This is a genomic window from Hymenobacter arizonensis (assembly GCF_900115775.1).
Classification (GTDB): Bacteria; Bacteroidota; Bacteroidia; order Cytophagales; family Hymenobacteraceae; genus Hymenobacter; species Hymenobacter arizonensis.
On sequence record NZ_FOXS01000007.1, the window covers coordinates 57672 to 115342 of the forward strand.

A 57671-nucleotide genomic window follows, 5' to 3' on the forward strand; every position below is an offset into this window, starting at 1 on the left:
AGGTCGAGGGGGTGGGCAATACCTGCTGCCAGCGTTTGGTTAAGCACAGTACGGCCCACGGCATCTATTAGGCTCACTTGGTAAGCACCCGTGGGCAATTGGCCCAGGTCGAGTTGAACCGTGCCCGTAGCTGGGTTGGGGAACAGCGAAATAGTCAATGTTTTGGCAAACTCCACGGTGCGCACGGGCGAGAAGGTGGCCGTGCCGTCGGTGTCGACCTGCTTGAGGCGGTAGTACACCAGGCCGCTGGCCTTGCGGCCGATGCCCGCGTCGGTCAGGGCGTAGTCCGTCGCGCTGGACTTGGTGCCCTGGCCCCGCACTTGGCCAATCGCGGCGAAGTCAACGCCGTTGAGGCTGCGCTCCACTTCGAACCGCTCGTTGTTCTTCTCCGTGGCTGTGCGCCACACCAGCGCCGCGTCCAGGTTTTTCACTGCGGTAACAGTGAACTCAGTCAATTCCACTGGTAGGGGCTGGTTGTTGAGCACAGTAATTAGTGCAGAGAACTCAGACGTGTTGCCGACGGCCAACCCGTTCACCGTAGTGGGAACGGTTACCGTGGCCGTGAGTTTACTGCTTACTAAACTAGTAGCTTGAGCAGCCGTGACGGGAAATGAGAAGCGAAAGCGACTCACGCCCGTTTCAGAGCCTTGCATGGGGGTAGTTGGGCTGCCAGCTGGCAGGCCCGAGGTGGCGCTGTAGTTGGCAGTTCCCACATCTCCATCGCTGGCCGAACCTTCAGTGGCATTAAAGAGGTAGGTTGCGCCCTCGCCGTATTGGGTGGGGTCAGCACTGGCAACGAACAGCTCAAGCAGGGCACCGGCTCTGGCATAGCCCGTAACAAAAAGCATTCCGTTGAAAATAGTAGCCTGGGTGAAAACAGGGAAATTAAGCAGTCCGTTTGCGCCGCTGGCGGCGGTTTTGCCGTTGGCATTGGGCGTTACGCCATCACCTGTTACGGTAGTGTTGGCCGATAAATCGATTCCTAAGGCGCCAATAGTAGTACCACCGTTGGCAAAAATGTTGTTCTGACTGAAACGGTTACCTAAAGTGCCATTTAGCGCTACAATGCCATCGCTGGAATTGGCGTTAATGGTGTTGGCACTAATCAGGTTGTTGTTACCTACTTGAATACCAATTCCGGCGCCTTCCGTAGTACTACCCGTGCCATTGTTGTTAATGGTGTTGTTCCGAATAGTATTGCCATCATTAGAGGCGGTAGCCAGTAGTATACCCCAGCCTGAATTGTTGCTGATTGTGTTGTTATTGATAACGTTCCCGTTAGCGCCAATCAGGTTAATTCCAGCGCCATTCACCGGGCTTGTGCCTGTGATGGTGGTACCTGTCCTGAGTATGTTGTTGGCAATGGTCACCCCAGTTGCATTGGTAGCTGCAGTAGTACCGCTTCGCTGCAACCGAACGCCAGCGACAGCATTATTGGTAGCCGTTACGTCGCTCACTGTTGAGCCGCTTACGCTGGCACCGCTAAATGTAACGGCTGCACCATCCGATAAGGTGATGGTAGTATTGGTTCCGTTTACACTTCCTCGGGCGTTGTTAAGGCCAAGAGAAGCAATGCGGGTGTTGCCACCAGTTACGAAAAGACCTTTTAAGCTATTAAAGTTAATAGTCACCTCAGGGCCGGTAGTGGTATTCGCAATGGCAGCTACTCTATTACCGGTGAGCGTCGCCTGGAATTCCCCATCGATGGCGGTGCGCGAATCAGTAATATCAGGTAGCGGTGTGGCTAGGGTAATGGTAAAGCCGGTCGTTGCATTGTAGCCCGCCGGGGCAGTCATGCCTAACCGCAGTCCCGCTGGGGCAGTACCGTTGGCCCGACCATCATTCATCATGAAAATGGCTGTTTCGATGCCAGCAGCTGGGGTGGTAGCCGTAGTACCAGCAGCAGCCGTTCCGTTGAAGGCGACTTGGTCGAGGGTGGCATTGCCCAACGCGTTAGCGTTGATGATGAACTGGCGCAACGAGCCTTGGTCCGCGTCATTGGTATTGACTACCAAATCAAAGTTAAAACCGAAATCGGCTCCTAAAACAGGGCCCGAGGCAGGGGTTCTGACATTGGTAATGGACTGAATAGTTCTTGCAGCCGTAGACGCGGGCAAATTACCCGAGTTGGTAGCACCAAAGTCAATGAGAGTAGGGATGGCGCCCCCTACTTGGTTGGTGATGGGCGTCGTGCCATTACTTATGAACGTCTGAACAGCGATTGGATTCAGGCCAGTCGTAGCCACAGCACGTGAGCTAACGACGGAGCTGTTCACCACCCGCACTCGATAGTCTGTGCTGGGGGCTAGTGGTGTGGTTCCGGCTTCATTGGTGAATAAATAGTTGCCCTCAGCATCTGTTCCCGTTGAACGAAGAAAAGCTCCGGCTCCTGAATATAATTCAACACGAGCCTCTACTCCCTGCCCACTGCTGCTAAACTGGTTGCGGCCGGCGCCTCCACCGTAGTTTACGTCCTCGAAAACACTGCCACTTATCACCGTATTAAGGTAAACTGGGGTTGGAGAGGCGCCGTCGCCGTTAGGCGTAAGGGGGAAGCCCGCACTGTTGTTCGACTTATCTTCAGCGAGCAAGTTACCGGGAGGCAATACGCTGCCGTTGCTAAGCTGAACATGTCCTTGATTTGCGGTGGCTCCTGAGATAGTAGAAGCATACGCTGAATTAAAAAACGGAGCAGTAGGCGGAGCCGCTCCTACCGCATATGCTAAACGCACCGTGAACCTTATAAGCGCGCTTTGGCCAGCAGTTAACGAACGATTACCCGTCAGCAAGTCTGCGTTGTTGTCTCGTCCGGTAAAGGCGGTGTTGAATGCCAGAGTAGGAGGAGCAGTCGCATTAACTCCAAAGTTGGTAACTGTAGACCCGGTAAGGATACTGAAGGAAGTACTGGGAAAGGTGGTTGCTAGAAAGTCCGCTACCTGCACATTAGGGGCAGTAGTGGTGCCTGTATTTTTTACTCCTACTTCAAATGTCACGTCGTAACGTGTTTCGAGATTAGGACCTCCACCACTGGTGCTTACGCTCACATTCGTGACTTGCTTTATTACATCAATTTTCTGGTCAGGGTTGATGCAACTGGCGCCATCGCTGTTACTTACCGGGTCGATGCTGCTGATTTTCGTCATGGCGCCGTCGGCGGTGCTCACCGAATAGAAGCCGCCGGAGCCAGCTGTTCCGATTGTACCATTGGAGTAAGCATACAGATTACCGGCTACATCGAAGAAGTTTGAGCCCATGACGTCGCCACTGTTCCCCGTACCCAGAATCGTGACTGTAGCCTGCGTGCGTGCAGCGTTGAGCTGCAACCGAAAGGCTTGATTAATGAAGCCTACGCCGTACAAATTGTCATCGGAAGGGCTAAAGGCAATGTCGCGTAGATAGGTCGAGGCATCTAGAATAGATTGGTTGGACGAATTCCGAATAGGTATTTCGTCGTGACTTGTCAATACAGTAGAAAAATTGGCCAGATTTAGGCGAAATAAGATATTATCAGAAGCAACTCCGCTGGCACGGGTCGTCACATAGAAATTACCTTCTTTGTCGATAGTGCCCGAATTATAAGCCAATAGTGGCAAGTCCGTCCGCCCTAAGTCTTGGATGCCGCCTTGTCCGATACGGTAGAGGTGAACGCCATTAGCGGCATTCAAAGTACCGTTATCGGCAGGATAGGTAAGGGCATATAAGTAGCTATCCAGCGAATTATAGGATAGTCCATTTAGAACCACACCTAAGTTTCCCGTGTTATTGGTTCCACCAAAAGTGTAGGGTGCAGTAGTGTAAGCAGCAGTGCTGCGGTTTACTACGTACAGCACCGAACTAGCTCCTGTGCCTGTTCCGGTTTGCCTAACTTGGTAAAAAGTCCCATCGCAAGAGAATGAGCCCCCTGGGTTTTGGGCCTGCACCCTTCCGGGAGCTATTGTTGCACATATCAACAAAAAAGCGAATAATCGTAAGAGTAATTTCATTGAAAAACACAAAAAAAAAGAGGTGACAACCAATCAACGATATGTTCTATGAGGCGGGCATAGTCAACAATGTGCAAATCTAACGTTTCAATCTTAGACGCCTATTAAGTCCTGAATAATTTTCAGTTAATAGGAGCTAATAAAAAATTGCTCAGGCCAGAAAAATGCAAATCCCCTCGCTGTTTTTAATAAAACAACGAGGGGATTTGCCGCTCACTCAGAGAATACACTATCAATCAATGAAACAACCGCTTTGATGGGTAGCCACTTCTACTTTGTAAAGGCATGATTCGCAACCTGATAAGGAAATTAATTTAGCATGTCAAGTATTGGATACCATAACGAAGCTGTTTAGGAAGTCATCTGCCGGTCATTCCGAGCGTAGCCAAGGAATCTCGCTCGCACCGTTCGGGCCTCGTGCAACGTCTCGGGCGAGATTCCTCGGCTGCGCTCGGAATGACGAATAATCACTCATTACTTCCTAAACAGGTTCAACATTATATGTCAGTTACTGCCTACGTCCGCTGGTCTCCACCAGCCCGCGCAGGGGCTCGTTGAAGCCGACGGCCTCCACCAGTTCCTCCAGCGGCAGGTGCAGGCGGTACCGCCAGAAGTGCGTGGGGTTGCTGGGCACGTTGATTTGCTCGTCGTGCGGGTTGGCGCGGCGCAGGCCGTTGTCCATGGCCAGCAGGTCCTGCAGCGGGAAGATGGCCCACATGGCCGGCGAGTGCAGGTGCTGCACCAGGATTTCACGCGCCACCCAAGGCTCGCAGTAGAAGGGCGCTACCTCGCGCCAGTGCCCGAGGATGGTTTCGAAAAAGCGTTGGGTGCGCACCCGGTCCTCTTCCCACCAGCCGCGGACGGTGCTCATGTCGTGGCTGCTGGTCGTGACTACGCTCAGGTAGGGGGCGGTGTCGGGGTGGCCGAACTCAGTTTCGGGGTTGGAGGGCATGCGCTGGATGTTCAGGCCCAGGATGCCGAGTTCCTTCATCACACCTGGCACCGAGGCCGGCACCATGCCCAGGTCTTCCCCGCAAATGAGCATGTCGGTGGCGTAGCGCACGGGTGGGAGCTTTACCAGGCCTTGCTGGCGCCAGAACTCTTCGTGGCGACGGAAGAAGAAGTCCACGTAGATGTCGTCGTAGAGGCGGCGGCGGTCTTCGTCGGAGTCCAGCTCGCGGAACGAGTAGCTCTTGTTCAGGGTGATGCGGGGGTGATAGAAATCGTTGCCGGCAGGCACGAACAGTACCTCGTTCACGAGTTGGAATAGGCCTTTTTGCAGCCAGGCAAAGTAGTCGGCACTCTCGGGCTCGGCGGCAGTTTTTCGGGCCAGGTAGGCTTCAATTTTTCGCTGATTGTCAACGGGCTCCTTCAGGTGAATGCGGCCGTAGCTGGCATCATACATGTACTCATCGAATACAGCCTGCGCTTCGCCCTGGAAGATATCCTGCAGCATGTGCCAGCGGATGTAAGGCTCGCAGAGGCGGCTGTAGTCGAACCAGCCGAGGCGGCGCTCAATGTCATGGCGGTGCAGCGGAAGGGCCGGCGAGAAATGGCCCAGCAAGCCTTCTACCGACTCGATGGGCATTTCCCAGATGCGGAAGAAGCCCAGAATGTGGTCGATACGCAGGGTGTCGAAGTAGCGGCTGAGGTGGCCCATGCGCTGTTTCCACCACTTGTAGTCGTCCTGGGCCATACGCTCCCAGTTGTAGGTGGGGAAGCGCCAGTTCTGGCCAGTGGTGGAGAAGTCGTCTGGTGGGGCGCCGGCCTGGCGGTCCATGTGGTAGAGCTCGGGCTGGGTCCAAGCGTCCACGGAGTGGCGGTAGATGCCGATGGGCAGGTCGCCCTTCAGCACCACGCCGCGGCTGCGGGCGTAGCTTACGGCGGCACGCAGCTGCTTGTCGAGGTGATACTGCACGAAGAAAAACAGGCCAAATTCGTCGTAGTTGGCGGCGGTTTCGGCAGTCAGCTCATCTAAATCTTGTGGAGTCCGGAACTCAGCGGGCCACTGCTGGAAATCTGCGGTGCCAAACCGGTCGCGCAAGGCCGAGAAGGCGGCATATGGCACCAGCCACTCGGCCTGGCTGGTATAGAACTCGCGGTATTCGGGGTCGGCCAGGAAAGCTTGCTTCTGCTGCTGATAGAGCAGCTTGAGAAACTTCCACTTGGCGTTCATCACCGGCTCGTAGTCCACGAAGTCTTTGGCGTTGAGCTCCTGCTTCAGGCGGGCTAGCTCCTGAGCGGCTTTCTTGTCTTTTAGCGTGGCAATGCCTTCGAGGTGAATGAACTGCGGGTGCAGCGCAAACACCGAAATTGCGGCATACGGATACGAATCAACCCAGGTGTGCGTGGCGGTGGTGTCGTTGATGGGCAGAATCTGCACCAGCTTGAGGCCGGTTTGCACGGCCCAGTCGGTGAGCAGCTTCAGGTCGGTGAACTCCCCTACTCCGAGGCCTTTTTCGCTGCGCATGGCAAAAACGGGCAGCGCCACGCCCGCCCCGCGCCAGGTGTCGGGGTAGCGGTAGCTTTCGTCGTTGAAGACGCGGGCTGCGGTGCGGTCGGTGGTAGCAGGCACCACGCGGTTTTCGCCGCCTTCCATGTCTAGGGCGTGCCCGGCTTGGGGGTCCCACATGGCGTATTTATATAGGCAGTCAGCTTCGGGGTTTGCGAGTGCGACGGTAGCGGCCCAGGTGGGGTACTCGCGGTCAGTCAGCACGAGGCCCTTGGTGTTGTCCCAGGCGCCGAGGGCAGGGTCGGAGCCGAGAATGCAGAGCTGCAAATGGGGCTCGACGCGGGGAGCCAGCAGGCGGAAAGTGGTTTCGCCGGCGGCCGGGGTCAGAGTTGCCGCGGAGGCGGTGGCAATTGCAGGAGCTTTGGCTTTCTTGCCTTTGGCTACCGGAGTTGCTGCCGCTACAGGCCGGCGAAACAGCGCCTTGGTGAAGGCGGCAGTCAGCAGCTCGTTTTCGGGTTGGGCGGGGGCGCGCCAGTAGTCGGCCAGGTGCAGGCGCTGTGCACGGGCGGGGTCGTAGGCAACGGTGCGGTTGGGGCCAAACTCCCAGTGGGCGCTTTGGGTGTTGGCATCGAGCAGGACATACTTATAGGCAAGGGTCTGCTCGCCGGCGGCGTCGGCTACGGTCAGCTCGTGCTGCCAGCAGCCGGAGGCTTCGTCGTAGCGCATTTCGGCTGCGGCGCCTAATTGGAAGTTGCCTAGCTCAGAATGTGCGCCACAAACGGCCAGGCGTTGGCCGAAAACGGTGCGATAGGGAAGGGAAAAACGTAATATCATGCAATCGGTGGGTTTGGGGGGCGCAAGATAAGGAGGGCGTTTGGCAGCCCGCATCAAGCACAACTATACGGGCTTGGATACGGAGGATTGCCAACCCGGGCCGGCCGTTTTGCGTTTGGCGAATAAGTCTTGTTCTGTTTGCCGCTTACTCACCTTCTGCTTTGTCAACTTTTCTACGTCGCGCCCTTTACGGTTTGCTAGGGTTATTGGCCCTGGTACTGTTCCTTGTTGTCGCTGTGGTGGTGGCGCTGCAATTTCCCGCTGGCCAGGACTTTGTGGCCCGACAGGGCGAAAGCTACCTGCGCGATAAGCTGAAGACGGACGTCCGAATAGGGAAGTTTCGCACCGACTTTCGCCACGCCATCAACCTCGACGGCGTGTACCTGGCCGACCAGCAGCGCGACACGCTCGTATCTGTTGGCCACCTGGGCGTCGACCTGGACATTTGGTCGCTGGTGAAGGGCCAAATCAACGTATCGAACGTGGAATTAAATGACGGCCGCGTGCGCCTGACGCGCACCGAGCCCGATTCGGTCAACAACTACGACTTCATCATTGCGGCCTTCACCGACCCCACCGCGCCGGTCGACACCACGGCCTCGGGCCTGAAATACGACATTGGCAAAGCCCGCCTCACCAATATCTATTTCTCACAGGAAGACCAGGTAACCGGCTCCGACATTCGGGCAAAGATTGGCGAGTTCACGGCCAACATGGACGAGGTGGATGTGGATAACTCCATCTACAAGGTGGATAACGCGGCCCTGCGGCGCGCATCCATCAGCATAACTCAAACCAAAACGGCCCCGGAAGTGGACAACCCCGCCCCCACCGAGCCGCTCACCTTGCAGTTTGGGCTGAACCGGGCTACGCTCGACAGCGTGCGTTTCACTTATAGGAACAGTCCAGCAGCGCAGTTCATTAATACTACCATTGGCTTGGCTGATATCACGGCCCGTAACATTGACCTGCGCAACGAGCGGGTCGACCTCACCAAGCTCACGCTCAAGAACACCACGTTTGCCTACTCCCAAAACGAGGACGTGCCCGTGGAGCAGCGTGTGGTGAACCCCGCCGAAGCCGTTCGCAAGCTCGACGAAGCTACTTCGCAGAACACCGCCGCTGATGGCCAGCCCCTGAACTGGCGTGTGACCCTGGCCGAATCCGACATCAGCGGCCTCGACGTGGCCTTCAACAACTTCAACGAGCCCAAGCAGCGCACCCGCGTGCCGGCCATGGACTACAACCACCTTAATTTCACGGGCTTGGTGCTGAACACCCGGGACCTCTCCTTCTCTGAAAACCGCACCACCGTCAAAGTAGACAACCTGGCCGGCCGCGAGCAGAGCGGCTTCCAAATCAATAGCTGGCGGGCCAATGTGGTGTACGACTCGGTGCAAATCCGCCTCGACAGCCTCGACCTGGTAACCCCGCACACCCGCATCCGGCGCACGCTGGCTATTGGCTACGAAAGCCTTGATGCGCTGGCCGACACCAAAAACCTTCCGAACTTGAAGCTGGAAGGCGACCTGCGCAATGTGCGCCTGGGCTTCCGCGACATCTTGTACCTGGCGCCCGACCTGGCCGGTACGCCCCCGTTCAACACCGGCCCCAACCAGTCGGTGCTGGTGAACGGGCAGATTGCTGGCCGCGTGGGCGACTTCACGGTGCGCAACCTGGAGTTTGTAGGGCTGCGCAACACCGTGCTGCGCGCCCGACGCGGGCGCATTCAGGGCCTGCCCGAAGTGGACTCGCGGCTGTACGCCGACCTCGACATTCAGCAGTTCAGCACCACCGAAGCCGACATCCGTAGCCTAGCGCCTAAGGGCAGCATTCCGACCAACATCAGCATTCCGCCGACGCTGGCCGTGAGCGGCACGTTCCGTGGCCGGCCCACGGTGCTGCAGTTTGATACCAACCTCAAGCTGCGCTCCACCTACGGCGACATTGCTTTCAACGGCAACCTGGGCGCCAAGCAGGCCAACGGCCGGCAGCCGGTGGTGGGCACCTTCAACGTGGGTGGGTTCGATTTTGGCAAGCTGCTGAAGGACCCCACCATTGGGCGCGTCACGGCCTCGGGGCGCATCAACGCCAGCGGCGACGTGCAGGACCCCGCCACCCTCATCGGCCAGGTGAACGCCACCGTGCAAAGTGCCGTGTATAACGGCTACACCTACCGCGGCGTGACGGCACAAGTCGACATTGACCGCAACCGCTACGTTATCGACGCCAAGAGCAAGAGCGACCCCAACCTCGACCTCGACCTGCAGGCCGTGGTGAACTTGCGCGACGCCAACAATCCCAGTTACGAGCTAACTTCCCTCAACCTGCGCGGCGCCAACCTCACGGCTCTGGGTTTCTACACCGGCGGCGACCTGCGTGTGCAGGGCAACCTGGCCGCCAACATCACGGGTAGCAGCCTGAACACCATCAACGGTACCCTCAACGGTACCAACATCATTGTGGTGAAGGACAACCAGCCCTTCGCTTTCGACACCGTGCGGGCCACCATCGTCCAGACCGCTACCCGGGCAGCAGTGGATTTCAACTCTAGCATTGTGGCCGCGAAGCTCGACGGCAACGTGCTGCTCGGCGACCTGGCCCCGGAGCTGCAGCAGCACATCGACCGGTATTTTGACTTGCCCGGCGTGCGCTACGTAGCCAGCAACGCCGACCGCCGCTTCACCTACTCCGTGCAGCTCAAAGACGTCAAGCTGGTTACGCGCCTGGTGCCGGAACTCAAGCAGATTTCGCCCTTCACGCTCGCTGGCGAGTATTCGCGGCAAGCTGCTCGCCTCACGGCCAACACCATCATTCCCATCATTCGCTACGGCAACTATCGGATTGACTCCCTGAACCTAGCCGTGGATTCGGACGCCCAAAAGCTGGACTACGGCCTGCGCATGGCCCAGGCCGCCCAGGACACCACGCTGCGCCTGCGCCGGCCGAGCGTTGTTGGCAACGTGGCCGACAATAAAGTATTCAGCCGCGTAGCCATCCTCGGCGACTCGGCCAACCGAGAGCGGCTGGCGTTGGCGGGCACGCTGTCCGTAATCAACAATCCTGCTACCCGGACCCAGCCAGACGGCACCAGCACTTATGAGTTTGTAGCCTCGCCCGAGCAGGTGATTAACTACGAAAACTGGACGGCCGGCGCCAACAACTACGTGCGCTACTTCCCCACCGGCGCCGTAGTAGCCAATGGCCTGAACCTAACCAACGGCCGCAGCAGCCTGGCCCTGCAAAGCCAGAACCCCAACGTGCCCACCTCGCCGCTAGGCGTCACCTTCACCAGCTTCGAGCTGTCCGAGCTGGCCCGCATTGTACAGCAGCAGGATTCGCTGGTGGCCGGGCAGCTCAACGGCACGGCCCGCATCGACAACCTGGGTACTCCCCGCCAGGCCTTCACGGCCGATGCCACCATAAGCAGCCTGGTATTCCAGAAAGCGCTTATCGGTGACATTGCCCTGAAAGCCACCAACCCCGCCCCCGACCGCTACGACATCAATGCCCGCCTGACCGGCGGCGAGGCCGGCTCCGTGGGCGGTGGCGGCAACGACGTGGCCATCGATGGAACGTACATCACCAGCAGCGCCACACCGCTTAAGTTCAGAGTCAATGCCAACCGGCTCAATCTGAAAGTGGTGGAGCCGTTCTCGGCCGGCCAGGTGCGTAGCGCCACGGGCTTCCTGCGCGGGCAGCTCACCGTGACCGGTGCCACTGACGCGCCCCAGGTGCGAGGCGCGCTCACCACGTCCAACGATGCCGGCTTTATTGTGCCGCAGTTGGGCTCGCCCTTCCGCCTGCCCGAGCAAAGCCTGACGTTTGACGACCGCGGCATTGCATTCAACAATTTTACGGTGCTGGATTCGGCTTCCAACAAAGCCGTGGCCAATGGCTACCTGCTCACGACAAACTTCGTTGATTACAACTTCGACCTGCGGGCCTCGACCAAAAACTTCATGGCCGTGCGCAACACCCGCGAAAACAACGAGCTGTTCTACGGCCGCCTAATTCTGGACTCGGAAACCCGCCTGACGGGCCCGCTCACGCTCATAAAAATAGACACCCAGGTGACCGTGGCCGAAGGCTCGAACCTAACCGTGGAGTCGCCGAGCAACACGCCCACTACCGTGGAGCGCGAAGGCATTGTGGAGTTCGTGAACATGCGCATTCCCGTCGATACCATGCTGGCCCGCAACCTGGGCGCCGACACGGTGAAGGTGGCGGCCCAGGGCTACGACATCACGGCCGTGGTAACCATCACGCGTGCCACGCCCTTCACCATCGTCATCGACCCCGCCAGCGGCGACAACCTGCGCGTGCGGGCCGACGGCACCCTGAACACCAGCATTGCTCCGGACGGCACCATTAGCCTCAGCGGGCGTCTGGAAGTGGCTCGTGGTCGCTACAACATGTCGCTCTACAACCTGGCTTCGCGGGAATTCCTCATTCAGCCGGGCTCGTCCATCTTGTGGGACGGCGACCCCTACAACGCCACGCTCGACATCACGGCTATTTATAAGGTGCAGGCTGCTCCCGCCGAGCTGCTGGCCAGCCAGGGCGAAGACGACCCCACCAGCACCACTGTTTCGCGCAACCGCCTCCCCTTCAACGTGCTGCTGAACGTGCGCGAGCAGCTCAGCAAGCCCACCATTGGCTTCGACATTACCCTGCCCGAAAACCAGCGCGGTGCCCTCGGCGGGCAGGTCGATGCCAAGCTGGCCCAGCTGCGCCAGCCCAACCAAACCTCGGAACTCAGCAAGCAGGTGTTTTCGCTGCTGATTCTGGGCCGGTTTGTGGCCCAAAACCCCTTCCAGACCAGCAGCGGTGAGGGCCTGGTAGCCAGCCAGCTGCGCGGCAGCGCCAGCGCCGTGCTCACCGACCAGCTCAGCAGCCTTACTGATAAGTACCTCTCTGGCCTGGGCCTGGACCTGGGCGTGACCAACCAGGCCGACTACACCTCGGGCGAGGCTCGCAGCCGTACCGACCTGAATGTGGCCATGCGCCGCCAGCTGTTCAACGACCGCCTCACCGTGCGCGTGGGCACCGACATCGCCCTGAGCGGCGGCGGCAGCGGCACCCAAGCCACCCAGGGCCAGAACAACGCCAGCAACCTGGTAGGCGACGTGAGCCTGGAATACACCCTGCTGGCCGATGGCCGCCTGCGGGTGCGGGTGTTCCGGCAGAACGCCTACGAAGACATCGACGGGCAAATCATTCGCAATGGGGCTGCCCTGGTGTTTCAGCGCGACTACCGCGACCTCAAGGAGCTATTCTCCAAAGTGCCCGCCGACGTGAAGGAAGAGCGCAAAGCCAACCGCAAAGTAGAAAAGGCCGAGAAGAAGGCCGAGAAAGATTCCGTCCAGAGCCAGCCCACGGCCCGGGTTGACACGTCGCGCACCCAGGCCGTTTCCGGACGATAATTACCGATGTTTAGCATGTTTGATTTCTTACCTGACGTATTGACTTCACCCCCCGCCCCCCGCCGGATAAGACAGGTGCTTTCCCTGCTCCTATTCACCGTTTTGTTCTCCGCGTGCTCGGGCCTGCGTTACATTCCGGAAGGCCAAAAGCTCTACACCGGCTCCAAAGTCATTCTTAAAAGCCCGGAGAAAATCCCCAATAAGTCGGCGCTGCAAACCGAGCTTGAATCGGTCATTCAGCCCAAGCCCAACACGTCCATTTTGGGCTTGCGGCCGAAGCTGTACTTCTGGGGCCTGGGCCAGAAAAAAAACAAAGGCATCGGGAAATTTCTGGCCGACAAGTTTGGGGAGCCGCCGGTGCTGCTGAAAGACGTTAAGTTCAGCACCACGTCGGGACTCATCACCAACCGCCTCTACAACAACGGCTTCTTCAACGGCACCGTGACCTACGAGGTGAAGGCCAAGGAAAAAACGGCGCAAATTGGCTACACGGCCAATGCCGGCCGGGTGTACACGATTCAGGAAATTCACTTTCCCGACCGCGACACGCTCGTGGACGTAGCCATTCGGGCCACCCAGCCCGGCACGCTGCTCAAAGTGGGCGACCCCTACAACCTGAACACCCTCACCACGGAGCGCATCCGCATCGACGACATTCTCAAAAACCAGGGCTACTTCTACTTCCAGCCCGATTACATTCTGTTTCAGGTCGACAGCACCTACGACCATAAGATAAACGTGTACCTGCGCGTGAAGGCTACGGCGCCCGCGCGTGCTACTCGCCCCCACTGGCTCGACGTTATCAAGCTCAACACCAACTACGTGCTGACGGACACCACCACCCGCGAGCCCATCCGGTTCCGTGGCTATCAGTACTTCCCCGACGAGGAGCTGTTCAGGGCCAGGGCCATCACCAACGCCACCTTCCTCTACCCCGACAGCCTGTACCGGCGCAAGCGGCGCGACCAGACCATCAGCCGTCTCATGAGCTTGAACAACTTCAAGTTTGTGGAGATTCGCATGAAGCCGGCCGTAGCCGGAGACTCGGCGGGCCGCGCTCGGCTCGATGCCGACATACTGATGACCCAGCTCAAGCGCAAAAGCCTGCGGGCCGAGCTGCAGCTCATCAACAAAAACACTGATTTCAACGGCCCCGGTCTCAACGTCAGCTTCCGGAACCGCTCGGCCCTGCGCGGCGCCGAGCAGCTGATTGTTACCGGTCGGGCCGCCTACGAAATACAAACCCGCCCCCCGGAAAACGCCGAAAGCCGAGGTAACAGCGGCGCCATCTCCACCGAGTTTGGGGTGAGCGCCCAATTGCTGGTGCCGCGCCTCATTGCGCCCAACCTGCCGCTGCTCGACGTGAAGCTGCCGAACTCCGAGTTTCAGCCCCGCACCAACTTTGGCGCGGGCGTGCGCTACATTACCCGCACCGGTTACTTCAGCACCGCTAGCATTAACCTCAACTACGGCTACAGCTGGAAAACCAAAATCACGAACGAGCAGGAGCTGCGGCCCATCGATGTCACCTACAACACGTTCCAAAGCCAGGAAGCATTCAGGGAGGTACTCCGGGTGCGCCCGTTTCTGCAAAACGCTTTTAATAATCAATTCATCCTCGGCAGCTCATACCGCTACACCTACAACCAGCAGGTACTAGAGCAGCGGCGGCAGCAAATATATTTCCAGGGCATGGTGGAGGTAAGCGGCAACGCCGCTAATGCGCTCAGCAGCTTGTCAGGCAAGAAAGAGCCCGGCGAGTTCTACACCATTGCCGGTCAGCGCTTTGCGCAATACACCAAGATAGATTTGGAAATCCGCGAGTACTTCCGCGTTTCGTCCAACCCTACCTCCGGCAACCGCATTGTGGGCCGCCTGCAGGTGGGCGTGGGCATGCCCTACGGCAATTCGAAAGGTGGCTCGTTGCCTTACCTGCGCCAGTACGGCATCGGCGGCCCCAACTCGGTGCGGGCCTTTGCTGTCCGTGAAATTGGGCCGGGCACGTACCGCCCCACCGGCTCCGATGTCATCAACAACTACTACGACCAAGTGGGCGACATTCGCCTCGAAGGCAACTTGGAATACCGCCAGGACCTAGTGCCCTACCTCAAAGGCGCGGTGTTCATCGATGCCGGCAACATCTGGCTAGCCAACCCCGACCCCGACCGCCTCGGTGGCCAATTCAAGGCCAGCAACATACTTAGCCAACTGGCAGTGGGCTACGGCGCCGGCCTGCGCATCGACGTGCAGTTCTTCGTCATCCGCTTTGACTACGCATTCCCCCTGAACGTGCCAGATGACCGTACTTCCCTCGGGCCCGGCCGGCTCAACCTAGCCATCGGCTATCCCTTCTAAGGTAGAGCCGCCTGTCATTGCGAGCGGAGCGAAGCAATCCGTCCTGTCAATATCAGGCACCTCCAAGATATTAAAAGCCCTAACACTGCGCAGTGTTGGGGCTTTATGCTTTAACAAGGATTTATCACATTAGGAGGTTGGTCGCTGAGAACAGGACGGATTGCTTCGCTCCGCTCGCAATGACAGGCGGCTCTACTCACCGAATAATCGGGCACCGCTCAAACGGCCGCTCGCGGTCGAACTGGTAGCGGTAGGTAGCGTGCGTTTTCACGATGGTGGCCCCGATGGAACGGGTGGTAACCAGCATGCGCGGGTTGAAATCGCCAATCCAGTTCATTTCCAGGTCGGCGTAGCCGGCATCGATGAACGCTTGGCGGGCGTGCACCAGCATGGCGGCGTCCACGCCTTTGCCCTGGTACTCGGGCACCACCCCGTAGATAATGCCGAACATGCGCTTGTCGGGCCGCCGCTTAAAGCGCCACTGTGCCCACAAAAAGCGCAGCTTGCCCCACAGGTTCAGGCGCCGGCCTACGTGCCGGAAAATCTGGTTTAGCTCGGGCAGGCTGATGAAAAAGGCCACGGGCTCGGCGCCGCGGTAGGCAAACCAGAGCAGGCGCTCATCGACCACGGGCTTCATCTCGCGCACAATGGTGCGGGCCTGGTCCAGGGTCATAGGTTTTACGCCGGTGTGCTTGGCCCAGGCCAGGTTATACACGTGGTGAAAGTCTTGAGCAAGCTTTTCGGCGTCTTGCTTGCGGCCGTGCGCAAAGCGGAATTCAGCGGCATTGTCTTCGGCGCGCTTCGCAAAGCTGGCGTGCAGCGGTGCGGCCGTGGTGCGGTAGCAGGTGTACTGCTTGAAGTACAGCTGAAACCCGTATTGCTCAAACAAGGCCTGGTAGTATGGCGGGTGCCAGAACATGCCGTAGTTGGGCGGGCGGTCGAAGCCATCAATCAGCAAGCCCCAGAACCGGTCGCGCTCGCCGAAATTTATGGGGCCGTCCATGGCCTGCATGCCGCGCACAGCCAGCCATTGCCGCCCGGCATCGAACAGCTGGTTGGCGGCAGCTTGGTCGTCGATGCACTCAAAAAAGCCCAGCCCCCCGGTGGGCAGGTCAGGGTTTTGCACGTCCACCGCATCGCGGTTTAAAAAGGCGGCAATGCGACCGACTACGGTGCCGGCGGCATCAGTCAGCACCCAGCGGCAGGCTTCTCCGTTGCTAAACTTGGGGTTTTTGGCGGGGTCGAAAACCACTTCCACCTCGTTTTCCAACGGATTGATGTACTGCGGCACGGCGCCGTGCAGGCGGGCTGGCAAGGCAATAAACTGCCGCGCCAAGCGGGCATCCGTAACTTCAAATAAGGGCATAGAAAGAACACGAAAACAACGCTCGCCCTGCGGTTGCAGGTTGGCAGAGCTTATCTCAGAAAGGCTGCAAAGAAACACCCGCCGCCGAACACCAACGCTTGGCAGCGCCTAATCACCGGCGGGCAAGTGCGTTTAACGAGACCAACTCAATTTCGACCAATTGTCGGCGTAAGCCCCCAATCTTGAGTTCCCAAAACAGAAGGGTGCACAACCATACAATTCAGCAATTGCAGCGAAAGCATTGCTAATCGACTTGCAGCCGCACGGCCTTGGTGCCAGCCCGCACGAGGTACATTCCGCGGGCCATGCCAGTCGGCAGTGTCAAGTTGGCTGCGCCGGTTGCATCAGCAACACCAGTGGCTACGGCTCGCCCCAAGGCATCCATAACCAGGACTTTCTCCCCACTTGGAGCGCCCACCAGCACGGCACCAGCGCCAACTTTAGCCGGATTCGGGAAAACCCGCATCACCAACGTTTCATACACTGGCACAACGGCTTGCACGGGCGAATAGGAGAAGCTGCCATCGCGGTCTACCTGATGCAGACGATAGTATAGCATCGTTGCGCCACCCGGCAGGGCCTTATCAACCAGCGAATAGTCGTGCCGGGCAAAACTGTTGCCAGCGGCTGGCACCTGCGGCCCTATAGCGTTGAAAACAATGCCGTCGAGGCTGCGCTCGACCCTGTAATAGGCGCTGTTGTGCTCGGTGGCCGTGGCCCAATCCAAGGTCACCTTGCCCGGGGCAGCCACCGCCCTGAAGTGCAGCAGCTCCACCGGCAGCGGCACCACCGTGGGCAGGGCTACGGCCACGTCGCGTATTTCAAAGTTGTAGAACGAACGGCCGGGCACTGTGTTTCCGAGTAGCGTAGCCACGCCCGTGGTCAGGTTCAGGCGATATAAATTGCTGGCACGGGCACCTTCACGTAGTGCTGTCACCTCGGTCAGGTAGCCAATATTCTCCCGGGAAGTGGGGTTGACGTAGATATCCAGGCCCATGGCATCGGGCTGACCAATGCCGTAGGTACCGGTTGAGGGCCCGCTGAGGATAACCACCGACATCGTCTTGGGGTTCGTCAGCGCGCCTCCGTCGGCGGGGCTCAGCACCGACAGCAGGCCGTTGCGGTAGTCGAGGGCGTAGGCAGCGGTGGCCCTGCTGCCCGCGTACGAGTTGGAGTAAGCCACCGCCGACACCTGGGGAGCGCCCAGGTCGGTGCCCCCGTAGGCTAAGGTGCCATCGGTGGCCAGCAGGGCGCCGGTAGCCGGCGCGAGGCGGTAGTTGGCGCCGTTGGTGCTGGTTACGCGGAGGTAGTCGGCTAGCGGGTTGAAGTCGACCCCAATGCGGTGGGTGCTGGCGCCCAGTTCCAGGCGAATAGAGTTGCCCACCCTTGTTACCGCATTCGTGGTTGTGCTCAGGGTATAAAGTTGGGCGTTGTTGCCGGTGGCACTCCCGTTGTAGCCCAGGGCGTAGAGCACGTTGTTGGCGGGCCGGAAATCCATGCCCACTAAAACCTGGCCCGCCGTGATGCCCGAGATGGCCGTTGGTGCCAGGTTATTCGAAGCCCCCGTGGTTGGATTAATTGTAATAAGCCCCTGGCTGTTCAGCGCTGCTCCCCGAAAATTGCTGCCCGTGATGATTCCCAGACCGTAAATGGTCTGGGCAAAACCGGGTGCAGCCAGCAGCAAAAGAGCAAACAGCAGAATTATTTTCATAGCAAACAGGGCAAAGGATAGGGAAGTCAAGCAAGGATGACCCAAGTAAAAGCAGGGCATTGCCCAACTGCTTTTACCTGGTAGCCGCGGGGCATGCGCCCCGGCCACCCTACGTGAGTCTGCCTGGCAATACGGTTGAATTTCGCACACAGGTGCTGGATTTGCAAAGTTGGGGCTTTACCAGGCAACTAGCCAAAGCCCCCGAATGCCGCAAACTACAGCCCTCGCAACAACGCTGACAACGCCAGCAAGCCCCAAAGCCAGCCCGCAGCCGCCTCGGCCTGGCGCCGCTACCTGGCTTTCAAAAACAGCCAGAGCCCCAGCAGCGACACCACCAGCACGCCCAGCGCCGACAGCATGGTAACGACGTCCCGGATGTTCTTGCCTAGCCCGCCCACAAGGTGAAATTTGTGCAGAAAACCAAACGAAAGGCCCTCGTAGCGGTCAGCGTTGTCTATGCGGGCGGCCAGGCGCCCGGTGGCCGGCTCCACATACAGCGTCGTGCGCGTGGGAGTGGCGTAGTCTACCTGCACCACCGGCAGGCGCTTGTTGATGAAATTGTACTCCTCGCCGAAATGGTCGAGCACCTGCGTCTTCACAACAGCCGCTGGCCCGCTGCCGGCCTGCGCCAGAAAGCCATTTGCCAGCTGGTGCGCGTATTGGGTGCTGCCCTCGGCTAGCACTTGCCCCGTGGCCGCGCTGTAGTATGTCACCCGCGCGGCACGCACGCTCTCCACTGGCTGCCCGGTGCTCACGCCCGTAGTGGCGGCTGCCTCATCGGCTGGCAGCTGGTACACCTGGTAGTACACCTGCCCGTTTAGCTCGGCCAGGGCCACATTCTGCACGGTGGCCCAATTGAGTGGGAGTTGCGTCAGGTCGGTTTTCAGTTGGGCTGCGGCCACAGCCGGTGCGTGCACATAGGCCAGCCGGTTGTCGGCGTGCAGCTTCAAATACACGTGAAATGCACCGCTGCCGGCAAACGTGAGCGTGACCAGCGCCACGGCCAGCCCCACCGCCCGGTGGTATTTACGCAGCCAGCCCACCTGGTCCTTGACCGAGCGCGGCCGGCGAAATTTCTTCCACATAAAGCCGTAGATAAGCAGCCCGCTCAGCGCCGACGCAATGACGATACCCAGCAGCACGAGCATCACCACCACGCGCACCGTGTTGTTGGCAATGAGTTCCAGCCAGCCCCAGGTGTGCAGCCAGTTGAACATCCGCAGGAAGGCTTGCCGCGCCGGGTTGTTGAAGCCAGCCAGCCGGGCCGGCAGGGTTTCTACGTACACCGTCGTCACGCCCGGCCGGTCCAGCTCAATTTTCCAGACTGGCAGCAAGCGGTTCACAAACGGGTAGTCCTGGGTAAAGCCCGTCAGCCGCTCCGCCAATACGAGGCGGGCCACCGAGTCTTGCGTGAAGTAGCGGGCCAGCTGCTCGGCATACTGCCGGTCGGCCGCTGGGGGCAGGGCCGCGCCGGTGGTTGCGTCGAAGTAGCGCGGCGCGGCCGTGGCGCTGGCCACCTGCACCTGGTAGGTGGGCTGGCCGGCCCAGCGCACCAGCCGCACGTTGGTTAGCTGGCGCACACCGCTTTGCGCCAGCACCTGGCCCAGCGGCAGGGTTGGCCGGGGCGCCGGCACCGCCGGCAGTTTTTCGTTGGCAATCTTGGGCCGCAACCAGTTGCTCATCAGCGGGTGCAGCAGGCCGCTCAGTGTCCAGCAAATCACGGGCACCACTGTCAGCAGGCCAATGAGGCGGTGCCAGCGGTACATATTCCGCTGCACAAACCGGCGGGCCGGGCTCGTGCGCAGTACCTCTGCCGGAGCGGCATTGGGCGTTATCAATTCCATACTAGAGAGGGTAATGCAGCCGCGGCCCTATAGCCGCGGCTGCGCTATTGCGTTATTTTTTGCCAATGAAGTTGTACTGCACGCCCAGCGCCACCGTGCGCGGCGCGCCGGGCGTGTAGGTGCTGCGGTCCGTCAGGGCATTGCCCTGGGTCGCGGCCGTTGCAAACCGCTCATTAGTTAGGTTAAGCACGTTCGCGAACACTTCCAGCGTCTCGCGCCAGCTGTAGCCCGCACGCACGTTGAGCATGCTCACGCCCCGCGCCCCAAACAGGCCCTTGTCTTCGTAGCGCACGCGGTTCACCTGGTCCTGGTACCAGGCACCGATACGCTGGTACTCCGCCGCCGCCCGCAGGCCTGGGGCCCACTTGGGCTTGTAGGTCAGTTCGGTATTGGCCACCCAGCGCGGGGCCTGTGGCATTTCCTTGCCGTTCACGTTCTGCACGGCATCCGTCGAGCGGGCGCTCAGCACAAACTCCTCGAAGCGGTGCACGGCGTTGGTGCCGCCAAAGCGAAAAAACAACTCCGCGGTGGGCTTATACGTCAGGCCATACTCCACGCCCCGGTGCAGGGTCTTGCCCGCACTCTGGTAGTCGGTGGAGTTGTCGGGCTGCCGAATGTTGAGCAGCTCGTTGCGCCCGTCCAGCTGGTACAGGGCCACGTCCACGTACACTTTGTTATCCAGCAATGAGGTCCAGCCGCCCACCTCGCGGTTGAAAAAGCGCGCTGGCTTCAGGTTGTAGTAAAACTCGGCTGGCATCCCGGCGGGGGTGCCAGCCGGCACGGGCCGGGCCCGGAAAATGGACGTGAGGCCGGGCGGCGAAAAGCCCTGTGAGTAGTTGGCGTAGAGCCCGCGGCCGCGGCCCAGGTCGTAGGTCAGGCCCACTTTGGGGGTGGCTTGCTGGTACACCTTCGAGCCGGTGCTGTTGTCGAGGTAATTGTTGTACGCAAACGAAAGCCGGTCGAAGCGCCCGCCCAAAGTGAGCTGCAGGGCGGGCAGCGTCGGCAGCGGGTGCAGGTCGAGCTGCGCGTACACGGCCGAGTTGAGCAGGTCCGTGTCGTAGCTGGCAATGGGCTTATCTGGCCGGTCGGCCACAACCGTGTACTTCGTCACCGACTTCCCATCGGCTCGCAGCTGTGCGGCCAAGTCAATCTGTTGGGCATTGTAGTGCGTCGGCGAGTAGTCAACCATCAGCCCGCCCAGCAGCTTGGCCCCCAGCCAGTCAAACTTCACGTTATGCTGGGCCAGCAGGCCGTAGCTCTTGAAGGCATTCACGTTCACCTCGCCACGCGCTGTGGGCGCCCCACTCGTCCAGCGAATGCCGTAAGTCGGGTTCTGGCCCACGCTGTTATCGCGGAAATAGGCCGTCAGCGAGGAAGCATGCTGCGGGTTCCACTGGTGCTCGGCCTTGAGATACGACCGCAGGGCGTAGGTTTTGCGGTAGGTGAAGTCCGAAGTCGACGAATACTCGCGCCGGTAGTACGATAGGCTATCCACGCTGCTGCTGGTCTGCGAGTCGTAGTTGTTGTACGAAGCCGAAGCCGTCAGCCGCGTTTTAGCCGACAAGGCATACTCCAGCTTGCCGTTCACCGACTGTTTGTCGTAGTCGGAGCTGGCCACCCAGCCGTTGCGCTGCCGGGCCAGGTAGCCGCTCACGTATACGCCCAACTTGGGCGTAAGCATGCCGCCCCCGCCCAACTGCACGCGCCGGTAGCCGTACTGGTCGCCTTGCGCCCCCACGCTCAGCGTAGGCACGCTCGTCGGCCGCTTGGTGAGCACATTGATGGCGCCACCCACTGCTTCCGGGCCGTAGAGCGACGAGGCCGGCCCCTTCACCACCTCAATCGAGCTAATGGCCAACGGATTGGTTTCGAGCAGCGCATTGTGGTTGAACACGCCCATGGGCCGCAGCGGCAGCCCGTCTTCCAGGTACAGGAAATAGGCGTTGGTCCCAAACGGCTGCCGGATGCCCATGGCGTGCTGCTCGTTGCCGTAGTTGAGCATCACCACCCCTGGCACTTTATTAATCAGCTCCACCAGCAGCGTAGGCTTGGTGTCTTGAATGACCGTGGGCGAAATTTTGGAGATGGCCACCGGCGCGTCGGTGCGCAGCTGCGCTTCGCGGCTGGCCGTCACCACCACGGTTTGCAGGTCCTCCACGGCCGGCTCCAGGGCCACGCGCAGGTTCTGCCCGCCAGCGGTTGGCGTCAGAGTAAAAGCCTTGTAGCCCACCGCCGACACCACTAGTTGCGGCGCTTCAGTAGCCAGCGTAAAAAAGCCCGAGTTGTTAGTTGCGGTGCCGGTCTGGCTATCCGGAGTGCGCACCGTGGCTCCCACCAACGGCTCCTTGGTGGCCGCGTCAAACACCCGGCCCGAAAGCACGTGCTGTGCCGCCGCCGACCACGACACAAAAAATAGGGCCACAGACAGCCCCAACCCGGCCTGCAGGCCGGGCACATGAAATAATTTCATCCCCTCAGTTGACTAAAAAACAAGCAAACGGGGCCACGCCGGACCGCCCCCGGCGCCCATAGGCACCGGCCGTCCGCCGCAGCAGCTCCCGAATCGGTCGTTGTTTAGCCCAGGGGCGGATGAAACACGCGCCCCAACGGGGCCGCGTAGGCCCCCGGCACCAGCCAGGCAAACCTGTGGTTTTTCGCGGCGAACACCTGTGGCGGGCTTAGCCGCACCGCTACAAATTGTGCGGGCAGCAACTCTAGCTTCACCTTTAGGGGGCTTGGTGCCTGGTTTTCCCGCTCCCGCTGCCTCATCTTTTGCACTAAGTAGCACTTGCCGTTGCAGTGCATCATGGGCCGAGCCTTGTTCACGCAAAAGCGCGCCGTAATAGTGGCTTGGTTCAGCGCATAGTCCACCACCAGCAGCTCGCGGCTGAAGGTTTGAAGCAGCACCAGGGCCACCAGAACATAGGCTAACAAGGACTTCACAGCAACCAGAGGTTGATAATGCTGTACGAAGGTAAGGCCCTCAATTTTTCTTCGTGAGCAAAAGTGGACATTCCTTTTATGAAGCCTAGCCTTGTTCAGTTGTCATCTTCCGGCTAAGCTAGTGAGCTGGGCTATCGGGCCAGCGGTACCACTACGCTTCCAAAATTCAGAATTGAACCAACAGCAAAAAGCCCCTCAGCCTTGCGACTGAGGGACTTTTTGAAGTGTGGGGGATGACGGGTTCGAACCGCCGACCCTCTGCTTGTAAGGCAGATGCTCTGAACCAGCTGAGCTAATCCCCCTTGGGTGTTTCCGTTTGGGATTGCAAAGATGGGAGGTGTTTTTGGAAGCACCAAATAAATCCCGGTTTTAATCGAGCAGTTTCTGGGGCTGCAGGGGCCAAATCAGCAGCAACAATTTCATTTTCAGCGACAGAAAAAATCTTTGCCACCTGCAAAAAAAATTGGATTTGAGGGCAGCGACTCGCCAAGCAACGTATTCCGGCGGCCTGCGTTAATCACGGCAAGTCCTTTTCCTCTCATTTCAACGTTCATTCTTTCCCATGGAAACCACCCTCCTTCAAAATTATTCCGAAGCCGAAAAAACCGCTTACCTGAGCGCCATTGCCAGCTTGGCCAGCGCCGACCGCCAGGCCACGGGCCCAGAAATTGAATTCCTACAAGCCCTGTCCCAACAAGCCGGATTATCTGCCGGCGCGGCCCAGCAGGTGCTGTCCGCAGCCCAAGACCCCTCCAATCAAGGCATTCAGCAGAATCTCGACACCCTTAAGAGCAGCGACCTGCGCTACTCGCTGATTACGGACCTCATCAGCTTTGCCCGCGCCGACGGCGCCTACTCCAACGACGAAGAAGCCATGATTACCAAAATGTCGCAGTACCTCGGCATCAATCAGCAGCAGCAAAAGACCCTGGAAACGGTGGTTGACCAGGCCGAAACCGTGGCCCACGACCCCCAAGACCCCTCCAAGACCGGTTTCTTCGACCGCGTGGGCGACAAGCTGTCCAGCGCCGGCATTCCCAAGCAGGCCCTGATGGCCGGCTTGCTGGGCGTGGTAGCGCCCATGGTTATTTCTCGCGTCATGGGCGGCGGCAACCGTTCCCAGGGCTACGGCAACCAGGGCGGCGGCATGATGAGCAGCGGCATGGGCGGCCTGCTCGGCGGCGCGGCCCAAAGCGGCATGGGCGGCTTGCTCGGCGGCCTCCTCGGCGGTGGCATGTTGGGTGGCCTGATGGGCGGCGGCTCGTCGGCGGGCATGAACCAGCGGGGCTCGGCTATCGGCAACGGTGGCTTGGGCTCGATGATGTCCATTCTGGGCGGCCTGGGCGGGCGTCCCAACACCCAGCCCCGCAGCGCCGGCGGTGGCGGCCTCGGCTCGCTGCTGGGCGGTGGCGGTGGCATGGGCAGCCTGCTTGGCGGTCTGCTCGGCGGCCGGTAATATTCTGAACCACGGATTCATTCGGATTTTTCGGATTCCGCGAATTTTGTAGTCGGCGTGGTGGGATTTACGCCCAACTCTATGCGCCACTAGGATGCAATGAAAAGGCCACTCATGCGAGTGGCCTTTTCTTTTTTTACCGCCTTGATGAACCGTTTATAGAATCGGTAGAATCCGAAAAAACGCCGGAAACGTAGTTCGGCGCAGCCAATCCGTGGTTCAGGGTTTTTCGCGCACCACGGCGAAAGTGCCGCCGTGCTGCTCCACCACTTCCACCAAGCGGTAATTGAGCTCTTCTTTCACGTCGATGTACTGGTCGTAGCTGGTGGTATCCACGAAGTACTGCACATTAACTTCCTTGCCCATAAGCGTGAGCGCGCTAAACTTGATTTGCACATCCTGGCTCACGAGCGGATGCGCTTGCATGGCGGCCAGGGAGTCGGTGATGATGTCGTGCAGCTGAGTGCTGGTGGTTTTCTGGTCAAAAGTGAGCGTGAAGCCCACGCGGCGGGAAGTCCGGAGCGAGAGGTTATCGAGCGGCTTGTCAATCATGCTTTTGTTGGGCACGGTGAGGTAGCTTTTCTCGGCGGTGCGGAGACGGGTGCTCCGGAAACCAATTTTTTCGACGGTGCCGCTCACGGGGCCCGCCGTCACCAGGTCGCCGACCCCAAAGGGCTGGTCGAGGAAGATGGTGAAGGAGGCAATGAGGTTTTCGAGGCTCTCCTTAGCGGCAAAGGCCACGGCCAGGCCGCCAATGCCCAGGCCGCCCACTAGGGCCGTCACGTTCACCCCGAAGGCCTCACCCAATATCACCAGCGCGCCGATGATGATGACCATGACTTTGAGCAAATCCTTGGCAAAGGGCAGGAACTGATTGTCGAGCCGGCGCACGCCGGGCACGGCGCGCAGCTCGTTGCGGCGCTTCACCACCAGCAGCGCAAAATCGACAAGCCGCAGCACCACCCACGTTACGGTGCCAATAAAGCCGAGCAGAAAGATGCGCAGCAGCGCCACCTTGGGCCAGGGCTGGAAGTCGGCCGCCGCATTGACGGGCAGCGGATAAGTGAGCACGTTTAACGCCACATAAACTGTCAGCAGCAGAAAGAGTACCGATAGCGGCTGAATGAGCAGGTCGTGTAGCTCTTTCTCAGTCACGCCCGCCGTGTAGCGTTTGGTAAGGCGGAACAGTACCGTGCTCAGCAGCCGCGAGAGCAGCCGCCGCAAGGTGCCGCCCACCAGCAGAATGAGGGCCGCAATGAGGTATTGGGCCAGGGTGTTGCCGAATAGTTCGTAATTCAGAAAGGGGGGAAACGTCATAACAGAATGTATCGCCAGCCGCGGGCCCGCAAAGCCCTCGGCTGGCGAATGATGGAGATTGAAATTAGCTCAGGAAGGCTTTCGCCTATCTGGACCAGCGCCACAGTCCGTGCCGGACCCCTACTTAGCTCGAATGGCGATAACCGGGTCCAGATTAGCGGCCAGCACGGCCGGCACGATGCCCGCAATTATCCCAATGCCCACCGAAATCAGCAGGCCGAGCAGGATGCGGGCGGCCGACATGCTAAGCGGCAGCGCGTCCTGCGGCACCAGCGTCACAAACCACACCAGCAGGATACCCGCCAGGCCGCCAATGAGGCACAGGAAAATGGCTTCGAAGAGAAACTGAAAAAGGATGAAGAAATTCTTCGCCCCCAGCGACTTCTGAATGCCAATGATGTTGGTGCGCTCACGCACCGACACGAACATGATGTTGGCAATGCCGAAGCCGCCCACCAAGATGGCAAACGAGCCAATTACGCCGCCCACAATGCCAATTACGCCGAAAAGCTTGCCCACGGCGGCGGCTATCATTTCGGGGCGGTTCAGGGCAAAGTTGTCTTCCTGCCGGGGCTTGAGGCCGCGGATGTTGCGCATCACGCCGCGCATTTCGTATTCGAGGTCGAGCAGGCCGGGGTCTTCGTCGCGGCCCTTCACGGCCAGCGTGGCGCTGGGGCCGCCGCCGAAGCCGTTGTTCAGGGTGAACATCTTCGTGAACATGCCAAAGGGAATGATGCAGTTGGCGTCGTTGCTGGAGATGGTGAGCAGTTTCTTGCCCTCCTTCTCCATCACCCCGATGACGGTGAGGGTCTGGCCGCGGGCCTTGAACTGTTTGCCCAGGGCGTTGCCGTCGGGAAAGAGGTTTTCGGCGATGGTGGCCCCGATGATGGCCACGGGCCGGGCCGCGTCCATTTCCTGCGAGGTAAAGTAGCGGCCTTCTTTCACGGGCACGTTGCTCACGGCCCGGAAATCGTAGCTCACCCCCTGCAGCACGCAGTCGGACACGGAGTTGGAACCCATCTTTAGGGTATTGCCGTTGCTGGCGGCGAATATGGCGATGCCTTTATTGTTGGGGCCCAGCTGCTTGCGGAGCTGCTGAAACTCGCGCGGCGTAGGCACGGGCCGCTGGAAATACTTCCACCACGGAAATTCAGCATCGAAGGCAAAGGGCCACTTCGAAACGTAAATCACCTTATCGCCGGCGAAATCGAGGCTGCTCCGGATGTTGGCTTCCAGCGAATCGACGATGGTGAAGACCGAAATGATGGAGAAGATACCCACCGTGACGCCCAACAACGAGAGGATGGTGCGCAACAAGTTGGACTTAAGGGCATCCCAGGCAAAGCGAAAACTTTCTAACGTGAGGCGAAGGGCGAGCATATACGAGAACGGGTGAGGATGCAGAAAGAAGGACGGAATAAGAAAAGCCACGGAAGGCCCCTAAAGGCAGGTTTTGGCGCACCTGCTCTCCGCTGCTACGAGGGCGAAGCACGGTGCCAGCAGGCAAAAGACGGAAACCTGCGGGGAAGTTGCTGAGGCATACAGCTCGCGCGCGTTACTGCGTCCAGCACAAAAATGATTACTACGAGAAAAAGCCGTACTTTTGCCTCCCCAAATTTCCGTAAATTCCCCCAAATACTGCCCATGGCGATGAAATTGCATGAGTTCAAATTTGAACTCCCCGAGGAACTGGTTGCTCTGCATCCGGCCCGCAACCGCGACGAAAGCCGCCTGATGGTGGTGCACCGCGCCACCGGCCAGATTGAACACCGCACCTTCAAAGATATCCTCGATTATTTCAACGAAGGCGACGTAATGGTGCTCAACGACACCAAGGTTTTTCCGGCCCGCCTCTACGGCAACAAAGAAAAAACCGGTGCCAAGATTGAAGTTTTCCTGCTGCGCGAACTGAACAAGGAGCTCCGGCTCTGGGACGTGCTGGTGGACCCCGCTCGCAAAATCCGCGTGGGCAACAAGCTGTACTTCGGCGAGTCCGACATGGTAGCCGAGGTAATTGACAACACTACTTCGCGCGGCCGCACCATCAAGTTCTTGTTTGACGGCACCGATGAGGAGTTCCGCAAGGCGCTGTACGAGCTGGGCGAAACCCCGATTCCGAAAGAAGTCCTCAACCGCGAAACCGAGCCCGCCGACAAAGAGCGGTACCAGACCATCTACGCCGAGAACATTGGCGCAGTGGCGGCTCCTTCGGCCGGCCTGCACTTCACCCGCGAGGTGATGAAGCGCATGGAGATTAAGGGCGTCGACCCGGCTTTCGTGACCCTGCACGTGGGCTTGGGCACCTTCCGCACGGTAGACGTGGAAGACCTGACCAAGCACAAGATGGACTCCGAGAACTTCATCGTAACGGCTCCGGCCTGCGAGATAGTGAACAAGGCGCTGGATGCGAAGAAGAAAGTGTGCGCCGTGGGCACCACCACCATTCGCGCCATGGAGGCGTCGGTGTCGGCCAATGCCCGCATGAAGCCCACCCAGGGCTGGATTGACCGGTTCATCTTCCCGCCCCACGATTTCAAAATCGCCAACTGCCTGCTCACCAACTTCCACATGCCGGAGAGCACACTCATCATGCTGGCCGCGGCCTTCGCCGGCTATCCTCTGCTGATGGAGGCCTACAAGGAAGCCATTAAGGAGAAGTATAAGTTCTTCAGCTACGGCGATGCCATGCTGATTTTGTAGAACGAATCGACGATTACCGGAATGAGTGAAGGCTCGGCTGTATTTGCGGCCGGGCCTTTTGCTTTGTATTTCACCGCTAAAAATGCCTGTTGCTTATGGCCCCCTCTCCTACTTCTTCGTTCCGGCCCTCTCCTCCTGCGCGCTTTGCCATTTTGGTGGCCGGGGGCACTGGCACGCGCATGGCCGCCGACCGGCCCAAGCAGTTTCTGCTGCTGCGCGGCGAGCCAGTGTTACTGCACACTCTGCGCCGCTTTGCCGACCCGACGCTGGGCGTGGCCGAGATAATTGTGGTACTGCCCGCCGACCAACTCGAAACCTGGCAGGAGTTGTGCCGGACCCACCAGGTGCCCATTGCGCACACGTTGGTGCCGGGCGGGGCCAGCCGCTGGGCCTCGGTGAAAGCCGGCCTGGCGGCGCTAGGGGAATACAGGGAAGGCTTGGTGGCCGTGCACGACGGCGTGCGGCCACTGGTGTCGCGCATGGTGGTGGAGCGCACGTATGCCGCGGCAGCTACCCACGCAGCTGCCGCAGCTGCCGTGATGCCCAAAGACTCGGTACGGCTGGTGTCGCAGCACGGCTCGGCGGCCCAGAACCGCAGCCGCCTACGCCTCATGCAGACGCCCCAGACGTTTGAGATTGACTTGCTGCGCCGGGCGTATGCCATGCCCGAGCTTGCGTCCTTCACCGACGACGCCACGGTAGTAGACGACCTCTGCCGGGTGCAGCTGGTGGATGGCGACTACCGCAACCTAAAAATCACGACCCCGGAGGACCTCATCGTAGCAGAAGCCTTGTTGGGTAATGCGTGACTGAGCATGGGCAGTGAATAGGCGAAGGAGTAGATGAAAAGTTCGTGTTGACGTTCTTTGTAATCACTCATTCACCCACTGACTCATTCACGCATTGGAATACACCAGCCTGCTCTACGACGTGCGCCCCGACGGCGTGGCCACCATCACCCTCAACCGCCCGGAGGTATTTAACGCCTTCAACGACCCGCTGAGCTACGAACTGCAGGACGCCCTGAAGCAAGTGGCGCGCGATGCTACCGTGCGGGCAGTAGTGCTTACCGGTGCCGGCCGGGCCTTCTGCTCGGGCCAAGACCTGAAAGCGGCTCAAGGTGCCGAGAAACGCTCGTTCTACGATTCGCTGCACAAGCGCTACAATCCCATTATCCGGGCCATGCGCGCTCTGCCCAAGCCTATTATTGGGCGCATCAACGGCGTGGCGGCGGGTGCCGGCTGCTCGCTGGCGCTGGCTTGCGACGCGCTGGTGGCCAGCACCGACGCCTCGCTGATTGAGGTATTCATCAACATCGGCCTGGTGCCGGACTCGGGCTCTTCGTGGTTTTTGCCGCGGCTGGTGGGTACCCTCAAGGCCTTTGAAATGTGCAGCTTGGGCACGAAAGTGCCAGCTGAAGAAGCCTTGCGCCTCGGGCTGGTAAACCAGGTAGTAGCCCCAGAGCAGCTAGACGAAGCTACTTACGCCCTAGCCGCCCGCTACGCCGCCGCGCCCACCAAGTCCATTGGCTTGCTGAAACAAATGCTGAACAAAGCCGGCGCTGCTACCCTAGACGAGATGCTGGACTACGAAGCCCACTGCCAGCAAATTGCCGGCGAGTCAGAGGACTATTTCGAGGGCGTGAAAGCGTTTAGCGAGAAGCGCAAGCCCGTGTTCAAGGGGGCTTAAGCTTAATTTCTTTTGCAAGGCCACAGTGGCCCCAGCGGAGCTACCATAGGTAGTAGTTCGGCTGGGGCTTTTTGGTGTGTCGTGTGCCCCGCTTCTCAAGTTGCACTACGATACTGCAAACCCCTTGCTTAATAGCACTAATTAATCACCCTTAAAACCAATGTCAGGCAGGTCCTATAATTCAATTTAGTATTTTTTGAACTATTTTAGAAATTGAGCTCTGACTATAACCAATTGGATATCAATATAATAAGCAGACAATTGACACGATACACACATGGACTTTATTATAAATATTTATAATGTATTTTGTATTATATATTTATTAAAATACATTTGTTCATACTATAATCAAATCAATAACAAATTTCCTCCATGAAAAACCTGTACAAATTCCTTTCTGTTGGCGCGTTGGCCACGGCTGTAATGCTCTCTGGCTGCGACAAGAATGATGCAAAGCAGCCCACCCCGGAAGCTGCTAACGCGGTGGCTGATGCCACGATTGGCGCTTACGAAGTGCTCTATACCGGCATGCAGCCCAATGTACTGGCCCGCACCACTACCTATACTTACACCATTCAGCGCACGGGCAAGGCCCAGGCCAATGGACTGAGCCACTGGATTATCGCTTTCCCAACGGATTGCGACCCGGAGCTGACCTACCAAAATGTCCTGGGCGCCACCGTGGATGGCACCGAGTACACAAATTTGGCCGGCACCGAAGGCAAAGGCACGGGCTGCACCAACGCCGTGGGCGGCAACATTTTGAAGTTCGACAACCTGCCTTCCATTCTTTCGGACGGCGCCAAGCATACCTACAGCTTTACCCTATCCGGGCAGTGGGGCGAAAGCCAGCGCAGCACCTGGGTTAAATTTGGTAACAAATGCGAGCAAGGCGTTATCACCGGTCCCGGCTGCTCCACGTCGGGTCCAGCGTGCTCGCTTTCGCAGGGTTACTGGTTTTCTAAACCACGGGTAATCTGGGCCGGCGAGGTAGAAGTAGGCGGCAAGAGCTACACGCAAGCCGACGGCAAGCTAATCTGGAAAACGGGCACCGTAGGCAAGCCCAACTACCACACCAATAATGCCCGCAAAGCGTTTCTGCAGCTCGCCACGCTCAAACTCAGCGCAGCAGCTCAGTTGTTTGACGCCAGCCAGGCCCCCGCAACCCTGCTGGCCGACATGGCTACGATAGAAGATTACTTGTCGACGGTTGATAAGCTGACGGTAATCGTTAATCAAACCACCGGTGCTACCACCGTAAACTTCCCCGCTAACAGCGCCGATAACAAAGAAGCTGGTGAAGCAGCAGGCAGAATCGGCGAGTGGATTTCCAATAACCACTGCCCTTCTGAGCCCGTGCTCCAATAAAAAGGCAGCAATGGCTTTCCTAAGCTATTAAAAAGCAGCCCGCGTCGCAGCAGCGACAGCGGGCTGCTTTTGTTTTGTGGGCATTGGACTAGGCTTTCTCTTTTTTGCAGCGCACTGCTTGGGGTGCGGCCCTCCACAGCGACAAGGGCAAAAGGTTATAAGCTTATGTGCCAGTGCGGTCATAGTCCAGCAACAAAGCCAGCGCTTTGGCATTGATGAGATGATGACATTGCTGTGAACAGCGCACTGGACGCAGTTGCTATCGTTAGGCACATATGGCCCAAGACCGGTGACGTACCATACTTCATTGGAGCAAGCCTTGAGCCAATGAAGTATGGTACGTCACTAGGTTGCCTTGGACGTCAGGCGTACGGTGACTGACCGTGTGGCCCTGGTGGGACTAGTCGATTTGAGCCGTGTTGCCATCAGACAGAGAAAGGCTTGTAGCTGCCAAGTTTATTGGCTTGCGCACTTCGTAAATAACTTCTATACCCGCATAGTATTTTTTTGATTTTTAAAATAAATGTGTTTCGGAAAAACAAGTTAAACATTTGATAATAAGATAATTATTAAATGGCTCAGCTTTTCTTAAAATATAATTCTTTATATTTTATATTGTATATGTTACCAAAAAATATATATTTGTCCAAAGCAAAATCAATTAATCACAAAACCCACCCCGCATGAAAGCTCTTTACAAAATCATTCCTTCCGCCTTCTTAGCAGGCGCCTTGTTCTTTGTAAGCTGCGATAAGCAGCGGGAAGCCGTAGCGCCTTCAACCAGTGCGTTGTCGCAGGATGGCAAAGCAGCCCAAACACTCAGTGCGCCTATACTCTCTTTTGTTAGCGTCACGGGCTCAAGCATCACACTATCGGTGTGTGGTGGCTCGGAACTTGGGGCTCCCGCTGGATTTTCGGTTCAGTGGATGCTCAAAAGTGAGTTTGACGCTACCGGGTGGCCCGCTTCCAGTGATGTAGTCGAAAGTTCTTCCTTCTGCAAGGCATCGTTCTCGGGCGTTCCGGGGGCATCCGGCTACAACATCAAAGGAATGGCATGCGCCTATGTGACAATTGGCGATGTCATGTTTGACCAAGTTGGGGCTTCATCACCCTGCGAAGATGTTGCGCTAAAATGCAGCAAAGAATACGTGTTTCGCGCCTTTGCCCACAACGTTCCCCAGGGGGCTGCAAAAAGCAACTGGTCTATAGATGCAGTGGGCATCACTGCTAACTGCAGCGAAGTCGGCACTTGCACGTACACCCAGGGCTTTTGGAAAACGCATGGCCCAGTGCCCAAAGGGAACAACGCTTACGTTTGGCCTGCTTCTGTCAAAGCCGATGGCTTAAGCTTGGGCGGCACTCCATATGACGCTCTACGGCTTTTGACTCTTTTCAATACCAAACCTGCTGGCAACGGCTTCATCTCGCTGGCGCACCAGCTTATTGCCGCAAAACTGAACGTGGCCAACGGTGCCGACGCATCCTCTGTGGCTGCCAACATTGCGGCTGCCGATGCCCTGATTGCGAAGGCTGTCAACGGCTACCTGGCCCCAGGTGCAACGAGTGAACTCACAACGCTTCTCGATAATTACAACAGTGGCAAACCAGGCGCTGGCCCCGGGCATTGCCCAGACAAGTCCTTTGCGGACAATGGCTCTAACTAACATTTGCAACAAGAAGGTTAGCATACGCTAATACCTTCTCCTACACACAAACGCCACCTGCTTACGAAAGCAGGTGGCGTTTGTGCTTAGCAGGCGGGGCTTAGCGCAGCGTAATGGTTTTGGTGCGGCCGTTCACCGTCACCGACGCAACCCGGTCGCAGTCCTGGGTGCCGGTGGGGTCGTAGTTGAGCAGCATGGCCTGAGCGTTGGCGTTGGTGATGCTGATGGTACCGGCCACAAAGTACTTGAAGCAGTCGCCGCGCTTGATGAGCGGCGTTTGGATGAGGGTGACGTAGGTTACCCCGCGCCGGTTGGTGCCATTGGCCGAACCGGTTACGCTGTACACGTCGTCGGAAGCTTGGGGCGTGCCGTAGCCGGCCGTGCGGGTGAAGGTCCAGTTGGCGGTCCAGGAATGGGTGCCGCCGTTGTTGGCCCGGACGATGCTGGCGTTGGTGACGTCGACGGTGAACGAGCCCAGCCCGAGGTCGGTGAAGGTGCGGGTGGCGGTGTGCTGGTTGTCGTTCACGAAGTAGGTGTCGCGGGTAACCACGGCGCCCGCGCGGCGGGTGAGCACATCGGTGGTGAAGCGCACACGGATTTTGCCGCGGCGGTAGCGGCCATCGGGGCAGAGGCAGTTGGTGGGCCCGAAGTCGATGGTGAGTGTGCGGGCGTTGAAGTCGTAGCTGCGGGTGGCGCAGCTGCCGAACCGAATGCGGAACTCTGCCTCGGTGAGGAGGTAGGCCGAGCCTTGCACGCTGGGGTCGGCGGGCCCGGCGGCCTGCATGGCGTCGGAGCTGAGGGCCGTTTCAACGTTGTCTTCGCTGCGGTCTTCGGCCGACGTGATGTCGTCGGGTTCGGCAGTGGACTTGCGCTGGCAGCCGGTGGCAAGAAGCAAGCCGCTGGCCAGGCAGGCCAAGGCCAGGGAGCGGAGAGCAGAGGTACGCATAAAGGGGTGTGTAAAAGAAGTTGGTGAATGGATGAAGTGACTACTTGTGGGCCGTTGGAAGCGCCTCGACTGCCGAGGTTTAAAGCGCTAACTTAAAAGTTGAAGCTGGCCACAAAATAACCCCGCTTCGGGGCAAGCGTATAGCCAGACATCTATACAATCAGGCTTTCTACTAATCCACTTTGTGTATGCCTCGCTTCCTCTATTTCCCCCTGCCCTCGCGCCAGCTGTTGCTGCGGCTTGCCGTGGTGCTGCCTATGCTCACCGCTTGCTCGGGCAGCAGCAGCGACGACGCTGTGGACGCTGCCAATGCCCAAAACCGCAACAGAATCAGCGAAGCTGATGTGACAAAGAAGCAGGAAGCCGATGCTGATTTCCTGGTGAAGGCCACCAGCAACGCGCTGCTGCAAGTAGAGCTGGGCAAGCTGGCCCAGGCGCGCGCCACCACGCCCACGGTGCGCAACTACGGCAGCCGGCTGGTGAAAAGCCGCCTCGACCTGCTGGCCTCCCTGCGCAACGTGGCCGCCAGCAAGCAGCTGGCCGTGCCCGCCACCCTGGGCGGCGACGAGCAAGCCGCTTACCACGAGGTGAGTATCCTAACCGGCTCTGAAATCGACAAACGGGTGATGAAGCTTATTCTGAAATCGCAAAAGCAGGACGAAGACGCTTTCGACGACATGAAGGAAGATGCCTATGACGGCGACATCCGCGCTTTCGCGGCCAAGTACTACCGGCCCGTGCGGGAGGAGCTGGCCATGGCCGAGGAGATAGACGAGACCATTGAGGACCTGCCCTAGCCCTTGGGGCCACTCATGCCCGCTACGCACCTGCCCATTACTCGCGAAGCCAGCGCTAGCCCACCTATTGAGGGAAGTAAATGAGGGCCTTTGCAAGACCGTGACCAGCGTTCAGCTTAGTGTAAATCAACGGTTCAGGTTAGGTAGCTGCGACTGATAAAATACGGCCGAGCATGCAACATATTGCCCTTTACTGCCCGTATTAGCTGTGCTAACAGGAATTTAGCAATCAAGCTTAACCCACCTGTCGCGATGGTCTTCCCTCATTCCTTTCCCACAAAACCCTTTCCTCCTATGAAACGCTCCTTCATTCCGTTGCTGGCTACTGGCCTGCTTGCTTTAGCTTCCTGCGGCGACGCCAACAAGTCTACTTCTGCCGAAGGCGGCAACGCCAGCGACAACACCATGACCAGCTCGGCCACCGGCGGCGACACGGTGTCGGCTAATATGCCAGCTGGCTCTGAAAATCCCGAAAATCAGCCACAAAATGCTGGCACGGCCCAGAGCAACACCGGCAACGGCGCCATGCGCGGCACCGACGGCGCCATGGGCGGCATGGCCAAAGGTGACCCCAACGGCCCCACTGCTCCGCACAAGGACGATGCGGAGTTCATGAAGTCGGCGGCTCATAGCGACCAGAACGAGATTCAGCAAAGCAAAATGGCTCTGCAAAAAGGCGTGACCGGCATGGCTAAAGAGATGGCCAACAAAATGATTGCCGACCACACCAAGTCGACCACTGAGCTGAAAGCCATTGCCGCCAAAAAAGGCGTGAAGCTACCCACCGACATGGACGCCGAGCACAAAGCCCTGGCCCCCACCATGCAAAAGCTTTCGGGCAAGGAGTTTGAGCAGCGCTACATGGCTCAAATGCTGACCGACCACCAGAAGACGGCCAACACCATGCGTGCCCACGAAACTATGACGCAGGACGCTGACCTGAAAGCCTTCATCGGCAAAACGGTGCCCGTGGTAGAGCAGCACCTGGGCATGGCCCAGCAGAACGGCAACATGAAAATGTAAGCATCCTGGCCAGGGCATTATAAGCCCCAGGAACACACAAAAAAGCCGCTCTCAATTCGAGAGCGGCTTTTTTGTGTGCAAGCCCAACCGGTATATGCTTTGCTCAGAAGCATGCTCCAAGTGGCGCCTTGGGGCGCTGCTAGCGGTAGCCAAACCGGTACCGCAACCCGAAGCTGCCTCCCCCCGCCATGAAAGAACCATTCTTGGCGTAAGGCGATTCCTCCAAAAACTGGCCGTTGCTCTCAAAAACACCGCCTTTCTCAAAGAAGGTGCGCACATCCTTGTTCATCACGTATTGGAAAGTGGCTTGTACACGCCGGCGGCGCCCAAAGGCGTAGCTGGCATCAACGCCCAGCGCAGCATGCACGCCAAACGCGCGCCGACGAAATCCGAATGTTTCTTGGGTGGTCACCCGGCGGTCGGCGATGGCATATTCGCGAAAATTCACCGACGACCACAAGGGTATCAGGCCGCCCACGGCGTCGAACTGCAGCCGTTTTAAGAATGACGTGGTGAGGGCGTAGCGTAGCATCACGGGCAAAGCAAAGCCTCGCTCTCTAAGCGTTTGATTGGGCACCGATGATGAGTCGGTACCAGTCTGAAAGACCGTTCCCACGGGCTCGTCATTAAATGTCTCGCCGTAATTAATCCCTAGCTGGATAGCCCAGCGGGGCGCCAGGTAATAGCCACCGTACACGTATGGAACTGGTCCGGCCGATACGTACTGCGCATAGGTGCCGTAGCCGCCGCGGCCGTTTACCGGGTAGCGCGTCGTTTGGGTTTCCGTCGGGGTCGTTTTGACTACTGAATTCGGGTATGGGTTCTGCTCTGAGTAGCGCACGCGGTAGAAGTAGCCGCCTATTTCGGAACCCACGTAAAACCGCGGCCGGAGCGTCACGACTTCGCTGGCGGGCGCCAACCGCTTGACGTAGCGCGCCGGCTGAGGACCCAAGGTTAGGCCAACGCGCAGGCTATTAGTCAGGCACAGAACGGGCCTTCCGGACAGCAGCAGCACGGCGACACCGTTATTAGCGTCGATGAAACCGTAGCGGCCCAACCGGCGCTGCAGGCCGTAGAGCAGGGCCACATCGGCGGTGATGAAACGCTGGCCGCTGTTGCGATACAGAAAGTATTGGGTTTCACGAGCCCCATTGCCTAACCCAGTTCCAAGTGCTACCGACACGTAGTCGGCGAAAAAACTGCCAACGTTGCGGCCCTGCAGGAGGCGCCGCTCCCGGTTATGGTAGTAGCGTCCGGCCACCTGGGTCCGAATTCCTAAGCCCTGACGGCTCTCGGCGCTGGCATCGGGGCGGTAGCGGGTGATGGCCGGGCTCACTTCGCCCAGCACCGACCAGTCCGGGTTATCAAGCTTGCGCTCATAAGCCAAGTGGAGGCCGTAGCGGGTGTAATAGGTGCCGGGGCCGAAGGCGGAGGAGGAAGGCAGAAAGTTGTTCAGGCCCAGTTTCCACAGGCTGCGCTGCTCTTCTTGCACCCGCAACGGCACGTCGGTTGCCGAGGGCACCGCCACCTCTTCGCCGTACTTCAATTGCGTGGTGTCGGGCACCGTCTGAGCCACAACGCGAAACGCAGAACCAACCAGCAGCCCAATCCAGGCCAGGGTCTGACGGCTACGAAAACAAGATAGATTAGCCATGGAGAAGAGGACGAAAAGATTAGAATTGGGCGGAAAGCAGCTGAATCTGTAGGGTGAGCGGCGCGTAGGAAGTATTCACTCGCACCACCGGGCGCGCCGCCCCGGCCGGCTTGGTAGTCAGCGAGGCGCGGTTGGCTGTGATTTTTTTAGCGGCAGCGTAGGCCGGCGGCACCGTCAGGGCACCTTGCAGCACGTTGAGCTGATAGGAGAAAAGCTCGGGTTCGGCCGCGCTAATGACTACCTCGGTCCGGTCGGCCTCCACGGTGAGCTTGCGCAGGTCGGCGGCGGGCTGCACCCGGACGCTGCCGTAGTAGTTGCGCACGAAGCAGCTGCCGCCCAGCCCCAGCAGCTGCACCGCCGACTTATTGGCTTCGCAGGTGAAATCGGCTTGCACATTGGCGGCATTCAGGTCGGCGTAGCGGGCACTGACCGTGAGGGTGCCGCGCAGATTGCGCAGGGTAATCTGCCCGAAGTTTTGCTCTAGTTTTTGCGCGCCGCTGAGGTCGGCCAGGGTGGTTTGGCCGTAGGCGTTTATCACTTGCAGGGGATTGCCGGTAGGCATTAGCACGATGTACTCGGCGCGCAGGTCGCTGCGTACGGGCGAGGCCCCAGCCGGCAGCACAAACAGATTGACGAGGTCCAGCGCATTGCCGGTTTGCTGGAGCCGATACTGCGCCACGGGCAGGTCCTGCACGGCCACCTCCCGCTTGGCGTGGCGGGCGCTGAGGCGCAGGGTCACCTGCACGGTGGGCCGGTCCCAGCCCCGCACCTGCACGTTGGCCTTTTCGGCCCGGATACGCACCGCCATGCCGGGCGGGCAGTTCCAGGTTTGCTCCACGGTGCGGGTCACGACCTGCACCCGCTGCTGGGCCCGCGCGGCGGGCAGCACCAGGAGTCCGAGCAACACGGCCAGCCCTCCCCACCGCCACCAGGCCCCAGGCCAGTGAATAAATAACATCATGAGATAAGAAGTTGAACCAGTTCGCGGGTAACGGTAGCTTTCAGAGTGACAAGCCGGGCCTGCTCGCGGAGCAATTCCGGCGAGGCGCCGAAGCGGCGGGCGTCCTGGTGCAGCTGAGCTTCCTGGGTTTCCAGCTCTTCCAGTTGCATTCGCAGCGTCCGGAATTCGCCCGATTGGCATACCACGGGCTGCGACGAGCAGTGGGCATCGATGAAGGACAGTCCCTGCCGCTCCAGCGGGTCGGCTGGTGGCGCGGGCAGCGAGAGCAGGCTTTCTTCTTCGCTAAACGTCACCGTTTCGCGGGCAACTGTGGGCACCGAAGCAGCCGGGCGTACCTGCCACCATACGCCCAACACCAGCAGCACGCTGGCTGCTATAGCCAGCATCCGGCGCATGGAGCGAGCGGGCCACAACTGCCGCTCCACGGCCAGCGGCGCGGGGGCCGCAGCGGGCACTTCCGTAGCTGCCGCTGCATCCAGCCGGGCCGCTACATTAGCCCAAAGGTCATCGTCGGGCTCATACGTCGGCAGCGCGGGTATGGCTTGGGCCAAGGCGACATCGACGGCTAGCTGCGCCTCAATGCGGGCCCAGGTAGCTGGCTCGGGCTCGTGAGCCGGCAGGTTGTTCAGGGCCCGCCGCAGGTTTCGCCCGCCCTTTTCGGGCATTTCGGGGGTCTGGCTCATTGGTAGAGGTACTGAAGTTTGCGTTGCAGCAGGCGCTTGGCGTGGTAGAGCTGCGACTTGCTGGTGCCTTCCGCGATGCCGAGCATCTCCGCGACCTCGCTGTGGGCGTAGCCTTCCACCTCCACCAGGCAGAACACGGCCCGGTAGCCGGCCGGCAACTCGCCAATGGCTTTGTCCAGGGCCTCGCCGGTGAGGTTGTCGTGCCAAGCCACCAGGGGCTCGGGGTGGCGGTCCTGGTCGTACACTTCCATGCGCTGCTCGCGCCGCAGCGTGAGCAAGGCCCGCCGCACCACAATGATTTTAATCCAGGCGCCCAACGTCGACTGCTGCCGGAACCCCGACAGGCCTTGGAATATTTCGACAAAGGCTTCCTGCAAGGCATCCTGAGCTAGGGCCCGGTCGCCAAGAATTCGCAGAGCAGAGGAAAACATGGCCGTCTTGTATTGCTGGTACAGGCGAAATTGCGCCTGACGGTCCTGGGCCAGACAGCCCGCCAGCAGATGCTGTTCTTCAGAAAGCAGACGAGGCGGGGAACTGGACACGAACCTTTATTAAATTCTTTGCTCCAAAGTGTCGGGCCATTAAAGAAAGGTTGGTTGGTGACAAAAAAATGTTTTCACTGCCCATTTCTAAAACTCATTCAAGCACTAAAAAGCCCGTCATGCAGTGCATGGCGGGCTTTTTAGTGCTTGAATGATGACGGGTATGTTAGGCCTCCGTGTATTTGCTTATTTTCAGTTCCTCGGCCAGGAAGCGGGCCGTGTGGCCTTTATCAGACTTAGCCACCTGCTCGGGCGTGCCCTGGGCCACGATGGAACCACCGCCCGCGCCACCCTCGGGGCCGATGTCAATGACATAATCGGCCACCTTAATCAGGTCCAGGTTGTGCTCGATGATGAGAACGGTGTTGCCTTTGTCGGCCAGCTTTTGGAGTACATCAGCCAGGTGGTTGATGTCTTCGAAGTGCAGGCCGGTGGTTGGCTCGTCGAGGATGTAGAACGTTTTGCCCGTGTCCTTCTTGCTGAGCTCGGTGGCGAGTTTCACACGCTGGGCCTCGCCGCCGGAAAGCGTGGTGGCCTGCTGGCCTAGAGTGAGGTAGCCCAGGCCCACATCGTTCAGCGTTTTTATTTTACGCAGGATGCGGGGCTGGAACTCAAAGAACTCCACCGCCTTTTCCACCGTCATGTCCAGAATGTCGGTAATGGACTTGCCTTTAAAGCGCACCTCCAGGGTTTCGCGGTTGTAGCGACGGCCTTTGCAGGTTTCGCAGGGCACGTGCACGTCGGGCAGGAAGTTCATCTCGATGGTGCGGATGCCGGCGCCCTCGCAGGTTTCGCAGCGCCCGCCCTTCACGTTGAAGGAGAAGCGGCCGGGGCCATAGCCACGGATTTTTGCCTCGGCCATTTCGCCAAACAGCTGGCGGATTTCGGTGAACACGCCCGTGTAGGTAGCCGGGTTCGAGCGCGGCGTCCGGCCAATCGGCGACTGGTCCACCTCAATCACCTTATCCACCAAATCCAGCCCTTCGATGCTGCCGTAAGCCAGCGGCTCCTTCTTGGAGTTGAAGAAGTGCTGATTCAGAATTGGGTACAGGGTGTCGTGAATAAGCGTCGATTTGCCCGAGCCGGAAACGCCCGTCACGGCCACCAGCTTGCCCAGCGGCACCTTTAGGGTCACGTTTTTGAGGTTGTTGCCCTTGGCGCCCTTCAGCACCAGCTCGGCGCCTTCGCCCTTGCGCTTTTTCTTACGCATCTCGATGTGCTTCTGCCCGCTCAGGTACTGCGAAGTGAGCGAGCCGGAGCTCAGAATCTCCTGCGGCGTGCCCGAGGCCACGATGTGGCCGCCGTGAATACCCGCGCCGGGACCAATGTCCAGCACGTGGTCGGCGTGAAGAATCATGTCTTTGTCGTGCTCCACCACAATCACCGAGTTGCCGATGTCGCGCAGGTGCTGGAGGGCCTTGATGAGCCGCTCGTTGTCGCGCTGATGCAAGCCGATGCTCGGCTCGTCCATGATGTAGAGCACGCCCACGAGTTGGGTACCAATCTGGGTGGCGAGGCGGATGCGCTGGCTTTCGCCGCCGCTCAGCGTGCGCACGGGGCGGTGCAGGTTCAGGTAATCGAGGCCCACTTCCAGCAGGAAGCCGATGCGTTTGCGGATTTCCTTCAGCAGCTCGCGGGCAATCACGTTTTGGCGCTCGGTGAGGCGGTCTTCTAATCCTTCAAACCAACCGGCCAGGTCATTGAGGTCCATCACCGAGAGCTCCCCGATGTGCTTGTCGGCCATGCGGAAGTGCAGGCTTTCCTTTTTCAGGCGGTAGCCCTCGCACTCGGGGCAGGTCTGGGCCTGGGCGTACTGCGAAATCCACTCGCGGATGTTGTCCGACTCGGAATCCATCTGCCGGCGTAGGAAGGGAATAAGCCCTTCGAACGCCTCCGTGTACTGGCTTTTGCTGTCGTCGGCCTCGTCCTCCGTAATTCCGTGGAGCAGGCGCTTGAGCAAGTCCTCCGAGAGCTTCTCGATGGGCGTGTTCAGGGTGGCTTTGTGCTTTTTAAGAATGACCGAGAGCTGCTGGAAAATCCAGATGTCGCGGTAGTCGCCCAGCGGCGCAATGCCGCCGCGCGCAATGCTCAGCTTGCGGTCGGGCATCACGCTGTCTTCCGTTATTTCCTGTACCTCGCCCAGGCCGTTGCAGGTGGGGCAGGCACCGTAGGGCGAGTTGAAGCTGAAGGTGTTAGGCGCCGGGTCGTCGTAGGCGATGCCGGTGGTGGGGTCCATCAGGAAGCGCGAGAAGAACTGCGGCTTGGCCTTGTCGCCCTTGGCATCGGGGTCGAGCACCAGCATGGTACCCTTGCCGTGCACCAGCGCGTTCTGCACCGAGCCGCTGAGCCGGAACCGGTCTTCCTCTTTCACCACCAGCCGGTCAATCACGATTTCGATGTCGTGAATCTTGTAGCGGTCCACCTGCATCTTGGGCGTGATGTCGAGAATTTCACCATCGACGCGCACCTTGGCAAAGCCCAGCTTGGCAATCTTCTGGAAGTCTTCGCGGTAGTGGCCCTTGCGGCCCTTCACCACCGGCGCCAGCACCACCAGCTTCTTGCCATCGAAATGCTTGAGGAGGAAGTTGATAATCTGGTCGTCGCTCTGCCGAATCATCTTCTTGCCCGTGGCGTAGCTGAAAGCTTCGGCCGTGCGGGCATACAGCAAGCGCAGGAAGTCGTAAATCTCCGTGATGGTGCCCACCGTGGAGCGCGGATTGCGCGAGGTGGTCTTCTGCTCGATGCTGATGACCGGCGAGAGGCCCTCAATCTTGTCTACATCGGGCCGCTCCAGGCCGCCCATAAAGCTGCGGGCGTAGGCCGAAAACGTCTCCATGTAGCGGCGCTGACCCTCGGCATAGATGGTATCGAAGGCCAGGCTCGACTTGCCCGAGCCCGAAATACCCGTGAACACCACCAGCCGGTTGCGCGGAATCTTTACCGACACATTCTTGAGGTTGTGCTCGCGGGCTCCGTACACTTCAATGTAGGGCGCTTCGAGGTGCTGCGAGGCGGGACTGTGGCCATTGAGCTGGCCGTGGGTGTGGGCCGTGGTGGGGCCAGCAGCCGGCAGCTCGGTAAGGGTGCGCACAGTGGCGGCCGTTTCGGCGACGGCTTCTTTAGCTGTGTTTTTCAGCGCGGGAGCCTTGGCTTTGGGGGCTTTGGCAACCGGGGTATCGGTGGATTTTTTGGCCATTCAGAAACGCAGCAGATAAGTGCGCAAAGGTACGAAAAAGGGAGGCCGAAGGCTAATGGAAACGCGCTATTTGCCAGTCGCATTAGCCAATTCGGTCGGGTACGTTGGTGCACAACAGCAACCTGCCCCGGTTTGTGCCCGCACATCGCAGATGATTAGCTAAACTATTCCGGCAGCAGTTTCAGGCCCAACTAATCAAGTTGGCATCGTACTTGCAACTGATTAATTATATTCTTCTGCACTCCTTAATTCCCTGTCATGCACAAGCTCCCCAAAATCTCCTATACCCTGGTGCTTGGCCTGCTGGTTTGGGCCACTCCCGCCGCCCACGCCCAGACCACCACGCTGCCCCCGTGGATGAATAAGCGGGTAGAAAACCCGGCCCCGCAGCCCGCGCCCCAGCCCACCCAAACCAACGGTACTGTGCTCGGCGATGTGCTGCCGGAAGTGTTTGGCCGCCCCGCCCGCAACGACGACCGCAACTACGACAACAGCCGCAACCGCAAGGGCCACCCCCACGGCATGCCTCCCGGCCAGGCCAAAAAACGCGGCTACCGCGCCAACCCCAGCAACGGCGGCCTGCCTCCCGGCCAAGCCAAAAAAGGCAATGTCCAGGTCTACGACAACCGGGTCTATGACGACCGCCGCTACGACGACCGCCGCTATGATGACAACGGACGCGGCAATGGAAAAGGCAAGGGTAACGGAAAAGGCGAAAAATAATCCGGCCTCTATCAAGCGAAACATCCAGCAATAAAAAGGCGGCCCTCACCGGGCCGCCTTTTTTGGTTTTAAAACGCCGCGTTCTTGGGATAGCGCGGGAAGGGAATAACGTCGCGGATGTTGCTCATGCCCGTCACGAACAGCACCAGGCGCTCGAAGCCCAGGCCGAAGCCGGCGTGCGGCGCGGTGCCGAAGCGGCGGGTGTCGAGGTACCAGTCCAGCTCATCGGTGGGCACGTGCATTTCGGCCATGCGGGTGGTGAGCTTCTCGTAATCCTCCTCGCGCTGCGAGCCGCCGATGATTTCGCCGATGCCGGGAAACAGCACGTCCATGGCACGCACGGTGCGGCCGTCCTCGTCCAGCTTCATATAGAAGGCTTTGATTTCCTTCGGGTAGTTGGTGAGGATAACGGGCTTCTTGAAGTGCTTCTCCACCAGGTAGCGCTCGTGCTCGCTCTGCAGGTCGGTGCCCCAGTCCACGGGAAACTCGAATTTCTGCTTGGCCGACTTCAGGATTTCCACGGCCTCGGTGTAGGTGAGGCGCTGGAAGGCGTTGTCGACCACAAAGTGCAGGCGGCCCAGCAGCTCCTTGTCGTATTGCTCGTTGAGGAAGGCTAGGTCGTCGGCGCAGTGCTCGAGGGCGTAGCGCACCAGGCTTTGAAGGAAGTCCTCGGCCAGGTCCATGTTCTCTTCGAGTTCGTTGAAAGCCACTTCAGGCTCTATCATCCAGAACTCGGCGAGGTGGCGGGCGGTGTTGGAGTTTTCGGCCCGGAAGGTGGGACCGAAGGTGTAGATGCTGCCCAGCGCCATAGCTGCCAATTCCCCCTCGAGCTGACCCGACACGGTGAGGTTGGTTTGCTTGCCGAAGAAGTCCTCGGAGAAGTCCACCGAACCATCGGCGGTGCGGGGCGGGTGCTCGGGCGGCAGCGTGGTCACGCGGAACATCTGGCCCGCGCCCTCAGCATCGGAACCGGTGATGATGGGCGTGTGGACGTAGAAAAAGCCGTTCTTATTAAAATAGTCGTGAATGGCAAACGCCAGCGCGTGTCGCACGCGCAGCACCGCCCCAAAGGTGTTGGTGCGGGGGCGCAGGTGGGCAATCTCGCGCAGGTGCTCCAGCGACGTAGCCTTTTTTTGCAGCGGGTACGCTTCGGGGTCCGATTTGCCCAATACAGTAATTTCGGCGGCCTGCACTTCCACGGTCTGGCCCTTGCCTTGCGAGGCCACCAGCTTGCCCCGAATGGCCACGCACGAACCAGTAGTGACGTCCTTCAGCGCTTCTTCGGGAAATTTCTCCGCGTCGGCTACTACCTGAATGTTGTGGAGAATCGAACCGTCGTTGACAGCAATGAACTGGACGTATTTGTTGCCGCGGCGGGTGCGAACCCAGCCTTTGACGAGAACTTCGCGGTCGAGCTCCTGGCTCGACAGAAGTTGCTGCACGGTGGACCGTTTGAGGGACATAACTTGCGGGAAATCGTAGTATGAGAGGGCAAAGGTAGCGCGCAGCCTCAGTAGCGCGGACTTTTAGTCCGCGGGTACCAGGCTTATTAACTCGCGAACTAAAAGTCCGCGCTACTGAGGCTGCGCTACCTCAACTTTTCAAGCGTAACCCTAGTAAAAACGACTGCGGGCCCGCCCTTTTCGTATTTTCGTTCCTATGCAACGCCTCGACCTCAAACAGCTCCTTTCCCAAAAGCTTAGCCCGCAGCAGATTCAGTTTATTAAGCTGCTGCAGATTCCTACGGCCGAGCTGGAAACCCGCATCAAAGAGGAGATGGAGGTGAACCCGGCGCTGGAAGAGGACGAAGCCGACGAGCCCGAGGAAATGGAGCGCGACGATGACGACAGCGACGCCGACGACGACCCCGATGCTTCGCTCGACAACGACGAAAACACGCTGGACGAGGATTTCGACGACCGCAGCTCCGACCAGGAAATGGCCGACGAGATGCCCGAACCCGAAATCCTGCCCAAGGATGAAGGCCCGGTTGACTCCGACACCGCGCCCGATAACACCGACCTGGACCTGAGCGACTACCTCAACGACGACGAAATTGCCGGCTACAAGATGCAAGGCGACGGCCCCGGCGAGGAAGAAGAGCGCGACACGCCCCTGGCCGACACCAGCGGCTCGCTCATGGACTCGCTGATGGACCAGCTGCACTTTGCCGACCTCGACGAGCGCCAGGAGGCCATCGGCCAGCAGCTCATCGGCTCGATAGACGGCGACGGCTACATCCGCCGCGACCTTTCAGCCATTGCCAACGACCTCGCTTTCTCGCAAAACCTGGAAGTGACCGTGCCCGAAATCGAGGCCGTGCTGCGCGTCATTCAGGGTTTCGACCCGCCCGGCATCGGCGCGCGCGACCTGCCGGAGTGCCTGCTGCTCCAGCTGGAGCGCCGCCCGCAGGACGAGAACACGGTGAACGCCGAGCGGATATTGACCGAGACGTTTGAAGAGTTCAGCAAGAAGCACTACCCGCGCATTCAGCAGAAGCTGGACCTGGAAGACGACGAGCTGAAGGAGGCCATCAACGTGATTCTGAAGCTGAACCCCAAGCCGGGCGGCAGCGGCCCCAGCGGCCTGGGCAAGACGCAGTACCTGATGCCCGACTTCATTCTGACGAATGACAACGGCCTGTTCAACCTGACGCTGAACGCCCGCAACGCCCCCGAGCTACGCGTGAGCCCGGCCTATACCGAGATGTTCCGGACCTACGACAAGGCGGCCAAGAAGGACGCCAAGATGAAGGAGGCCGTCACGTTTGTGAAGCAGAAGCTGGACTCGGCTAAGTGGTTTATCGACGCCATTCGGCAGCGCCAAAACACGCTGCTGCGCACCATGAATGCCATTGTGGAGCTGCAGCGCGACTTCTTTGCCGAAGGCGACGAGGGCAAGCTCAAGCCTATGATTTTGAAGGATATTGCCCAGCGCATCGGCATGGACATTTCCACGGTGAGCCGGGTGGCCAACTCAAAATCCATCCAAACCGAGTTTGGCATCTACCCGCTCAAGTACTTTTTCTCCGAAGGTATTGCCACTGATTCGGGCGAGGATGCATCGAGCCGCGAGGTGAAAAGCATTCTGAAAGACCTTATCGGCAACGAAAGCAAAGAACGGCCCCTGAGCGACGACAAGCTAGAAAAAATGCTGAACGCCCGCGGTTACAACATTGCTCGCCGCACGGTGGCCAAGTACCGTGAACAGCTGAATATTCCGGTAGCGCGGCTGCGCAAGGAGCTATAATGCCAAGGGCTTCGGCCCGATGAGGTAAAGTAAAATTTTCGAGATTCTGATTTTTTTCCAATTTCGTGGCAGGACGTTCCGCGTATTGTCAGGCATATTTGTAGGATGAAGCGTGCCGACGATACCCTGCTCCTCTCCGATAATCCGGCTGAACTCCGTGCCCTGCTCCTGGCCGAACGCCAACGCCGCAAGCAGGCCGAGGCCGATTTGACGGCCTTGCGCGTCACCAGCCGCATTCCTCAGTTAAATCCCAATCCGATAATCCGGCTGAGCAGCACCGGCGAGCTCCTGTTTGCCAACCCGGCCGCCGCCATGCTGGCCGACGAGCTGCTGGCAACCGGCCCTTCGCGGGTGCGCCCGCAATTGGTGCAAGCGGCCCAGCACACCCTGCGCACGGGCGAGTCACTGCAGCGCGAGCTGCAAGCCAACGGCCAGCACTTCTTGCTGTTTGCGGTGCCGGTGCTGGAAGAAGGCTTTGCCATGCTCTACCTCACCGACGTGACGGCCCGGCGGCAGGCCGAGCAGGAAACCCGTGAGCAGCGCGAGTTCTACGAAACCATTCTGGCCCACTTGCCGGCAGTAGTCACGGTGCTCGACCCCGACCAGCGCTACCGCTACGTGAACCCCTACGCCGAACCCGACCCGGAGCTGCGCCAGGCCCGGGTAGGCCTGAGCTTTGCCGACCACTGCGCCGCCTCGGGGCTGCCACCGGCTCTGGCCGTGCGCCGTCGCCGCTTGTTTGACCGCGCCGTGACCACCCGCGATACCGTGAGCTGGGAAGAGCAGTGGCCCGGGTCGGACGGGGACATCGCCAAGTATTGGCAGTGCTATTATCAGCCCATTTTTGCCCCGGACGGCATTCTGCGCGAGGTGATGTGCTACGGCCTCGACATCACCGTCCGGCGGCAGGCTGAGGCGCGCTCCCACCAGAGCGAAGCCCAAATGCTGGTCCAGCAGGCATTCACCAGCTTGGTGCTGGACCTCAACCCCAACCTGATTTGGGTACGCGACGCCGAGGGCAACACCATGTTTGAGAACGCAGAGATGAAGGCCATGCGCGAGCGCATCAGGGACCTGGCCGGTGCCGTTACCATGGAAGCTGCTCTCGACATGGAGGTGCTCAAAACGTCGGCCCTCACCGACCAGGAAGTGCTCAAATCGGGTCAGAAAATTCTGAACATAACCTCATTAAGGCTCGGCAACGGCGAGGAGCGCTGGTTTCAGACGGTGCGCTGCCCCATGGTGCTGGCCGACGGCACCGCGCAGGTGCTGGGCGTAAGCACCGACATCACGGCGCTCAAGCAAGCGCAGCAGGAAGCGGAAGCCGCCGCCCTGGCCCGCGAAAACTTCCTGGCCAACATGAGCCACGAAATCCGCACGCCGCTCAATGGCGTGCTGGGCATGACAAGCCTGCTCGCCAAAACCAGCCTCAACGAGCAGCAGCGCAGCTACACGGCCATCATCCAGCACTCGGGACGGCACTTGCTGAACGTGGTGAACGACGTGCTCGACATGGCCAAAATCACCTCGGGCAACCTGGAGCTGGAGCAGTCAGCCTTCAACCTCTGCGATTCCATGGGCAAAGCGGCGCACCCCCTGGTGATGCAGGCCCAGGAAAAAGGCATTCGGGTGGTGGGCACGCTCCTGCGCGATTCCTGCCCCCTGCCCTGGGTAGTTGGCGATTCCTACCGCCTCAACCAAGTGCTGATAAACCTGCTGTCGAACGCCATCAAGTTTACTCCGGCGGGTGGCACGGTGGCGATAGGCGGCTACTTTGTGAGCGAAACCGAAGACACCCTCACCACTGAGTTTCGGGTGACGGATAGCGGCATCGGCATTGCGCCCGACAAGCTGGAAAGCATTTTTCAGGAATTCACGCAGGCCTACGCCGACACCACCCGGCAGTTTGGTGGTACGGGACTAGGGCTGAGCATCAGCCGGGCCCTGGTGGCCCAGATGGGCGGACGGCTCACGGTGCAAAGCCAGCCGGGCCAGGGCAGCTCTTTCTCCTTCGTGACCACGCTGCCCAAGGCCAGCGCCGAAGCGCGGCAAAAAGCCAATGAGCCCGTGGTAATGCTGCAGGAAGCAGCCGTGCGCGGCCGCCGCGTGCTGCTGGTAGAAGACAACGCTGTGAACCGCGAAGTAGCCCAGCTGCTGTTGGAAGGCCACGGCGTGGTGGTAGACGAAGCCGCCAGCGGCCTCGAAGCTCTCGAATTGTTTGAGGAGTGCCGCTACGATGCCGTATTGATGGATATTCAGATGCCCGGCATGAACGGGCTGGAAGCCACCGCCCGCATTCGGGCGCACTACGACCCTGTGAAGGCCGCCACCCCCATTCTGGCCCTCACGGCCAATGCCTTCCGCGCCGATGCCGAGAAGTATGCCGAGGCCGGCATGAACGACACCCTGCCCAAACCCTTCGACGAGGCCGAGCTGCTCGGCAAACTGGCCGCGCTCATGGCCGGCGGCGGTCCCGCCTCGGCCCTAGCGGCCGCTTTGCCAGCTGCCCCCGCCCCAACCGAAACCAGCGAAGCCGCCCCAGCCAACGCCACCGTGCCGCATCCCGCCCCGGCGCCTGAGGCCGCCGAAGCCGCTGCCCCGCTCTTCGACCTCGCCTTGCTAAGCCAAACCGCCCACGGCAGCACGGCTTTCATGAACCGCATTCTGACCTCTTTCCACAACAACACTCCCGGCAGCGTGGCAGAGCTTCGGGCAGCCAGCGCCGCGGCCAACTGGCCTGTGGCTGCGGCGCTGGCCCACAAGCTGCGGCCGTCGCTGCGCCTGCTCGGAGCAGCTGGGCTCCTGCCCCACATGGCCGTGCTCGAAGCCGAAAGCTCATCGGAACCCGAGCGCCAAACCGCTGCGAAGGAACTGGAAGCAGGGCTAGAGGAACTACTAAAGGTGCTACCCCAAAAACTGGAATCTTAACGGGTTGCAGTTATCTATCTCAAGCCCTATCGAACTATGCCTTCAGTTCGCTTGCCTCATCACAAATACTAAAATTATAAATTTGCCAACACATTGTCTCTTGCCGCGGCTGCATGCTAGGCCGTGGCCCAAATAAGCCGATTACCACCAAATTATCCCATACAAATCGCCCTGAAATTTCAGCTTCGCGGTGTTACCTTGGTAAGGTAATACACGGCGTGGCGGGAGTTGGGAAATAGTTTTTCATTAGGTTAGCTGTAAATAAAGCCGCTCGGGCCCGCTACTGTGCTTCTGCTATGGTCCGCGCGTGCCCGTGGGTTTTACTTTTTCTGCTATTAGTTCTATGTCTGAATCTTTTGTGTCCCGCCTGCTGACGTTCGTGTCGGTGGTTTTGCTACTATTATTTTCTGTCAATTCTCAAGCCCAGCAGGTGCTGTGGGCGGCCCGCGTTGTAGCTGTTTCGTCTCAGAAAGCCGAGGGCAAAGAGCCATTTGCTCCCTCGCAGGTACTGGGCACTCCCAACGCCCTGCCGCTGGGCCAAATCAGCAACGACGCGTGGATTCCCAAGAAAGAAGGCTCCAACGAATTCATTGAGGTGCGCTTTGGCCGTTCTATTGCGGCCCAGCAGGTAACGATAGTTGAAAACTTCAACCCGGGCTCCATCACCAAAGTGGAGCTGGTGGATACCAAAGGCGAAAAACACGAGGTATACACCAACACCAACCCAGGCCCGCTACCCGAGCCTTTCCGCACCCTGGAGGTGCGGTTTCCCGTGGCCGAATACCGCACCATTGGCGTCATTGTGCGGATGAACACGGGCAAAGTGGAGGGGGTGAACCAGATTGACGCCATCGGCATCGCCAACGTGGCTTCCACCATGGTGAAGCAGGCCTTCGATGCACCCAAGGGCCCCGACGCGGTGGCTTCTACCCAGTTCGACTCCTCGCTCGTGAACCTGGGACCGAACGTGAACTCGCGCTACGTCGATACTCACCCCGTAATCTCGCCCGATGGGCGCACACTGTATTTCGCCCGCCAGAGCCACCCCGGCAACGTGGGCGGCTCGCGCGACCCGCAGGACATCTGGATTTCCAAGCTAGTGTCGGGCAAAAACAAAACCTGGGGCCCGGCCAAGAACATGGGCGAGCCCAGCAACACGCCCGAAGACCCCAACGGCTTGGCCTCGGTGTCTGCCAACGGTCAGACGGCCCTGCTCATCGGCGTGTACGTCGACGGCCTCATGGAGCCCAAGGGTTTCAGCATGAGCCGCCGCTCGGCCGGTGGCTGGAGCAAGCCCGTGAAAGTGGAGATTGACGACTACTACAACAAAGACCCCGAACACATCGACGCCTGCCTGGCCACCTCGGGCAAGGCCCTGCTCATGGCCGTGGAGCGCAACGACGGCATCGGCGGCCAGGACATTTACGTGAGTTTCCCGAAGCCCGACAAGTTGCCCGGCGCCATGGCCGACCCCAAAAAGCAGGTGGAATGGACCAAGCCCCTGAACTTGGGCCCGAACGTGAACACGGCCAAAGCCGACTTCGCCCCCTTCCTGGCTGCTGATGAGAAGACCCTGTACTTCGCCAGCGAAGGCCGGGGCGGCTACGGCAAATCTGATATTTTTTACTGCAAGCGCCTCGATGATACTTGGACCAACTGGAGCCCGCCCCGTAACCTGGGCCCCGTAGTGAACTCGCCGGACTTCGACGCCTACTACACCGTATCGGCCGCCGGCCAGGATGCCTACCTCGTGTCGTCGCGCAACGGCACCGACGGCTCCAAGGACATTTTCCGCATCTCTCTCGCCCCCGCCTTCCAGCCCGAAGTGGTGACGCTGGTGACCGGCCGCGTACTCGACGTGAACACCGGCAAGCCCATTCGCGCCATCATTCACTACGAGAACCTGCTCACGGGCGAAGAAATCGGCGTGACCGAAACCGACCCGCGCGACGGCTCCTACACCATTGTGCTGCCCAGCGGCGTGCAGTATGGCTACCGCGCCGAAGCCGTCGGCTACCTGGCCGAGAACGCCAGCCTCGACGTGACGGCCAAGGACAAGTACTCCGAGCAGCAGCAAGACCTGTTCCTCGTGCCCTTCAACGTGGGCCAGACCGTGAAGCTGAACAATATCTTCTTCCAGCAGAGCCGTTACTACCTCAACACCAATTCCTACCCCGAGCTGGCCCGCCTCATCCGCATCATGAAAGACTACCCTTCGGTAGAAATCAAGATTTCCGGCCACACCGACAACCAAGGCGACCCTGCCCTTAACCTCAAGCTAAGCCAGGACCGGGTGAGCGAGGTGAAGAAGTACCTCAGCAGCCACGGCGTCAACGGCAGCCGCATTACCACCGAGGGCTTCGGCGGCACCAAGCCCATCGCCAGCAACGACCAGGAAGAAACCCGCGCCAAAAACCGGCGCGTAGAGTTCACCATCACCAAGAAGTAACGGCGGCAAGGCCTTGGCACTTGGCCGTGCTTCGCTCCGCTTTTCAGCTACACAAAAAAGCCTGACCACTTGGCCAGGCTTTTTTTGTATCCACTCAACGGGCGTTGGCTAGTACGTAGAAAGGCTAGCGCACCTGCCCACGGACTTCGCCGCCGGGATAGGCAGTAGAATGCACGTTGGTATAAATGCTGCCGGCTTCCATAGCGGCTATGAGCGCCGAGAGTGGCTGGCCGGCCAGACGGCCTTTCAGCGAAGCGCTGGTAATGATTCCCTCTGCTATCACTCCCTGCGGGCTGGGGCCCGTTCTGCCCACCAAATCGACCACTACCGGGCCATTGGTGCCGGCGTTGCCTAAGTGCAGGTGCCCAAAAATTACCGTAGTTCTGATATTGGCCACAATGAGCTTATACGACAGCGAATTGCCGTCTTTGCTCAACTTGAAATTGGCCTGACCAGTTGCATTCGTCGGAACTGCTGGCACCTCTTGGTCGCCCGAGAGATGGGCAGAAAAACTTCTGTCTCCAGACTTTGCGTCTGCCGCTTGCGCGCTGGCTGCAACCGACTGCGGCTCAACGGATTCTTTCTGGCAGCCGCTTAGCAGCAGTCCACCCAGGAACAATACACTCAGTAAGCTTTTCATATAGTGTTGGGATTTGGTGGGTTAATGGATAAGCATCCAACCGCTACCGTCCCAATCGGTTAGCTTGTTTTAATGAAATGACAAAATCTTATATTCACATTGCGGCGCCCTTACCGATTTTGATTCCACCAAAAAGGCCTGTTCCATACGGAGCAGGCCTTTTTGGTGGGAAAGCAGTAAACTAATTGGGTCAGGGTTAGGCTTGCTGGAGGAAGCAAGTCACCTCAGTGTAGCTTAGGAGCTTAAGTTGCTCGAGCCGGGCTTCACGTTGCCGCTGCCGCCGGGGTTGGCGATGGAATCGCGCATGTCGGTATCAGCCTGTACGTTGCGCATTTTGTAGTAGTCCATAATGCCGAGGTTGCCGTTGCGGAAAGCTTCGGCCATGGCCTTGGGGATTTCGGCTTCGGCGTCTACCACGCGGGCTTTGGCCTCCTGGGTTTTGGCGCGGTTTTCCTGTTCCACGGCTACGGCCATGGCGCGGCGCTCTTCGGCGCGGGCCTCGGCCACGCGCAAGTCGGCAGCCGCCTGGTCCATCTGGAGCTTGGCACCAATGTTTTCTCCGATGTCCACGTCGGCGATGTCGATGGAGAGGATTTCGAAAGCAGTGCCCGCATCGAGACCTTTCGACAGCACGAGCTTGGAAATCTTATCGGGGTTTTCCAGCACTTCCTTGTGCGACTTCGACGAGCCTATGGTGCTCACAATGCCCTCGCCTACCCGCGCCAGAATGGTTTCTTCGCCGGCGCCGCCCACCAGCTGCGAGATGTTGGCCCGCACCGTGACCCGGGCAATAACGATGAGCTGAATGCCATCCTGCGACACCGCGGCTACGTTGGGGGTGTTAATTACCTTAGGGTTAACGCTGGTGGTCACGGCCTCAAACACGTTCCGGCCGGCCAAGTCGATGGCCGTGGCCTGCTTGAAGGTGAGCGGAATATTAGCCTTATCGGCCGAAATCAGCGCTTTGATTACACTGGGCACGTTGCCTCCTGCCAGAAAGTGAGTTTCCAAATCGTCAGCCGTCAGTTGAAGGCCCGCCTTAGTAGAGGTAATCAGAGAATTGACAATCAGGGATGGTGGCACTTTGCGCACCCGCATGAAAGCCAGCTGGAACAAACTCACTCGCACCCCCGAGAATACCGCGGTAACCCAAAGGCTAATGGGGAAGAAGTACAGGAACACCAGCAGAACTATGCCTGCTATGGCCAGTGGAAATAAGGGAAAATTCATGCTGAAAGGTAGTAACGAATTGGGTAGCGGCCTTGCGGGTACTGCCGCAGGCTCAATAAGTTTAACTAGACAAGTGCTGTGCTCGGACGCTAAGCCGTGGCCACCACAATGCGGTTTTGCTCAATAGCGAGCACGCGCACGGCGCTGCCCGAGGCCACAAACTCGCCCCGTGTTACTACCTCCCGCCGCTCGGTGCCGAAGAGCACCGTGCCCGATGGCCGCAGCGCCGACAGCGTGTGGCCCACTGTGCCCGGCGCCACATCGGCCCGGCGCGCGTCGTCTACCGTGGTATCATTAACGCTGTGGAGGGCCAGCCGTGACAGGTTTTTGGGCCGCAGCCCCACGTACACGATTACTCCGGCCAGCAGCGCTACCCCCACCAGCGCATAATGCCCCAGGGGGGTTCCCAGGTCGCGGTACCCCATCCAGACTCCCACCGCCAGCAGCGCAAAGCCCACGAAGCCGACTATGGTAGTGCCGGGAATGAAAATAACTTCGGCCGCCAGAAACAAGAGGCCAAACAAGAGCAGCATCGCAACAGAAAGCCAAGGCATGGGCGTACAGAAATAGGTTTCTTAAAGATACGCAGCGGCCAGCTTAATGGCTGACCACTCCCTGGCCTGGGCGCCTAGCGCCGAGCTGCCACAGGCTTCTTCTCCACGAAAGCGCTCAGCAAGCCTTCGGAGCTTTCCAGGCCCACAATCTCCAGCAAGTCCTGGTAGTAGACGGCCAGGTCTTGGCGCTCTTCCACCTTTTTCACCAATGGGTGCAGCTGGTTTAGGCTGGCATCAAGGGATTGCAGGTAGGCTTCCTTGGTGGGATTGGTTGAGGTGATGGCCAAAAACTCGTTGGTGGACTCCACCAAAATGCGATTGAGCGCGGGCCGCGCCTCTACAGGCAAAGAAGCAGGGCGCTTGTCGGTTACCACCCCGTTTCGGATTTTCTTGAGCACTTTCTCAAGCTTTACCGCGGCCCGGCCTGGTACCGCAACGGGGGTGAGAGTTTGGGCGTGGCTAGCAACAGCTGCTGCCATCATCAGAGTGAGTAAGAGTGCACGCATAGCAAGTAGGGAAAGTGAGGGCTGCGCAGACGCGCAGCCCATTTGCTTGCCAAGGTAGTAATATACCTTAATATTTATGCACTAATCTCCATTATTTAATTAATCAAGCTTTTAATAGGCTCGAGCGAAGTAGGCGCGGCGCGGACTGGGGTTCCCCGTCACCATGCAGATGCCCTCCTCGTCGGGCTCGTTCAGCGCCAGGCAGCGCACAGTGGCCTTCGTTTCGGTTTTGATGCGCTCTTCGGTTTCGGAAGTCCCATCGTAGTGCGCCAGCACAAAGCCAGCATCGGTGTCGAGCACCCGCTTGAACTCGTCGTAGCTGTCGACCCGCGTCATGTGGGTATCGCGGAATTTCTTGGCCTTTTCGTAAATATTCTGCTGAATATCATTTAACAGCCGGTCGACGCTGGCCACGATGTCGGCCAGGGGCAGGCTCATTTTCTCCTTGGTGTCGCGGCGGGCTACTTCTACGGTGCCAGCATCAAGGTCGCGGGCGCCGATGGCCAGGCGCACGGGTACGCCCTTCATCTCCCACTCGGCAAACTTGAAGCCGGGGCGCTCGGTGTCGCGGCTGTCCACTTTCACGGCAATGCCCCGCGCAATGAGGCCTTGCTGAATGGGCCGGATGCGCTCAAGCAGCGCATCAAGCTCGCCGGTTTTGTAGATGGGCACGATGACTACCTGAATGGGCGCCAGCTTGGGCGGCAGCACCAGGCCTTCGTCGTCGGAGTGCGCCATTACCAGGGCGCCCATCAGGCGGGTGCTCACACCCCAGCTGGTGCCCCATACGTGCTCGAGGCCACCTTCTTTGGTGGCAAAGGTCACGTCAAAGGCCTTGGCGAAGTTCTGGCCCAGGAAGTGACTGGTGCCGGCTTGCAGGGCTTTGCCATCCTGCATCAGCGCCTCGATGCAATAAGTGTCCTCGGCGCCGGCAAACCGCTCGTTGGGCGTCTTCACGCCTTTCACTACCGGCAGTGCCATGTGCTCCTCGGCGAACTCGGCGTACACGTCGAGCATCTGGCGGGTTTCGGCTACGGCTTCTTCAGCAGTGGCGTGGGCGGTGTGGCCTTCCTGCCACAGAAACTCGGCGGTGCGCAAAAACAGGCGGGTACGCATTTCCCAGCGCACCACGTTGGCCCACTGGTTGATTAGCAGCGGCAGGTCGCGGTAGCTCTGCACCCAGTTTTTGTAGGTGCTCCAGATGATGGCTTCCGAAGTAGGGCGCACCACCAGTTCCTCTTCCAGTTTGGCAGCAGGGTCCACGCGCAGCTTGCCGGGGTTGTCGGGGTCGGTTTGGAGGCGGTAGTGGGTTACTACGGCGCACTCTTTAGCGAAGCCCTCGGCGTTTTTTTCTTCGGCTTCGAAGAGACTTTTGGGGATGAAGATGGGGAAGTACGCATTTTCGTGGCCGGTGCGCTTGAACATGTCGTCCAATTGGCGCTGCATTTTTTCCCAAATGGCGTAGCCATAAGGTTTAATAACCATGCAGCCGCGCACGGCCGAATTCTCGGCCAAGCCAGCGCGCTTCACTAACTCATTGTACCAAAGCGAATAATCTTCTTGGCGGGTAGGCAACTTTTTGCTCATGGGAGGCATCTAAGATTTGATTGAAAAAGTTCCTAAGTCTGGTACAAGATTTGACCTAACAAAAGGGCACCGTTTCGGGGTCAAATTACGTTATTAATGCGCGGACCTCGTATTGGTTGGTAATTGGCCTTTGGGCTGCACCATACGGGCATCGGCAGCATTTTTTTGACGTTACTATTGTTTAGCTACCACTGAGTATCAACAGCATTAGCCGGCTTGCCCGGTTTGCGTTGTTATTTTACGGCACCCTCACACTCTTTCTATTTCAATCATGAAAAACCTGCTCACCGCATATTTGCCCGCCTTGGCCTTGCTCGCGTTGAGCGGTTGTGCGAGCACTGCCGGTTTGGCCTCTTCGGAGGACGACGGCGTTTACTATTCTTCTAAAGACCGCACTACGGCCATAGTACGCGCCGCGCCCGAACAGGAGCCGGCTAGCAACGAAGAAGCCGCTAACCCCGACTACAACGGCAGCACGGCCCGCTCTTCAACCCGCCAAAACCAAAACAGCGGCTCGGACGAGTACTACGATAACACATACACTTACATGCGTGGAGTGCCTGGCCCTGGCGTGAGCTACTACACGCCTTATAGCCCCTACACCAACCTCAACTATGCTGGGGCATGGGGAGGCATGGGAGGCTTCGGCATGTCGCCTTTTGGCTTCTACGACCCGTTCTTCAGCCCCTTTGCTAGTCCTTTCTACGGCTATGGCCCGGGGCTAAGCATCAGCATGGGCTTTGGAAACCCGTGGGGGTTTGGTGGCTTTGGCTACGGCCGGCGCATGGGCTTGGGCATGGGTTACGGGGCTGGCTTCTACGACCCCTTCTTCCACGGTGGGCCGTTTTATAGCGGGTTTTATGGCCGGGGCGCGTACTACGGCAATGCTTTC

Annotated in this window: 36 protein-coding genes and 1 tRNA gene (2 of these 37 cut by a window edge); 15 read left to right on the top strand and 22 right to left on the bottom strand. The window is 59.2% G+C overall.

Annotated features, from left to right (window positions below):
* A protein-coding gene (locus BMZ66_RS20540) for a right-handed parallel beta-helix repeat-containing protein (RefSeq protein ID WP_092677910.1) crosses the window boundary here: on the bottom strand, window positions 1-3983 show its 5' portion. Its footprint begins 94 nt before the window's first position; only the first 3983 of its 4077 coding nucleotides appear in the window; its start codon is at window positions 3981-3983; its stop codon lies beyond the left edge, outside the window.
* Window positions 3984-4491: 508 nt separating this feature from the next.
* Window positions 4492-7269: a 4-alpha-glucanotransferase gene (locus tag BMZ66_RS20545; protein WP_177204832.1), complete on the bottom strand. Its 2778-nt coding sequence runs from the start codon at window positions 7267-7269 to the stop codon at window positions 4492-4494.
* A gap of 161 nt (window positions 7270-7430) precedes the next feature.
* On the opposite strand from BMZ66_RS20545, the gene BMZ66_RS20550 reads away from it, so the two are divergent.
* Together BMZ66_RS20550 and tamL are read left to right on the top strand one after the other, a co-directional pair.
* Window positions 7431-12695 carry a translocation/assembly module TamB domain-containing protein gene (locus BMZ66_RS20550; protein ID WP_143080316.1) on the top strand — a complete coding sequence of 1755 codons (5265 nt, stop codon included), beginning with the start codon at window positions 7431-7433 and terminating at the stop codon, window positions 12693-12695.
* A gap of 15 nt (window positions 12696-12710) precedes the next feature.
* Window positions 12711-15050, top strand: a complete 2340-nt coding sequence (tamL, locus tag BMZ66_RS20555; protein ID WP_500778591.1) for a translocation and assembly module lipoprotein TamL — start codon at window positions 12711-12713, stop codon at window positions 15048-15050.
* Window positions 15051-15246: 196 nt separating this feature from the next.
* Here tamL and BMZ66_RS20560 read toward each other — a convergent pair whose 3' ends face one another.
* The 6 genes from BMZ66_RS20560 to BMZ66_RS20585 form a co-directional block, all read right to left on the bottom strand.
* Entirely contained in the window at window positions 15247-16416 is a 1170-nt protein-coding gene (locus BMZ66_RS20560) for a GNAT family N-acetyltransferase (protein ID WP_092677918.1), read from the bottom strand.
* A 244-nt stretch (window positions 16417-16660) separates the two neighbouring features.
* Complete coding sequence (locus BMZ66_RS20565; protein WP_177204834.1) at window positions 16661-18127, bottom strand: DUF4394 domain-containing protein; 1467 nt, start codon at window positions 18125-18127, stop codon at window positions 16661-16663.
* 290 nt (window positions 18128-18417) lie between these two features.
* Window positions 18418-19971, bottom strand: a complete 1554-nt coding sequence (locus BMZ66_RS20570; RefSeq protein WP_092677922.1) for a PepSY domain-containing protein — start codon at window positions 19969-19971, stop codon at window positions 18418-18420.
* Window positions 19972-20023: 52 nt separating this feature from the next.
* Window positions 20024-22441, bottom strand: a complete 2418-nt coding sequence (locus BMZ66_RS20575) for a TonB-dependent receptor (protein ID WP_092677924.1) — start codon at window positions 22439-22441, stop codon at window positions 20024-20026.
* A 104-nt stretch (window positions 22442-22545) separates the two neighbouring features.
* Window positions 22546-22914, bottom strand: a complete 369-nt coding sequence (locus BMZ66_RS20580; RefSeq protein WP_143080317.1) for a hypothetical protein — start codon at window positions 22912-22914, stop codon at window positions 22546-22548.
* A 227-nt stretch (window positions 22915-23141) separates the two neighbouring features.
* A tRNA-Val gene (locus BMZ66_RS20585) sits at window positions 23142-23216 on the bottom strand.
* A 260-nt stretch (window positions 23217-23476) separates the two neighbouring features.
* Here BMZ66_RS20585 and BMZ66_RS20590 point away from each other — a divergent pair.
* Window positions 23477-24370 carry a TerB family tellurite resistance protein gene (locus BMZ66_RS20590; RefSeq protein ID WP_092677928.1) on the top strand — a complete coding sequence of 298 codons (894 nt, stop codon included), beginning with the start codon at window positions 23477-23479 and terminating at the stop codon, window positions 24368-24370.
* Between the two features lie 219 nt (window positions 24371-24589).
* Here the strand turns inward: BMZ66_RS20590 and BMZ66_RS20595 are convergent, their stop codons facing one another.
* Both BMZ66_RS20595 and BMZ66_RS20600 read right to left on the bottom strand, forming a co-directional pair.
* Window positions 24590-25687 carry a mechanosensitive ion channel family protein gene (locus BMZ66_RS20595; protein WP_092677930.1) on the bottom strand — a complete coding sequence of 366 codons (1098 nt, stop codon included), beginning with the start codon at window positions 25685-25687 and terminating at the stop codon, window positions 24590-24592.
* 120 nt (window positions 25688-25807) lie between these two features.
* A complete protein-coding gene (locus BMZ66_RS20600; RefSeq protein ID WP_092677932.1) occupies window positions 25808-27067 on the bottom strand; it encodes an ABC transporter permease in 1260 nt (419 codons plus the stop codon).
* 270 nt (window positions 27068-27337) lie between these two features.
* On the opposite strand from BMZ66_RS20600, the gene queA reads away from it, so the two are divergent.
* The 5 genes from queA to BMZ66_RS20625 all read left to right on the top strand — a co-directional run bounded on the left by queA (window position 27338) and on the right by BMZ66_RS20625 (window position 33111).
* Window positions 27338-28387: a tRNA preQ1(34) S-adenosylmethionine ribosyltransferase-isomerase QueA gene (gene queA, locus BMZ66_RS20605; protein WP_092677934.1), complete on the top strand. Its 1050-nt coding sequence runs from the start codon at window positions 27338-27340 to the stop codon at window positions 28385-28387.
* Between the two features lie 95 nt (window positions 28388-28482).
* A complete protein-coding gene (locus tag BMZ66_RS20610) occupies window positions 28483-29196 on the top strand; it encodes a 2-C-methyl-D-erythritol 4-phosphate cytidylyltransferase (protein ID WP_092677936.1) in 714 nt (237 codons plus the stop codon).
* Window positions 29197-29290: 94 nt separating this feature from the next.
* Window positions 29291-30076: an enoyl-CoA hydratase-related protein gene (locus tag BMZ66_RS20615; RefSeq protein WP_092677938.1), complete on the top strand. Its 786-nt coding sequence runs from the start codon at window positions 29291-29293 to the stop codon at window positions 30074-30076.
* Between the two features lie 375 nt (window positions 30077-30451).
* Window positions 30452-31447, top strand: a complete 996-nt coding sequence (locus BMZ66_RS20620; RefSeq protein ID WP_092677940.1) for a hypothetical protein — start codon at window positions 30452-30454, stop codon at window positions 31445-31447.
* Between the two features lie 683 nt (window positions 31448-32130).
* The gene (locus tag BMZ66_RS20625; RefSeq protein ID WP_143080318.1) at window positions 32131-33111 is read left to right on the top strand and encodes a hypothetical protein; all 981 of its coding nucleotides are present in this window, start codon (window positions 32131-32133) and stop codon (window positions 33109-33111) included.
* Window positions 33112-33211: 100 nt separating this feature from the next.
* Here the strand turns inward: BMZ66_RS20625 and BMZ66_RS20630 are convergent, their stop codons facing one another.
* Window positions 33212-34057, bottom strand: a complete 846-nt coding sequence (locus tag BMZ66_RS20630; RefSeq protein WP_092677944.1) for a hypothetical protein — start codon at window positions 34055-34057, stop codon at window positions 33212-33214.
* A 188-nt stretch (window positions 34058-34245) separates the two neighbouring features.
* Between BMZ66_RS20630 and BMZ66_RS20635 the strand changes: the two genes are divergently transcribed.
* Together BMZ66_RS20635 and BMZ66_RS20640 are read left to right on the top strand one after the other, a co-directional pair.
* Window positions 34246-34854: a DUF4142 domain-containing protein gene (locus tag BMZ66_RS20635; RefSeq protein WP_092677946.1), complete on the top strand. Its 609-nt coding sequence runs from the start codon at window positions 34246-34248 to the stop codon at window positions 34852-34854.
* A 294-nt stretch (window positions 34855-35148) separates the two neighbouring features.
* Entirely contained in the window at window positions 35149-35877 is a 729-nt protein-coding gene (locus BMZ66_RS20640) for a DUF4142 domain-containing protein (RefSeq protein WP_177204835.1), read from the top strand.
* Between the two features lie 139 nt (window positions 35878-36016).
* On the opposite strand, the gene BMZ66_RS20645 is transcribed toward BMZ66_RS20640, so the two are convergent.
* From BMZ66_RS20645 to uvrA, 5 genes are all read right to left on the bottom strand, one after another.
* A complete protein-coding gene (locus BMZ66_RS20645; protein WP_143080319.1) occupies window positions 36017-37531 on the bottom strand; it encodes a porin family protein in 1515 nt (504 codons plus the stop codon).
* 19 nt (window positions 37532-37550) lie between these two features.
* Window positions 37551-38492: a hypothetical protein gene (locus BMZ66_RS20650; protein WP_143080320.1), complete on the bottom strand. Its 942-nt coding sequence runs from the start codon at window positions 38490-38492 to the stop codon at window positions 37551-37553.
* Entirely contained in the window at window positions 38489-39175 is a 687-nt protein-coding gene (locus BMZ66_RS20655) for a hypothetical protein (RefSeq protein ID WP_092677955.1), read from the bottom strand. The genes BMZ66_RS20650 and BMZ66_RS20655 overlap by 4 nt, the downstream gene beginning before the upstream one ends.
* Window positions 39172-39717 carry an RNA polymerase sigma factor gene (locus BMZ66_RS20660; protein WP_092677957.1) on the bottom strand — a complete coding sequence of 182 codons (546 nt, stop codon included), beginning with the start codon at window positions 39715-39717 and terminating at the stop codon, window positions 39172-39174. Before BMZ66_RS20660 ends, BMZ66_RS20655 begins: the two co-directional genes overlap by 4 nt.
* A 166-nt stretch (window positions 39718-39883) precedes the next feature.
* On the bottom strand, window positions 39884-42913 hold the full coding sequence (uvrA, locus tag BMZ66_RS20665; RefSeq protein ID WP_234795188.1) for an excinuclease ABC subunit UvrA: 3030 nt from the start codon (window positions 42911-42913) through the stop codon (window positions 39884-39886).
* A 258-nt stretch (window positions 42914-43171) separates the two neighbouring features.
* Here uvrA and BMZ66_RS20670 point away from each other — a divergent pair, with 258 nt between their 5' ends.
* The gene (locus BMZ66_RS20670) at window positions 43172-43636 is read left to right on the top strand and encodes a hypothetical protein (RefSeq protein WP_092677959.1); all 465 of its coding nucleotides are present in this window, start codon (window positions 43172-43174) and stop codon (window positions 43634-43636) included.
* Window positions 43637-43704: 68 nt separating this feature from the next.
* Here the strand turns inward: BMZ66_RS20670 and asnS are convergent, their stop codons facing one another.
* Window positions 43705-45099 carry an asparagine--tRNA ligase gene (gene asnS / locus BMZ66_RS20675; protein ID WP_092677961.1) on the bottom strand — a complete coding sequence of 465 codons (1395 nt, stop codon included), beginning with the start codon at window positions 45097-45099 and terminating at the stop codon, window positions 43705-43707.
* Between the two features lie 196 nt (window positions 45100-45295).
* Between asnS and rpoN the strand changes: the two genes are divergently transcribed.
* The 3 genes from rpoN to BMZ66_RS20690 all read left to right on the top strand — a co-directional run bounded on the left by rpoN (window position 45296) and on the right by BMZ66_RS20690 (window position 52262).
* Window positions 45296-46885, top strand: coding sequence for an RNA polymerase factor sigma-54 (rpoN, locus tag BMZ66_RS20680; RefSeq protein ID WP_092677963.1), 1590 nt, complete (start codon window positions 45296-45298; stop codon window positions 46883-46885).
* 105 nt (window positions 46886-46990) lie between these two features.
* Entirely contained in the window at window positions 46991-49813 is a 2823-nt protein-coding gene (locus tag BMZ66_RS20685; RefSeq protein WP_092677965.1) for a response regulator, read from the top strand.
* A 343-nt stretch (window positions 49814-50156) separates the two neighbouring features.
* The gene (locus tag BMZ66_RS20690; RefSeq protein WP_092677967.1) at window positions 50157-52262 is read left to right on the top strand and encodes an OmpA family protein; all 2106 of its coding nucleotides are present in this window, start codon (window positions 50157-50159) and stop codon (window positions 52260-52262) included.
* 124 nt (window positions 52263-52386) lie between these two features.
* Here BMZ66_RS20690 and BMZ66_RS20695 read toward each other — a convergent pair whose 3' ends face one another.
* The 5 genes from BMZ66_RS20695 to proS all read right to left on the bottom strand — a co-directional run bounded on the left by BMZ66_RS20695 (window position 52387) and on the right by proS (window position 56779).
* On the bottom strand, window positions 52387-52902 hold the full coding sequence (locus tag BMZ66_RS20695) for a CHRD domain-containing protein (RefSeq protein WP_092677969.1): 516 nt from the start codon (window positions 52900-52902) through the stop codon (window positions 52387-52389).
* A 234-nt stretch (window positions 52903-53136) separates the two neighbouring features.
* Window positions 53137-54132, bottom strand: coding sequence for a flotillin-like protein FloA (gene floA / locus BMZ66_RS20700; RefSeq protein ID WP_092677971.1), 996 nt, complete (start codon window positions 54130-54132; stop codon window positions 53137-53139).
* Window positions 54133-54221: 89 nt separating this feature from the next.
* Window positions 54222-54686, bottom strand: a complete 465-nt coding sequence (locus tag BMZ66_RS20705; RefSeq protein WP_092677973.1) for an NfeD family protein — start codon at window positions 54684-54686, stop codon at window positions 54222-54224.
* Window positions 54687-54760: 74 nt separating this feature from the next.
* Window positions 54761-55192, bottom strand: coding sequence for a DUF4844 domain-containing protein (locus BMZ66_RS20710; protein ID WP_177204836.1), 432 nt, complete (start codon window positions 55190-55192; stop codon window positions 54761-54763).
* A 111-nt stretch (window positions 55193-55303) separates the two neighbouring features.
* Window positions 55304-56779, bottom strand: a complete 1476-nt coding sequence (proS, locus tag BMZ66_RS20715; RefSeq protein WP_092677977.1) for a proline--tRNA ligase — start codon at window positions 56777-56779, stop codon at window positions 55304-55306.
* A gap of 271 nt (window positions 56780-57050) precedes the next feature.
* Between proS and BMZ66_RS20720 the strand changes: the two genes are divergently transcribed.
* A protein-coding gene (locus BMZ66_RS20720) for a hypothetical protein (RefSeq protein ID WP_092677979.1) crosses the window boundary here: on the top strand, window positions 57051-57671 show its beginning. 687 nt of this gene lie beyond the right edge of the window; 621 of the gene's 1308 nt are visible here — the first part of the coding sequence; its start codon is at window positions 57051-57053; its stop codon lies off the right edge, out of view.

Coding starts and splice junctions, on each gene's coding strand:
- BMZ66_RS20630 (WP_092677944.1), bottom strand. CDS start 34,057: ATGCGTACCTCTGCTCTCCGCTCCCTGGCCTTGGCCTGCCTGGCCAGC.
- queA (WP_092677934.1), top strand. CDS start 27,338: ATGAAATTGCATGAGTTCAAATTTGAACTCCCCGAGGAACTGGTTGCT.
- BMZ66_RS20560 (WP_092677918.1), bottom strand. CDS start 16,416: ATGCCCTTATTTGAAGTTACGGATGCCCGCTTGGCGCGGCAGTTTATT.
- BMZ66_RS20655 (WP_092677955.1), bottom strand. CDS start 39,175: ATGAGCCAGACCCCCGAAATGCCCGAAAAGGGCGGGCGAAACCTGCGG.
- BMZ66_RS20635 (WP_092677946.1), top strand. CDS start 34,246: ATGCCTCGCTTCCTCTATTTCCCCCTGCCCTCGCGCCAGCTGTTGCTG.
- BMZ66_RS20650 (WP_143080320.1), bottom strand. CDS start 38,492: ATGATGTTATTTATTCACTGGCCTGGGGCCTGGTGGCGGTGGGGAGGG.
- BMZ66_RS20690 (WP_092677967.1), top strand. CDS start 50,157: ATGTCTGAATCTTTTGTGTCCCGCCTGCTGACGTTCGTGTCGGTGGTT.
- uvrA (WP_234795188.1), bottom strand. CDS start 42,913: ATGGCCAAAAAATCCACCGATACCCCGGTTGCCAAAGCCCCCAAAGCC.
- proS (WP_092677977.1), bottom strand. CDS start 56,779: ATGAGCAAAAAGTTGCCTACCCGCCAAGAAGATTATTCGCTTTGGTAC.
- BMZ66_RS20570 (WP_092677922.1), bottom strand. CDS start 19,971: ATGGAATTGATAACGCCCAATGCCGCTCCGGCAGAGGTACTGCGCACG.
- asnS (WP_092677961.1), bottom strand. CDS start 45,099: ATGTCCCTCAAACGGTCCACCGTGCAGCAACTTCTGTCGAGCCAGGAG.
- rpoN (WP_092677963.1), top strand. CDS start 45,296: ATGCAACGCCTCGACCTCAAACAGCTCCTTTCCCAAAAGCTTAGCCCG.
- BMZ66_RS20600 (WP_092677932.1), bottom strand. CDS start 27,067: ATGCTCGCCCTTCGCCTCACGTTAGAAAGTTTTCGCTTTGCCTGGGAT.
- tamL (WP_500778591.1), top strand. CDS start 12,711: ATGTTTGATTTCTTACCTGACGTATTGACTTCACCCCCCGCCCCCCGC.
- BMZ66_RS20545 (WP_177204832.1), bottom strand. CDS start 7,269: ATGATATTACGTTTTTCCCTTCCCTATCGCACCGTTTTCGGCCAACGC.
- BMZ66_RS20610 (WP_092677936.1), top strand. CDS start 28,483: ATGGCCCCCTCTCCTACTTCTTCGTTCCGGCCCTCTCCTCCTGCGCGC.
- BMZ66_RS20590 (WP_092677928.1), top strand. CDS start 23,477: ATGGAAACCACCCTCCTTCAAAATTATTCCGAAGCCGAAAAAACCGCT.
- BMZ66_RS20695 (WP_092677969.1), bottom strand. CDS start 52,902: ATGAAAAGCTTACTGAGTGTATTGTTCCTGGGTGGACTGCTGCTAAGC.
- BMZ66_RS20625 (WP_143080318.1), top strand. CDS start 32,131: ATGAAAGCTCTTTACAAAATCATTCCTTCCGCCTTCTTAGCAGGCGCC.
- BMZ66_RS20575 (WP_092677924.1), bottom strand. CDS start 22,441: ATGAAATTATTTCATGTGCCCGGCCTGCAGGCCGGGTTGGGGCTGTCT.
- floA (WP_092677971.1), bottom strand. CDS start 54,132: ATGAATTTTCCCTTATTTCCACTGGCCATAGCAGGCATAGTTCTGCTG.
- BMZ66_RS20685 (WP_092677965.1), top strand. CDS start 46,991: ATGAAGCGTGCCGACGATACCCTGCTCCTCTCCGATAATCCGGCTGAA.
- BMZ66_RS20710 (WP_177204836.1), bottom strand. CDS start 55,192: ATGCGTGCACTCTTACTCACTCTGATGATGGCAGCAGCTGTTGCTAGC.
- BMZ66_RS20705 (WP_092677973.1), bottom strand. CDS start 54,686: ATGCCTTGGCTTTCTGTTGCGATGCTGCTCTTGTTTGGCCTCTTGTTT.
- BMZ66_RS20620 (WP_092677940.1), top strand. CDS start 30,452: ATGAAAAACCTGTACAAATTCCTTTCTGTTGGCGCGTTGGCCACGGCT.
- BMZ66_RS20565 (WP_177204834.1), bottom strand. CDS start 18,127: ATGAAAATAATTCTGCTGTTTGCTCTTTTGCTGCTGGCTGCACCCGGT.
- BMZ66_RS20670 (WP_092677959.1), top strand. CDS start 43,172: ATGCACAAGCTCCCCAAAATCTCCTATACCCTGGTGCTTGGCCTGCTG.
- BMZ66_RS20640 (WP_177204835.1), top strand. CDS start 35,149: ATGAAACGCTCCTTCATTCCGTTGCTGGCTACTGGCCTGCTTGCTTTA.
- BMZ66_RS20645 (WP_143080319.1), bottom strand. CDS start 37,531: ATGGCTAATCTATCTTGTTTTCGTAGCCGTCAGACCCTGGCCTGGATT.
- BMZ66_RS20595 (WP_092677930.1), bottom strand. CDS start 25,687: ATGACGTTTCCCCCCTTTCTGAATTACGAACTATTCGGCAACACCCTG.